At 72.0% G+C, this 57,671-nt stretch carries 37 protein-coding genes, 1 tRNA gene and 1 pseudogene (2 of these 39 running past the window's edge); 22 read left to right on the forward strand and 17 right to left on the reverse strand.

All coding sequences use genetic code 11. From position 1 onward, the window contains the following. Window positions 1-472 carry the beginning of an SCO7613 C-terminal domain-containing membrane protein gene (locus AMA02S_RS34875; protein ID WP_157431034.1) on the reverse strand. 1,898 nt of this gene lie to the left of the window's left edge, so the window shows 472 of its 2,370 coding nt (coding positions 1-472); it begins with the start codon at window positions 470-472; its stop codon lies off the left edge, out of view. A 144-nt stretch (window positions 473-616) separates the two neighbouring features. Between AMA02S_RS34875 and AMA02S_RS34880 the strand changes: the two genes are divergently transcribed. Further along, on the forward strand, window positions 617-1,825 hold the full coding sequence (locus AMA02S_RS34880; RefSeq protein WP_067467576.1) for a PucR family transcriptional regulator: 1,209 nt from the start codon (window positions 617-619) through the stop codon (window positions 1,823-1,825). 58 nt (window positions 1,826-1,883) lie between these two features. Here AMA02S_RS34880 and AMA02S_RS34885 read toward each other — a convergent pair whose 3' ends face one another. After that, window positions 1,884-2,825 (reverse strand): DMT family transporter, encoded by a 942-nt coding sequence (locus tag AMA02S_RS34885; protein WP_157431035.1) that lies wholly within the window; start codon window positions 2,823-2,825, stop codon window positions 1,884-1,886. Between the two features lie 355 nt (window positions 2,826-3,180). On the opposite strand from AMA02S_RS34885, the gene AMA02S_RS34890 reads away from it, so the two are divergent. From AMA02S_RS34890 to AMA02S_RS34910, 6 genes are all read left to right on the forward strand, one after another. Further along, a complete protein-coding gene (locus AMA02S_RS34890) occupies window positions 3,181-3,957 on the forward strand; it encodes an SAM-dependent methyltransferase (RefSeq protein WP_067467582.1) in 777 nt (258 codons plus the stop codon). Window positions 3,958-4,015: 58 nt separating this feature from the next. Further along, window positions 4,016-4,087, forward strand: a tRNA-OTHER gene (locus AMA02S_RS42460). 63 nt (window positions 4,088-4,150) lie between these two features. After that, window positions 4,151-5,872: an ankyrin repeat domain-containing protein gene (locus AMA02S_RS34895; RefSeq protein WP_067467585.1), complete on the forward strand. Its 1,722-nt coding sequence runs from the start codon at window positions 4,151-4,153 to the stop codon at window positions 5,870-5,872. Between the two features lie 333 nt (window positions 5,873-6,205). Beyond that, window positions 6,206-6,439: a hypothetical protein gene (locus tag AMA02S_RS44440; protein ID WP_067467588.1), complete on the forward strand. Its 234-nt coding sequence runs from the start codon at window positions 6,206-6,208 to the stop codon at window positions 6,437-6,439. 242 nt (window positions 6,440-6,681) lie between these two features. Then, complete coding sequence (locus tag AMA02S_RS34905) at window positions 6,682-7,008, forward strand: hypothetical protein (RefSeq protein WP_067467592.1); 327 nt, start codon at window positions 6,682-6,684, stop codon at window positions 7,006-7,008. Between the two features lie 137 nt (window positions 7,009-7,145). Beyond that, entirely contained in the window at window positions 7,146-8,699 is a 1,554-nt protein-coding gene (locus tag AMA02S_RS34910; RefSeq protein WP_067467595.1) for an FAD-binding oxidoreductase, read from the forward strand. Between the two features lie 52 nt (window positions 8,700-8,751). Here the strand turns inward: AMA02S_RS34910 and AMA02S_RS34915 are convergent, their stop codons facing one another. Continuing rightward, entirely contained in the window at window positions 8,752-8,991 is a 240-nt protein-coding gene (locus tag AMA02S_RS34915; RefSeq protein ID WP_067467597.1) for a DUF5988 family protein, read from the reverse strand. Window positions 8,992-9,299: 308 nt separating this feature from the next. Between AMA02S_RS34915 and AMA02S_RS34920 the strand changes: the two genes are divergently transcribed. The 4 genes from AMA02S_RS34920 to AMA02S_RS34935 are packed head-to-tail and all read left to right on the forward strand — an operon-like array spanning window position 9,300 to window position 12,587. After that, complete coding sequence (locus AMA02S_RS34920) at window positions 9,300-9,656, forward strand: acyl carrier protein (RefSeq protein ID WP_084265930.1); 357 nt, start codon at window positions 9,300-9,302, stop codon at window positions 9,654-9,656. Between the two features lie 42 nt (window positions 9,657-9,698). Continuing rightward, window positions 9,699-10,607 carry a glucose-1-phosphate thymidylyltransferase RfbA gene (gene rfbA, locus AMA02S_RS34925; protein WP_067467607.1) on the forward strand — a complete coding sequence of 303 codons (909 nt, stop codon included), beginning with the start codon at window positions 9,699-9,701 and terminating at the stop codon, window positions 10,605-10,607. Beyond that, window positions 10,604-11,605, forward strand: coding sequence for a dTDP-glucose 4,6-dehydratase (gene rfbB / locus AMA02S_RS34930; protein WP_067467610.1), 1,002 nt, complete (start codon window positions 10,604-10,606; stop codon window positions 11,603-11,605). The genes rfbA and rfbB overlap by 4 nt, the downstream gene beginning before the upstream one ends. After that, window positions 11,595-12,587, forward strand: coding sequence for a Gfo/Idh/MocA family protein (locus AMA02S_RS34935; RefSeq protein ID WP_067467613.1), 993 nt, complete (start codon window positions 11,595-11,597; stop codon window positions 12,585-12,587). The genes rfbB and AMA02S_RS34935 overlap by 11 nt, the downstream gene beginning before the upstream one ends. Before the next feature lie 124 nt (window positions 12,588-12,711). Here AMA02S_RS34935 and AMA02S_RS34940 read toward each other — a convergent pair whose 3' ends face one another. Genes AMA02S_RS34940 through AMA02S_RS34955 form a run of 4 tightly spaced genes read right to left on the reverse strand, consistent with a single transcriptional unit; the run spans window position 12,712 to window position 17,301 of the window. Next, entirely contained in the window at window positions 12,712-14,109 is a 1,398-nt protein-coding gene (locus AMA02S_RS34940; RefSeq protein ID WP_157431036.1) for an NDP-hexose 2,3-dehydratase family protein, read from the reverse strand. After that, window positions 14,106-15,410: a lipopolysaccharide biosynthesis protein RfbH gene (rfbH, locus tag AMA02S_RS34945; RefSeq protein ID WP_067467616.1), complete on the reverse strand. Its 1,305-nt coding sequence runs from the start codon at window positions 15,408-15,410 to the stop codon at window positions 14,106-14,108. The genes AMA02S_RS34940 and rfbH overlap by 4 nt, the downstream gene beginning before the upstream one ends. Further along, window positions 15,407-16,399 (reverse strand): NAD-dependent epimerase/dehydratase family protein, encoded by a 993-nt coding sequence (locus AMA02S_RS34950; protein WP_245667964.1) that lies wholly within the window; start codon window positions 16,397-16,399, stop codon window positions 15,407-15,409. The genes rfbH and AMA02S_RS34950 overlap by 4 nt, the downstream gene beginning before the upstream one ends. After that, window positions 16,396-17,301 carry a putative sugar O-methyltransferase gene (locus AMA02S_RS34955; protein WP_067467619.1) on the reverse strand — a complete coding sequence of 302 codons (906 nt, stop codon included), beginning with the start codon at window positions 17,299-17,301 and terminating at the stop codon, window positions 16,396-16,398. The genes AMA02S_RS34950 and AMA02S_RS34955 overlap by 4 nt, the downstream gene beginning before the upstream one ends. 281 nt (window positions 17,302-17,582) lie before the next feature. Between AMA02S_RS34955 and AMA02S_RS34960 the strand changes: the two genes are divergently transcribed. Further along, window positions 17,583-18,878 carry an activator-dependent family glycosyltransferase gene (locus AMA02S_RS34960; RefSeq protein ID WP_067467622.1) on the forward strand — a complete coding sequence of 432 codons (1,296 nt, stop codon included), beginning with the start codon at window positions 17,583-17,585 and terminating at the stop codon, window positions 18,876-18,878. Window positions 18,879-18,950: 72 nt separating this feature from the next. Further along, window positions 18,951-19,970, forward strand: a complete 1,020-nt coding sequence (locus AMA02S_RS34965) for an alpha/beta fold hydrolase (RefSeq protein WP_157431037.1) — start codon at window positions 18,951-18,953, stop codon at window positions 19,968-19,970. Between the two features lie 13 nt (window positions 19,971-19,983). On the opposite strand, the gene AMA02S_RS34970 is transcribed toward AMA02S_RS34965, so the two are convergent. The 3 genes from AMA02S_RS34970 to AMA02S_RS34980 all read right to left on the reverse strand — a co-directional run bounded on the left by AMA02S_RS34970 (window position 19,984) and on the right by AMA02S_RS34980 (window position 23,114). Then, window positions 19,984-20,874 (reverse strand): alpha/beta fold hydrolase, encoded by an 891-nt coding sequence (locus AMA02S_RS34970; RefSeq protein ID WP_067467627.1) that lies wholly within the window; start codon window positions 20,872-20,874, stop codon window positions 19,984-19,986. 18 nt (window positions 20,875-20,892) lie between these two features. Further along, entirely contained in the window at window positions 20,893-21,738 is an 846-nt protein-coding gene (locus AMA02S_RS34975) for an SAM-dependent methyltransferase (protein ID WP_169806952.1), read from the reverse strand. Between the two features lie 101 nt (window positions 21,739-21,839). Further along, entirely contained in the window at window positions 21,840-23,114 is a 1,275-nt protein-coding gene (locus AMA02S_RS34980; protein WP_067467630.1) for a cytochrome P450 family protein, read from the reverse strand. A 214-nt stretch (window positions 23,115-23,328) separates the two neighbouring features. Here AMA02S_RS34980 and AMA02S_RS34985 point away from each other — a divergent pair, with 214 nt between their 5' ends. After that, on the forward strand, window positions 23,329-24,093 hold the full coding sequence (locus AMA02S_RS34985) for a thioesterase II family protein (RefSeq protein ID WP_067467633.1): 765 nt from the start codon (window positions 23,329-23,331) through the stop codon (window positions 24,091-24,093). Between the two features lie 36 nt (window positions 24,094-24,129). Here the strand turns inward: AMA02S_RS34985 and AMA02S_RS34990 are convergent, their stop codons facing one another. Genes AMA02S_RS34990 through AMA02S_RS35000 form a run of 3 tightly spaced genes read right to left on the reverse strand, consistent with a single transcriptional unit; the run spans window position 24,130 to window position 27,331 of the window. Beyond that, a complete protein-coding gene (locus AMA02S_RS34990; RefSeq protein WP_084265933.1) occupies window positions 24,130-25,731 on the reverse strand; it encodes an ABC transporter permease in 1,602 nt (533 codons plus the stop codon). Further along, entirely contained in the window at window positions 25,728-26,663 is a 936-nt protein-coding gene (locus tag AMA02S_RS34995; protein WP_067467636.1) for an ABC transporter ATP-binding protein, read from the reverse strand. Before AMA02S_RS34995 ends, AMA02S_RS34990 begins: the two co-directional genes overlap by 4 nt. Beyond that, window positions 26,660-27,331, reverse strand: coding sequence for a TetR/AcrR family transcriptional regulator (locus AMA02S_RS35000; protein WP_067467639.1), 672 nt, complete (start codon window positions 27,329-27,331; stop codon window positions 26,660-26,662). The genes AMA02S_RS34995 and AMA02S_RS35000 overlap by 4 nt, the downstream gene beginning before the upstream one ends. Before the next feature lie 181 nt (window positions 27,332-27,512). Here AMA02S_RS35000 and AMA02S_RS35005 point away from each other — a divergent pair, with 181 nt between their 5' ends. Together AMA02S_RS35005 and AMA02S_RS35010 are read left to right on the forward strand one after the other, a co-directional pair. After that, a complete protein-coding gene (locus AMA02S_RS35005) occupies window positions 27,513-28,361 on the forward strand; it encodes an SAM-dependent methyltransferase (RefSeq protein ID WP_084265934.1) in 849 nt (282 codons plus the stop codon). 136 nt (window positions 28,362-28,497) lie between these two features. Next, window positions 28,498-31,200 carry a type I polyketide synthase gene (locus AMA02S_RS35010; RefSeq protein WP_067467642.1) on the forward strand — a complete coding sequence of 901 codons (2,703 nt, stop codon included), beginning with the start codon at window positions 28,498-28,500 and terminating at the stop codon, window positions 31,198-31,200. Between the two features lie 121 nt (window positions 31,201-31,321). Here AMA02S_RS35010 and AMA02S_RS35015 read toward each other — a convergent pair whose 3' ends face one another. Together AMA02S_RS35015 and AMA02S_RS35020 are read right to left on the reverse strand one after the other, a co-directional pair. Further along, a complete protein-coding gene (locus AMA02S_RS35015; protein ID WP_067467645.1) occupies window positions 31,322-32,182 on the reverse strand; it encodes a 3-hydroxybutyryl-CoA dehydrogenase in 861 nt (286 codons plus the stop codon). Continuing rightward, on the reverse strand, window positions 32,182-33,204 hold the full coding sequence (locus AMA02S_RS35020) for a 3-oxoacyl-ACP synthase III family protein (RefSeq protein WP_067467649.1): 1,023 nt from the start codon (window positions 33,202-33,204) through the stop codon (window positions 32,182-32,184). The genes AMA02S_RS35015 and AMA02S_RS35020 overlap by 1 nt, the downstream gene beginning before the upstream one ends. 196 nt (window positions 33,205-33,400) lie before the next feature. Here AMA02S_RS35020 and ccrA point away from each other — a divergent pair, with 196 nt between their 5' ends. Beyond that, window positions 33,401-34,762, forward strand: coding sequence for a crotonyl-CoA carboxylase/reductase (ccrA, locus tag AMA02S_RS35025; protein ID WP_067467652.1), 1,362 nt, complete (start codon window positions 33,401-33,403; stop codon window positions 34,760-34,762). Between the two features lie 18 nt (window positions 34,763-34,780). On the opposite strand, the gene AMA02S_RS35030 is transcribed toward ccrA, so the two are convergent. Then, window positions 34,781-36,046, reverse strand: coding sequence for a cytochrome P450 (locus tag AMA02S_RS35030; protein WP_245667965.1), 1,266 nt, complete (start codon window positions 36,044-36,046; stop codon window positions 34,781-34,783). A gap of 296 nt (window positions 36,047-36,342) precedes the next feature. On the opposite strand from AMA02S_RS35030, the pseudogene AMA02S_RS35035 reads away from it, so the two are divergent. The 5 genes and pseudogenes from AMA02S_RS35035 to AMA02S_RS35055 form a co-directional block, all read left to right on the forward strand. Beyond that, a pseudogene (locus AMA02S_RS35035) lies at window positions 36,343-41,256 on the forward strand (type I polyketide synthase); the annotation flags it as partial. A gap of 63 nt (window positions 41,257-41,319) precedes the next feature. Beyond that, a complete protein-coding gene (locus tag AMA02S_RS35040) occupies window positions 41,320-52,536 on the forward strand; it encodes a type I polyketide synthase (protein ID WP_067467658.1) in 11,217 nt (3,738 codons plus the stop codon). Next, on the forward strand, window positions 52,514-52,951 hold the full coding sequence (locus AMA02S_RS35045) for a nuclear transport factor 2 family protein (protein ID WP_067467661.1): 438 nt from the start codon (window positions 52,514-52,516) through the stop codon (window positions 52,949-52,951). Before AMA02S_RS35040 ends, AMA02S_RS35045 begins: the two co-directional genes overlap by 23 nt. A 38-nt stretch (window positions 52,952-52,989) precedes the next feature. Continuing rightward, window positions 52,990-53,418, forward strand: a complete 429-nt coding sequence (locus AMA02S_RS35050; protein ID WP_067467664.1) for a nuclear transport factor 2 family protein — start codon at window positions 52,990-52,992, stop codon at window positions 53,416-53,418. 2 nt (window positions 53,419-53,420) lie between these two features. Beyond that, window positions 53,421-54,848: an NAD(P)/FAD-dependent oxidoreductase gene (locus AMA02S_RS35055; protein ID WP_169806953.1), complete on the forward strand. Its 1,428-nt coding sequence runs from the start codon at window positions 53,421-53,423 to the stop codon at window positions 54,846-54,848. 93 nt (window positions 54,849-54,941) lie between these two features. Here AMA02S_RS35055 and AMA02S_RS35060 read toward each other — a convergent pair whose 3' ends face one another. Continuing rightward, window positions 54,942-57,671 carry the 3' portion of a type I polyketide synthase gene (locus AMA02S_RS35060; RefSeq protein ID WP_067467728.1) on the reverse strand. The gene runs 2,106 nt beyond the window's last position, so the window shows 2,730 of its 4,836 coding nt (coding positions 2,107-4,836); its start codon lies off the right edge, out of view; it ends in the stop codon at window positions 54,942-54,944.

Genomic DNA, 57,671 nt, shown 5'->3' on the forward strand with positions numbered 1-57,671 from the left:
GGGTCTCGGCGGTGGCGGCCAGGGAGCGCCTTGCCAGGGTCCACGCGGCGCTCAGCGCGGCGCCCGTCAGCAGGAGCAGGACGAGCGCCCGTGGGACGGCCCCAAGCGTGCTCCAGCTGAGGAGCGTGAACACGATGGCGGCGACGCCGAGCAGGGCCCCGCCGACCCCGAGCAGCGTGTTGCGCACCGTGGAGCGGGAGGCGTCCGCCTCTGTGGCCAGGGCGGGCTCGGGCACCGGAGGCCATTCCGCCGGGCGGGGCGGCCGCGCGGCGTACAGGAGCGCCAGCAGTTCGCGGCGCCGCCGTCCCAGCCGGGCGAGGTGTGCGTCCACGGCCCACAGCTCCGCCGCCGCGGGCCCCGCCAGGCACAGCCCGCACACCGGGCAGGACGCGTGGTGGGGCGAGGACGGTCCGGCCGGCACCTGTCCGGGTGGGGGCAGTGGAGTCCGGCAGCCGGGGCACGTGATACGCATAACGGCAGAATGTCGCCGATGTCCTGCCCACCGAATCCGTAGAGGTACTCAGATCCGCCCCGAGTAGCCAGCCTCCGGGGGTGGTGACAGCGGCCCCTTTCTTACCTAGGGTGAGGCCGGTTCACCCTCCCGGAGGGAGATCCCATGGTCAGTCCCCCGCAGAACGGCCATCGGGCGGCACAGGGGTCGCTGCCCGCAGGGCTCCCCGGCGTGCTCCGCCAGCACCTGCGGGCCGCCATCGAGGAGATGGAGCGGGAGATCCGCGACCAGGTGCCCGAGTACGCGGGCGCCGACGGCGGGGAGTACGCCCAGCGGGTGGAGCAGACGGTCAGCGACACCGTCGCGTTCTTCGTCGACTCGGTGGACCATCCGGACGCCGACTCCCGAAAGCTGACCGAACTCTACGTGCGGCTCGGCGAGCAGGAGGCCCGGCAGGGCCGGAGTCTGGACGCGTTGCAGACCGCGATGCGGGTGAGCAGCCAGGTCGCGTGCCGACGCTTCATCAAGGACGCCTACCGGCTCGGCTGGTCCCGGGAGATCCTCGGCCGCCTCACCGACTCGCTGTTCCTGCTGGTCGCCCGGATCGCCGACGCGGCCGCACAGGGGTACGCGCGCGAGCAGGGACAGCTCGCCACCGAGCGGGAGCACCGCCGCGGGCGGCTGCGGGACCTGCTGGTCACCGAGCCGTCGCCGGGGCCGGAGGCCGTCGCCGAGCTGGCGCAGGCCGCCCGCTGGGAGTTGCCGAAGCACATCGGCCTGGTCGCGCTCGCGGCCGGTGCGCCCTCGGGCGCCCGGATCCTGCCGCCCGCCGTCCTCGCCGATTGGGAGGCGCCGGTCCCCTACCTCGTGGTGCCCGACCCGGAGGGACCCGGCCGGGACCGGCTCTGGACGGCGCTGCACAAGCTCGGCACCAGCGCGATCGGCCCCACCGTGCCCGTGACGCAGGGCGCCGTCTCGCTGCGGTGGGCACGGCACGCCCTCACGCTGATCGAGCGGGACCTCCTCCCCCGGGACGCTCCCGTCCGCTGCGTGGACCACGTCACGTCCCTGGCGACGCTCGCGGCGGAGGAGTTGATCGGCGCGACGGCCGGGGCCGTCCTCGGGCCGCTGCTGGAGCTGCCACCGGCACGCCGCCGCCCGCTGGCCGAGACACTCCTGACCTACCTGCAGTGCGGCGACAACGCCGTGATCGCGGCGGAGCGGCTGCACATCCACGAGCAGACCGTCCGGTACCGGCTGCGGCGCATCGCCGAGCTGACCGGCGGCCGGTTCTCCGCGCTGGACGGACGCCTCGACCTCATGCTGATGCTGAGCTGGCTCGTGCGGTCGGGCCGCGCCGCCGAGACGGCGTGACTCGCCGGGCAGGCTGCGGTTCGCTAGCGACGGTCGGTATGGGCCGGTGTCGTCTCGGTCATGGCCCTGTCCTGCCTGGTAGGTCCGACACTTCAGGATCGGCGGGGCCCCGCCCGGCGGCGGCGGAGCGCGACATGGCCATCACCCCGGCGGTCAGCAGCACGGCGCTCACCGCGACGGCCGCGAACGCCGACGCCGACCGGGGCGGCTGTGTGTGGAAGGCGAAGACCGCCAGCAGGTACGACGCGACCGGGTTGGTCATCGTCATCGCCGTCATCGCGGCGGGCAGCGACCCGGCGGCGAACGCCTTCTGCTCCAGCACGAGGCCGAGCAGCGTGGTGCCCGCGAGCGCGTAGCCGGGCCAGTCGACCGCGGTGGCGGCGACACCACGGTCGACGAGGTCGGCGGTGGTGAGCTTGATGAGGACGGCACTGCCCGCGAACAGCAGCCCGGCGCAGGTGCCGAGCAGCACCGACCGGACCCGTCCCTTCCGCAGCGCCGCCCCCCGCGACAGGGCGAGCACGAGCGGGACGGCGAGCAGCGCGGCGACGAACAGCCTCGGCCGCGACGGCGCGCCCTCCGGCGGCACCGCGCCGGGCACCGTGAACAGGATGGCGAGGCCCGCCGACACGGCCGTCCCACCGAGCAGGTCCATCCTGGCCGGCAGGCAGCCGGTGCCCGCGCAGCCGAGCAGGATCGTGAAGACGAGCTGGCTGACCAGCAGCGGCTGGACGAGCCCGGTCGAGCCGAGATGCAGAGCCACGGCCTGGCTCATGAATCCGCAGAGGTTCACGGCCCACCCGGCCAGCCACACCGGGTCGCGGACGAGCTTGCGGATCAGTCCCGCCGCGGCCACGGCGTCGGAGCGGCCCCTGACCGCACGCCGCGCCGCGCGGTACTGCAGCGCCGCGGCGGCGGCGAAGAGGAACGCCGCGAGCAGGCTGAACCCGACGCTCCACGCCATCGGACCACCCCCCGCGACCGTCCTCCCCGTGATCATCCTCCCCAAGATCGGGCACGATGACGCCGCACCCGGCGATCACCGCCCGAGCGCCGACCACCACCGGCGCGGTGAGGGCGGCCGCACCGCGCCGGCCCCTGCCGGCCCGCCGGAGGGGCGTCGCACCGGTTCACGTCCGCATCCGGCCATTCCACAGATCTATCGGGAGGCTCATCACCTGTCACCAGTGCTGTTCCGGTCGGACCCGTATTCGGCAGATCGTTGACGAGTAAAGAAAGCGATCGGAAGTCCATCATCTGCCCCTAGCGTCTGTACCAGCGAAAGAAATGACACATGTCGCGCCCGTACCGTCTCCGCCGCGGCGGGCCTGGATCCCCGCGACCTGGACGGACCCATGACCGAACCCGACGCTCTGATCGCGAGTCCCGCCCGCGTGAACGACCATCTGCTCGGCGGGAAGGACAACTACGCCGCCGACCGGGAACTGGCGGGCGCCCTGCTCGCCGTGCTCCCCCCGCTGCGTGCCGCCGTCCGCGCGGACCGGGCGTTCGTGCGCCGCGCGGTCGGGGTCCTGGCGGGCCGCGGGATCCGCCAGTTCCTGGACATCGGCTGCGGCCTGCCCACGGCCGAGAACGTGCACCAGACCGCCGCCAGGCACGCGCCCGGAGTGCGCGTCGTCTACGTCGACCACGACCCGGTGGTGATCGCGCACGCGCGGGCGCTGCTCGCCGACGACGGCGACATCGGCGTCGTACGCGCCGACCTGCGCAAGCCCTGCGAGCTGCTGGACGACGCGTTCTCCTGCGGGCTGCTCGACCGGGACGAACCGGTCGGCATGATCGTCACCTCGGCCCTGCACCACCTGCCCGATGCCGACGGCCCGCACGCCGTCGCGGCCGAACTGCGGACGGCGCTGACCCCCGGCGGCGCCCTGGTGCTGTCCCACCTCACCGCGGACTTCGCGCCCGTCGCGACGCTGGAGGCCGCGCGGCTGTACACCGCCGGCTGCACCGCCCCGCTCGTCCCGCGCGGCAAGGAGGAGATCGCCGCGTTCTTCGGTGATCTGGAGTTGCTGCTTCCCGGCCTCGTCCCCACCGCCCAGTGGCGGCCGGACGCGCCCTTCGAGCACGTGGGGCGGGCCCTCATGTACGCGGGTCTCGCGATCAGGTAGGGCGGTTCGGGCGGACATGTCCCGGCCGGCCCTCACGATCGCTAGGCTGCGTGGCGGCAAGGCCGTAGCGCAGAGGTCGTCGCGCCTTACAGCGGGCTGGAGGACGTCGGTTCGAATCCGACCGGCCTTGCCCCTACTCGGCCCCTCGCCGATCGGCGGCCCGCACCGCGCGAACAGGATCGGGGGACCTCGGATGACGACCGGCACGGCGCCCACGCGGCCCCCGGCACCGGACGAGGTGTCCCGCTGGCGGCGCGTCCGGCGGTACGCCGTACCACGCTGGATGATCGAAAAGGCCACCGAGCGGCGGCTCGCGGGCGACTGGCGCGGCGCGTGCGCGGCGGCGAACGTCGACGTGGCGTTCGATCTCGGGGCGGTGGCCGGCACGTGCGGGAACGAGGCGGCGGCCGCGCTCGAAGACGCCCTCCTGCATCTGGGGCCCGACCTGCTGCGCTGGCACGCGCCCCGGGTGGACCGGGGACGCACGACGCTCATCCCCGACCAGGTGCTGGTGCTGGACGACGGCCCGTACGAGGGCGGGCACGCCCTGTACGTCACCACTCCGTCGATGCTGGTGCACGGACCCCAGCGGCTGACGCTGAGGTTCGCACCGGTCCCGGCCGACTGGGTCTTTCTCGACACTGACCTGCCGTACTGCGCGGTGTGGCGCAACGTCGTCCAGTCCTGGACGACGGCACGGCATCTGTGGGACGTACGCCACGCCGGGGAACTGCGTGAACGCTCCGGCGGAGGTGAGGAGCGGGCCCCGTTCCTGGAGCCGGACGGGACGCCGCGTCCCGCCGCGCGACTGCCGTCCGCTGATCCCGGCCCAGGCGATCCCGCGGCGCGCACCGAGTGGCTCGGCCTCGTCCGCGAGCGCGAGGGCGCCGAGGCGGCCTTCGCCGCCGCGGGCGTCGAGGTGGACCCGTCCGGCGTCGACGTCGAGGAGTGGCACGGCGGCGGCGTGATCGGCGCGTTCGACGTCCTCGGCCGGCTGCCGCTGGCGCTGAGCACACTCGGACCCGAACTGCGGACGCTGTCGGAACGGACGGGCGCGGGCACTTTCTGGATCCCCTACCAGCAGCACGCCGCCGTGGTGCTGGAGTGGTCCGGTCGTCCGTGCGTGCGCGTCGAGCCCTTCGAGAACTTCGACACGACCCGCCCCGTGTTCCCCGAGGCATGCCGCCGCCCGCCGCCCGACCTCGACCTGCTGCGGTACGGGCTCGTCCCGGACGGCGAGTTGCACCCGCTCGTCCGTGCGGCGCTGATGCCCGCCGCCTCGCCCGACGGCCCCGGCGGCCCGCCGGACCCCGCAGGGCCGCCGACGGCGCGGGTGCGGTGCCGGGGCGACTGGCACGACGTGAGGTTCCGGAACGGTGTCTTGGAGATGCCGCACAGCGAGGCGGAACAGCGGCGCGAGCAGGCGCTGCTGGCACTCGGCGGCGCGGTCGGCGGCTGCCAGGCCGTCCGGCGGGGGTGGCGGTCCGGCGGGCGGCTGCCCCGCGCGCTGGAGGCCGGGCGCCGCGACCTGCTCGCCCGCGTCCAGCACGGCGACACCCCCGGCGTGCTGGCCCTGCTGGACGCCGGGATCGACCCGCGCGTCCGCGACGCCCGGGGCCGCACCCTGTTGCACTGCCTCCACCTGATCGACCACACCCTGCTCATGCCACGGCTCGTCCCGGTGCTCGACCTGGAGGCGGGGGACTCCTGCGGCCGGACGCCGCTGCACGTGACGGTCTTCGAGAACGGTTCGGTGGACCTTGTGCGGGCCTTGCTGGACGCGGGCGCCCGGATCGACGTCCAGGACGAGCAGGAGACCACGCTCCACCGCGTCATCGAGTGGCGCGAGCGGACCGACCTCGCGTTCCTGTTGCGGCGGATCGAGGACGAGTATCCCGAGCTGGCGGACTGGTAGCGCGCGGCGGCCACGGGCGAGCGGGACGGCGCCGCGCCGTCCGCCCCGGCGACGCGGTGCCGTCCACCCACTCTCTACAGCGCCCGCACTCGCCGAAGCGTCACACCCGTCCCCGACCTGCGCGGCGACACGACGGCGGCAGGAAATCGGGTGACGGCGGTGCGCGCGGCAAGCAGAATCGGCGGATGGAGCTGATCAACTGGCCGCCGTAGCGGTTGCGCCTGCGGACGCCCCGGCTCGAACTGCGGCTCCCGGACCTGACGGAGCTGACGCCCTCGGGGTGCTGGCCGCCGAGGGCGTCCACGAACCCGCCGAGATGCCGTTCCTGGTGCCGTGGACGGACCCGCCGCCGAACGAGCGGGCCCGCAGCGTCCTGCAGTACGACTGGCGCGTCCTCGTTACCGGGAGAACGGCACGTCCCGCGCCCGGGTCCGGGACGCGCTGCGGCACGAGCAGCGGTTCGTCCTGGACCCGGAGGGCTGGGCGCGGCACCGCGGCATGCCCGTCGAGGTCGAGGGCCTGGACGCCTGCCTACCTCTGTTCGGCGTGCCCGCCGCGGGCGTGTGATCTCCTGTCAGGCTGCCAGGCCGCGGGGCCGGATGTCGGCCGGTTCGCCGCCCCCACGTCGTCCCGCTCCCCTGACTCACCCGGCCCTGGATTCGCCTCACCGGCCCACTCCGTCTGTCGGCGATCGACCGGCGCCGTGCTGTGCGTCCGCATCGAGACGATGACCCGTTCTGATCTGTGTATTTGTACCGCTAACGCACCGTCAGAGGCCGAAAGGACGACGGGTGCCCGATGATGGGTTCATGACGGGACGTGGAGCGATCTGGGCCGGTGGCCTGGTGGCGGTGGCGGCCGTGGTGGGACTGGGCGTCTATTTCGCGGTGGCGGGTTTTCGTCTGGTCGACACGGTGGGCATCGTGGGCGCGGTGCTGGGGATCGCCGGTATGGCGATGGCCATCCGCGCGATCATCGTCGAGCGGCGCAGGGCCGAGGGCGGCGAGAGGCCCGGTGGCGGGGCGTCCACGACCACCAACGTGCAGGCGTCCGGTGAGAGATCGGTCGCCATCGGCGGCGACAACTCCGGCATCATCTCCACCGGTGACAACGCGACGAACTCCGGTCCGCGGTAAAACCCTGTCCACATGGACGCTCGCCTGGCGCGCCGACGGGCGTTTCCGGAGAGTGCCGACAGGGAAGCTGAGAGTAGTTGGACGGGGTTTCCGGCCACTCGTCCTGCGCTCGCCGGTTCCCGTGGAGGTGCGCTCTGATGACCGAGATCTCGCCGCAGCCGTCGATGGTGGTACGGCACGGAGACAAGCGGTATCCCTCGCTCAGCCGCGGGTTCAACCAGCGATGGATCGCCAAACCCGAGTACGTCCGGCTGGTGCGCTCTCCCGGCGAGGTTCGGGACGCGCTGGCGCAGGCGGTGCGGGAGACCCCGAAGGACCCGGCGCGGACGCGGATCACGGTTCGGTCGGGTGGGCACTGCTACGAGAACTTCGTGTGCGGGGACGACGTTCGGGTGATCTTCGACGTCAGCCCGATGTGCGAGATGTACTTCGACCCGGAGATGAACGCCTACTGCGTGGAGGCCGGCGCCAGCAACTGGCATGCCTACAGCCACCTCTACCCGGCCACGGGGAGGGCGCTGCCAGGCGGATCCTGCTACTCGGTGGGGCTCGGCGGCCACATCACCGGCGGGGGGTACGGGCTGCTGTCGCGGCAGTTCGGGCTCACGGTCGACTATCTGTACGCGGTCGAGGTGGCGGTGGTCGGGCAAGACCGTTCGGTCGAACTCGTCCTGGCGCGGCGCGATGACGGTGACCCGGACCGGAAGGCGCTCTGGTGGGCCCACACGGGTGGCGGGGGCGGCAACTTCGGGATCATCACCAGGTTCTGGTTCAGGGATCTGCCCGAGCCTCCCAGCACGGTGCTCCTGACCGGCCTCGCATGGGACTGGAAGGACTTCACCAAAGGTGACTTCACCCAGCTCCTCACCTCGTTCGGCTCGTATTTTCATGACCATCAGGACCCGTCGACGGCGGCGGGGAAGCTGTTCGGGATTCTCGTCCTCAACCATGTGTGCAATGGTCAGATCGGGCTTCTCGCGCAGGTGGACGTCGATGACGTGGCGGGGCACACGGCCATGAAGGAGTTCCTGGCGAAGGTGGACGGGAGCATCTCGCCCGAGGCGACGACGATGCGGACACCGATGGGCGAGCGCCCGACCGTCGCCCATCTGAAGATCCCGAGGGTCATGCCGTGGCTGACGGCCACCCAAACGCTCAACGGCAGCGGCGAGGACCAGTGCGGGAAGTACAAGTCGGCCTACATCCGCCGACCATTCGACTCCAGGCAGATCGATGCGATGTGGGCCTGCCTCGGCAAGGAGCGGTTCACCGACTACACCAACAAGCAGTCCGTCATCCAGATCGACTCCTACGGAAGCGCCGTCAACAGGCCACCCCGTGACACCGCCGCCGGGCAGCGCGACTCCATTCTGAAAATGCAATACCAGGTGTATTGGACGAGGAACGACCCTCAGGAGGCCGAGTACCTCGCCTGGATCCGGGAGACCTACAGTTCTACTTTCGCCGACACCGGCGGCGTCCCGGTGGCGGGCGGCGGCAATACCGACGGCTGCTACATCAACTATCCCGACGTCGATCTGAGCGACCCCCGTTGGAATCGCTCGGACCAGTCGTGGTCGACCCTCTATTACAAGGACGCCTATCCCAGGTTGCAGCGGGTGAAGCGGCGCTGGGACCCGCTGAACGTCTTCCGCAACGTCCAGTCCGTCCGCCCGCCGAACCTCGACTGACGTACGAGGTTCGAGACGGCGGACGGAAGTTCTCAGTAACCCGGGCGCGGTGCTATTCGGCGGTCCGGGTGCGCTGGGTCCAGCGGAAGACGGCCTGCGCGGCATCCGGGCCGAGCGGGCCGTCGATGCACTCGAAGTGTTCACGCCCGCCGCGGCGGTCGATCTTGATACGGCCATCCTCGATCTCGTCATAAGGGAGCCGCAGGTGACGGGGGATGTCCGCCGGACCGCCTTCGAGGCGGACGTCGATGGACCGGTGGTCTCGTTCGCAGTCTGCAGTCGGTAGGCTCATTTTCCACTCACGCTCCCGGCCATGGATATCCTCCCTTACCGCCGAGCGGATCGAGTTCTCCCCAGCGTAACCGTGCGGCAGTTTCCGCCCCACCCCTAGAAGATCCGGCGACGAGAACACGGTTTTCGATAGGGGCCGGGAGGGGCGCATAGGGGGCGGGAGCCGGCGCCCGATTGGGCCGGACGCCGTGCCGGACCGGCCAAGGGCGGCGCTAGCGCAGCTTAAGCGCCGGCGCCGAGCATGACGGTCACATTGTGTCGGTTCGTAGCGGATCAGCCCCGGTGCGGGCGAGAAAGGTTGACGAGAACATGGGTGAAAGCGTCCAGCACGGTACTCCGGAACAGGGCGGCGCCGCCGAGTCGGATTCGGCGGCTCAGGATGCCGCGGAGCGGCAGCGGATCCTCGCCGTCGAGGGCGCCGAGCGTGAGCGAATCCTCCGCGAGATCGTGCGTTCCAGGGCCGCCGGAGTACTCAACACCACCATCACCGATGACAGCAACTTCCTGGAGAGCGGGCTTAATTCCCTGACCGCCCTGGAACTGACCAAGACGCTGATCAATATCACCGGCCTCGAAATTCCCATGGTCGCGATCGTCGAGCATCCCACCCCCACTGAACTCGGCCGGCACCTCGCCGAGGAACTCGATAACGCCCCCGTGGCCTGAGGCGCCTCCGGCGGCGGATCCGAGGGGAGCACGAGCGGTCACATGAGGGGAATCATTCTCGCGGGCGGGAACGGAACGCGATTGCGCCCCCTGTCGCTGGTCGGGTCCAAGCAACTGGCCCCCGTCTACGACAAACCGATGATCTATTATCCGCTGTCGGTGCTCATGCTCGCCGGGATCTCGGAGGTGCTGATCATCACCCGGCCGGCGGAGACGGCGTTGTTCCGACGGCTCTTCGGCGACGGCGGCCGGCTGGGAATGTCCATCAGCTACGTCGCCCAGGACGAGCCGCGCGGCATCGCGGACGCATTCCGGGTCGGCGCCGACCACATCGGCGGCGAGGACTGTGCGCTCATCCTGGGCGACAACCTGTTCCACGGGGCGGACCTGCCGCCCATGCTGCGCAGCAGCGCGGCGGGGATGAACGGGTGCGTGCTGTTCGCGCACCAGGTCGCCGACCCGGAGAAGTTCGGCGTCGCCGAGGTGGATCGGGCCGGGCGGCTGGTGGCGATCGAGGAGAAGCCGGAGCGTCCCCGTTCCAACCTGGCCATCCCGGGCCTGTACTTCTTCGATGGCGAGGTCGTCGACATCGCCAAGCGGCTCACACCCTCGGCACGGGGCGAACTGGAGATCACAGACGTGCTCCGCGCCTACCTGAAGGCGGGCCGGGCCGACCTGATGTGGCTGGGGCGCGGCGTCACCTGGTTGGACACCGGGACCCACGACTCGCTGCTGGAGGCGGGCATGTTCGTGCGGGACGTGCAGCGCCGGCAGGGCACCCGGATCGCCTGCGTCGAGGAGATCGCCATGCATATGGGCTTCATCGGCGCCGACGACTGCCACCGCTTGGGCGAGGAGATGTCGAGTTCCCCGTACGGGCGGTACGTGATGAACTGCGCCCGCGCCTACGGCCGGCTCCCCGCGTCCGCGCGGCTCCGGGGCCGGCCATGAACGTGCTGGTCACCGGCGCCGCCGGGTTCATCGGTTCGACCTACGCGCGCATGCTGCTCGGCTCAGGCCCGACCGGAGGGCCCAGCGTCTGCCGGGTGACCGTACTGGACAAGCTCACCTACGCCGGGACCGTCGACAACCTCGACCTCTCCGACCCCCGGTTGCGGTTCGTGTACGGCGACGTCTGCGACCCCGGCCTGGTCGGGACGCTGATGGCCGAGGCCGACCAGGTGGTGCACTTCGCCGCCGAGTCCCACGTGGACCGCTCGATCAACGCCGCGGAGGACTTCGTCCGCACCAACGTGCTCGGCACCCAGACGCTGCTGGACGCCGCCCTGCGGCACCGGGTCGAACGGTTCGTGCACGTGTCGACCGACGAGGTCTACGGTTCGGTGGAGACCGGGTCGCGAGCCGAGCCCGATCCGCTGGACCCCAACTCGCCCTACGCGGCGTCCAAGGCTGCCTCGGACCTGATCGCCCTGTCCTACCACCGGACGCACGGCCTGGACGTGCGGGTCACCCGCTGCACCAACAACTACGGGCCCCGCCAGTTCCCCGAGAAGATCATCCCGTTGTTCGTCACCAACCTGCTCGACGGCGGCGACGTCCCGCTCTACGGCGACGGGCTGAACCGACGCGACTGGCTGCACGTCGAGGACCACTGCCTCGGCGTAGACCTGGTGCGCGTGCTGGGGAGGCCGGGTGAGATCTACAACATCAGTGGCGGGACGGAGCTGACCAACACCCGTCTCACCGAGCTCCTGCTGGACGCCTGTGGAGCCGACTGGAGCCGGGTCCGCCACGTCCCCGACCGCAAGGGCCACGACCTGCGCTATTCCATCCTGGACGACAAGGCCCGGGACGAACTGGGCTACCGGCCGCGGCACGATTTCGAGCGGGGTCTCGCCCGGACCGTCGAGTGGTACCGGCGGAACCGCGAGTGGTGGGAGCCGCTGAAGCGGCGCGCGTCCGAGGCGGGGCTGAGCCGTGCGCTCTGACATCGACACCCCCGTCCGGTTCGGCGTGCTCGGCTGCGCGGACTTCGCGCGGCGGCGGATGCTGCCGACCCTGGTCGCCGCCCCCGGCGCACGGGTCGTCGCGGTCGCCAGCCGTGACCTGGACAAGGCGGCCTCGTTCGCCGACCGATTCGGCTGCGCCGCCGTGCTGGGGTACGACGCGCTGCTCGCCGCGTCCGACATCGAGGCCGTCTACCTGCCGCTGCCCGCGATGCTGCACGCCGAGTGGGCGGAGCAGGCGCTCATGGCGGGCAAGCACGTCCTGGTGGAGAAGCCGCTGACCGGCGACCACGCCAAGACCGCGCGGCTGCTGCGGCTCGCACGGTCGTGCGGCCGGGTGCTGATGGAGAACGTCGCGTTTCCGCATCATGCGCAACACGCGGCGGTGCAGAAGCTGCTCGCCGACGGGTCGGTCGGGGAGCTGCGCGACTTCTCCAGTACCTTCACCATCCCGCCGCTGTCCGAAGACGACATGCGCTACCGGCCGGACATCGGCGGCGGAGCACTGCTGGACATGGGGATCTATCCCATCCGCGCCGCGCTCCACTACCTCGGCCACGATCTACGCATCGTGGCCGCCGTCCTGCGCCATCACGGCAAGACGCACGCGGTGGTGTCCGGGCGGATCCTTGCCTGTACGCCGCGCGGGGTGACGGCGGACCTGCACTTCGGCATGGCGCACTCCTACCGGACGAGCTGCGAGTTCGCCGGGAGCGAGGGCCGCCTGCTGCTCGACCGGGCGTTCACCCCGCCACCGGCATTCCAGCCGGTCGTGCGTGCCGAGCGGCAGGACCACCGCGAGGAGTTCACGCTGCCCGCCGACGACCAGTTCGCGAACGTGGTGGCCTGCTTCACGCGGGCGGTGCGCACCGGCGTGGCGCTGGACGGCTGCGCCGAGGCCAGCCTTCGCCAGGCCGACCTGGTCGCCGCGGTCGAGGAGAAGGCAGTCCGCTTCCCGCTCTGACGGTGCCCGCTGCGCCCCGTCCCCGCCTCCCCCACCGCACTCTCGGGTGCCCCAGCCTGAGGCGACGTCCGCAAGCCCCGGCCGGCTTCGGGAGGGGATCACCGGCCGGGGTAGCGTCCAGCTGTCACGCCTCGGCGGGACGCGCGTCGGCGACGAGCGCGTTGAAGCAGGTCAGGAGCGTCCGAGCGTGAACGTTGACGTAGTGGCCGTGGCGGGCCATCTCGGCGAGCTGGCCGTGGGACGCCCATCGGAAGCCGAACGGGGGGACCAGCGGCGCCATCGCCTCGTCCGCCTCGACCACCAGGTACCGGCTCACCGCGTTCAGGAAGCGGCCGCCTTCCTCTGAGTGCAGTGCCGAGTAGCGGATCCGGTCCGGGGGCGCGGCGGACACCGCGTCCAGGAACAGCGGGTGTTCACCGGGTGGCAGGTGCGCGTAGTTGGCGGGCGTGCACTGGACGGTGGGTCCCAGCTCCACCGTGTCCAGGAAGCCGGGCTCGGGGCGGGCGCGGACGAGCACGTGCGGCACGCCTTCGATCTCGCGGGTCAGAAAGGCCACCACACCCTCGCCACGCGGCTCGAACAGCGGCTGCGTCCACTCCGACACCTCGCGGTTGCCCGCCTGCACCGCCACGGCCACGGCCCGGAAGTACCGCCCGTCCTCGTGGTCGATCGACGAGGCGCCCCGCGACCACCCCGACACCTCCGACAGCGGGACGCACTCGCTGCGAACGACGTGCGCCGAGCGCATGGCGGCCAGCCACGACAGCAGGTCGGTGTCGGAGTGCAGGGCGCGCGGCGTCCCGTCGGCGGGCAGGCCTGCCAGCACGGACCGGGAGTCCATGTTGACGAGGTTGTCGAACCGCATGAGCTCAGCGATCTGGCCGAGGGTCAGCCAGCGGAAGTCCTCGTGCGGCGCGACGTCGCCCGACACCTCGACGATCATGTTGCGGTTCCGCTTGCGGTAGAACCAGGAGCCGTGTTCGGACTGCAGGACGTCCGACAGCACACGACTGCCCTCCGTCCGCGTGAAGTGCTCCAGGTAACGGACGGCCGCGCCCCGGTGCACCCCGGTGTAGTTGCTGCGGGTGGCCTGGACGGTCGGGGACAGCTGGAGCAGGTTCGGATTGCCCGGCTCCATCTTCGCCTGCATGAGGAAGTGCAGCACCCCGCCGAACTCCCGGGCCAGGATGCCGAGGATGCCGACCTCCGGCTGACGGATGATCGGCTGGTGCCACTCGGCCGACATCGGATCCCCGGCGCGCGTGTGCAGCCCCTCGACGGCGAAGAAGCGGCCGCTGCGGTGCACCAGGTTCCCCGTGCCGTCCTCGAAGTACCAGCCGTCCAGGTCAGCGAAGGGGATGCGGTCCACCGCGAAGCGGGTCGCCGCGCGTCGCCGGGCGAACCAGGCGTGGAAGTCGGCGGTGGTTCCGGCGGTCCCGTCCCGGGCTCCGGCGGACCGGGTGATGCGGGCGGGCAGGGCGGCGTCGTCGCGCGGCCGCGTCAGGGTCGTCTCGCTGATCATCTGTGTGCTCCCGCGAACTCCACGATGGACGCGACGACGTAGTCGATCATCTCGTCGGTGAGGCCCGGATAGACCCCCACCCAGAACGTCTGATCGGTGATGACGTCGCTGTTGGTCAGGTCGCCCGAGATCCGGTGCGGCCGGTCGATGTAGGCGGGGTGCCGTGTCAGGTTCCCCGCGAACAGCCGCCGCGTGCCGATCCGGCGCGCCTCCAGGAACTCGATCAGCTCCGCCCGCCCGTACGGGGCGTCCGGGTCCACCGTCAGCACGAAACCGAACCAGCTCGGATCGCTGCGCGGCGTCGCCTCCGGCAGGATCAGCCCGGGAACGCCGTCGAGCCCTTCGCGCAGCCGGCGCCAGTTGCGCCGCCGCGTCGCACAGAACATGTCGAGCTTGGCCAGCTGGCTCAAGCCCAGGGCGGCCTGCAGATCGGTCGATTTCAGGTTGTAACCCACGTGGGAGAAGATGTACTTGTGGTCGTAGCCGGCGGGCAGCGTGCCCATCTGGTACCCGAACCGCTTGTGGCAGGCGCCGCTCTCGCCCGGCTCGCACCAGCAGTCCCGGCCCCAGTCCCGCATCGACTCCACGACCCGGGCGAGGACGAGGTTCGAGGTCAACACGCAGCCGCCCTCGCCGGTGGTCAGGTGGTGCGCCGGATAGAAGCTCACCGTCGTCAGATCACCGAAGGTCCCGGTCAGCTTCCCGTCGTAGGTGGAGCCCACCGCGTCGCAGTCGTCCTCGATCAGCAGCAGCTCATGCTCGTCGGCGAGCTCAGCGATCTCGGTGGCCTCGAACGGGTTGCCCAGCGTGTGCGCGATGATGATGGCCCGGGTTCGCGGGCCGATCGCCCGGGCGATGCGCTCGGGCGTGGTGTTGTAGGTGCGCAGGTCGACGTCCACGAACACCGGCACGAGCCCGTTCTGCAGGATCGGGTTCACGGTCGTCGGGAAGCCCGCCGCCACCGTGATCACCTCGTCGCCGGGCCGCAGCCGCCGGTCCTGCAGCAGCGGCGATGTCAGCGCCGAGACCGCCAGCAGGTTGGCCGACGACCCCGAGTTGGTCAGATGCGCCTTGCGCCGCTGGAGCCGCCGGGCGAACTCGCGCTCGAACCGGCGCGACAGCGCGCCCGCGGCGATCCGCATGTCCAGCGCCGCCTCGACCAGCGCCGCCCGGTCCTCCTCGTCCAGTACCGCGCCGGAAGGCCAGATCTCGGTCACGCCCGGCACGAAGCCGCCCGCGTCCTGGGTGTCCTGATGGTATTTGCGAACCTCGTCGAGGATGTGCTCGACCCGTCGGCTCATGATCGGTCCTTTCCGGGAGCCCGGATGGTCGGCTCGAGTCGTACGCCCGGCGCTCCGGTGGTCGAGGACTCGCCGGGCGGGAGCCCGGCGGCGGTGAGGAGGTCGCGCATCGACTCGGCCAGGCCGCGGCGCGGTGACCAGCGCAGCGTCCGGCGCGCCCGCTTGATGTCCAGGAGTTGCCACAGCGCGTCCGACCGCGTGTCGCGGGACGCCGCCTCCTCCACCACCCGCAGCGGGCGACCGCCGAGCGCGACCAGCAGATCGACGAGGGTCCGGACGGGTACGGCCACTCCCCCGCCGACGTTGACGATGGCTCCGGCGACCCGCTCCGGCGCGCTCGCGGCGGCGAGCACCGCATCGGCCACATCACGCACGTCCACGAGATCGCGGTGCGCGAGCAGCGGCGCCAGGCGCAACTCGTCACGCCCGGCGGTCAGATGTTCGGTCACGATCCCGGGAAGGCTGCTCCTTGGGGCGCCGGGCCCGCAGACGACCGAGACGCGCAACACCACTCCGTCGACCCCGCGCTCCTCGGCGGCCCGCACGACCGTCCGTGTTCCTTGCAGCTTCGTCCGCCCGTAGGGCGTCGTCGGGGCAGGCGGCCAGTCCTCGGGTATCGACGTGCCGAACGGGACCGGGCCGTACTCGTAGGCGCTGCCGAGGTGGATGAGGCGCGGACGCTCCGGCAGCCCGGTGACGACCTCGGTGAGCCTGTGCACCAAGCCGGCGTTCAGCGCGGCCATCTCCTGTTCGGTGCCGCTCCACACCGCCCCGGCCGCGTTCACCACCACCCGGGCGCCGGCGAGCACTCGTGCCAGCCCCGCCCGTCCGTCGCGGGACAGGTCCAGTGCCACCGCGCCCGGCGCCGTCCGCGACACGGGCGTCACCCGTGACCCGGCGGCCGTGAAGGCGGCGCATATGTGCCGTCCCAGGAAGCCCGAAGCGCCCAGCACCACGACCCGGCGGCCGGCCGGCGGCTCGGGCGTCACAGGCGGGCGTTCTTGTAGACGGCCTGCCAGAAATAGCTCCAGGGGCGGGCGCGCTCGTGCCCCGCGCATTCCCAACTCTCGCCGGGCCGGTAGGCGGCCAGGTACCTGGGCACCGCCGCCTCCAGGTCCTCGCCGTCGAACACGTCCAGCACCTGCCGGAGCGGGCCGGTCTCCATCGCCAGCCGCACCGCCTCGTCACCTTTGAAGTGCCCGTCCAGCGCCCGGTCCGAGAACTTCCCGAGCGGGTTCTTCGCATAGAAGGCGCGACAGCTTCCGTCGATCAGATCGAGGTAGCTGCGCACGGTCTCGGGAAGCATTTCGGTGAACGAATGGATATTGATGCACAGATCGAAGACGACCGGGTCCATGACGCCGATGTCGTCCACCGGGACGAACTCAATCTTGGCGTACTGCTCGGGCGTCAGGACCTCGCCCAGATAACGCTGGCTGAGCCGCAGCGTGTTGGGCAGGTCGATGATGCGGTAGCGGGAAAGGTCGTGGTTGGACAGCAGGGTGTGACAGGTGCGGCCATAACCGGCGCCGATCTCCAGTACCGCCGCCCCGGCCAGTGGGACACTCCGCTCGATGAAGTTCATCTCAAGGACGGCCTGAAGATAGTCCAGGCACACTGACTCGCCGTTGCTGCGCACCGTGAGGGGATCTCCCAGATCACGGTTCTGGATGCGCTTGATCTTGAGCCAGCTGTCCGCGTCCAGATCCGCGCAGAGCCCGAAGACCAAGGTCTTCAAGTACCGGACTCCGTTGGCGGTCGGGTCCCAGAACGAGATGTTGTAGTTGCGTCGGTCGGATTTGAAGTTCGTCAGATCGAGGGCCGCCTCCTCGGTCACCCAATTCTCCTGGATGCGCTCCCACTGCCGACTGGCCTGGAAATTTTGCGCCATCCCGTCTCCCTTTTTCACGGTACTGAAGGATCGATTAATGGGGTGGAGACTCGGCGCCCGCGCCGACCCTTGCACGCGCCGCCCGGATCATATAGATGCCGTTCTCGGCAGTCCGGTAAATCGTCCCAGGACCGACTAAAGTTGCACTAAATCGAGGGGGTCATACGGGTCGTCCTTGATTGGCCTGGGGGCGATCGGATTCAGGGGTATGCCTGGACCCGGACATCGCTTACTGTGACGCCGGAACCGGGTGGCCGTCCCACCCCCTACAGGAGCGAATCATGCGCGTTCTGTTCACGACCTTCCCTGGAAATACGCACTTCTTCAACAGCGTTCCGCTGGCGTGGGCGCTGGTACTGGCCGGCCACGAGGTGCGGGTGGCGAGCGCCCCCGAACTGACGGAGACCATCACCCGGTCGGGGCTGAGCGCGGTGCCCGTCGGCTCGGCGGAGACACTGCAGCAGAAGACGCTCCGGGTGATGCGGGAGCGCGGCTTCTCCTCGATCGGGCAATGGATGGGCCTGGAGAACCCGGGCGACCTCCACCTGGCCGAGGACCGGGGCGACGAGCTCACCTGGGAGGACCTCCGGCGGGTGCATCAGGCGGTGCTGGTGCCGGCGGCCAGGATCGCCAACGATTCGATGATCGACGACCTGGTGGCGTACAGCCGATGGTGGAGACCGGACCTGGTCCTGTGGGACGCGGTCAGCTATGCCGGATCCGTCGCCGCGACGGCGGCGGGGGCCGCGCACGCCCGGATCCTCTACTCCCACGACACCGATGCCAGGATGCGGAAGAGCTACCTGCGGCTGAAGGCTCAGCAGCCGCCGGACGAGCGCACGGATCCCATGGCCGAGTGGCTCGGTGAACGGATCGGTGACCAGGGTGGCGAGTTCTCCGAGGACCTGGTGAACGGGCATTTCACCATCGATCAGCTCCCGGAATCGTTCCGGCTGGACACCGGGTTGCGCCATCTCTCCTTGCGGTACGTGCCCTACAACGGGCCGGCGGTGGTTCCGCAATGGCTCTGGGACGACCCGCCGAGACCGCGCGTGCTCCTGACGTTCGGCGTATCCTCACGGGACTGGACGCATATGCAGGTCATGCCCGTCGATCGCATGGGAAAGGTCCTCGCCGCCCTGGCCGATCTCGACGTCGAGCTGGTGGTGACCCTGCCGGACCGCCTTCGGGCCGAACTCGGCGACGTCCCGTCCAACACCCGGATCGTGGACTTCGTCCCTCTCCAGGCCGCCGTCCAGTCGTGCGCGGCGGTGGTCCATCACGGCGGCGCCGGGAGCTTCAACGTCCCCTTGCTGTACGGCGTTCCGCAGATCCTGGTCAGCAAGGTCCCCGACTCCCTGCTGAAGGCTCGGCGACTGCGGGAGACCGGAGCGGGGTTGTGGATCGATCCGGACACGATCACCGGGGAGCAGATCCGGGACGCCGTCTCGCGCGTGCTGGTGGAGCCCTCGTTCCAGGCGGGAGCCCAGGCGATCAGGCAGGAGATCCTCGCCCAGCCGTCGCCGCATGACACCGTTCCGGAACTGGAGCGGCTGGCCGCCGAATACCGAAGATGAAGGCCCGGCCCGCCGATCGAGCAGACCATCTGATCATCAGTGATCTCATTCACCACCCCGAGGAGAGCGACTGTGTCACATCAGGCGTCCATGAAGAAGATCGTTCTGCTGTGCACGATACCGATCACCTTCGCGGCCTTGTCCGCGGTCCCCGCGCGAGCCCAGTCATCCGTCTGCCGCACCGTGCGGGTTCCGGTGACGATCGGGGGGCGGATCCAGCACATCACCGGGTCCCTGTGTGTGCCCGCCCGGTTCTCCGGCGGCGTCCGCCGCGTGGACCTTCTCGTGCACGGCGGCACCTACGGCTCCGCCTACTGGGACTGGCCCGTGAATCCCGGCAGATACTCCTACGTCAGCAAGACGCTCCGGGCCGGGCGGGCCGGCTTCACCTTTGAACGTCCCGGGACGGTGGCCGCGGGCGCATTGCCGCCGAGCGCCTCGCTCACCGCGGCCGACGGCGCCGACCGCCTCCACCAACTCATCCAGTGGCTGCGCCGCGCGGGCTACCGCGAGGTGACCCTGATCGGGCACTCCCTCGGATCGATGATGTCGCTCACAGAGACCGCCGCCTACAACGACGCCGACCGTCTCGTCCTGACCGGGCTGCTGCATCACGTGGGCGACGCGGGCCCGCTCCCGCTGCACCCGGCCCCGGCCGATCCCGCGTTCGCCGGCGTGGTGACCGATCCCGGGTACTACACCACCGTGCCCGGAACCCGCGGTACATCGATGTACGACCCGGCCACCGCCGACGCCGGGGTGGTCGCCTACGACGAGGCCCACAAGGACGTGATGTCGGGCAACGAGTCCGTCGAGTTCGGCACCCGTGTCATCGTGCCGGCCGGACAGAACGAGAGCAACCGGGTCACGATCCCCGTCCTGCTCGCGATCGGGCAGCAGGACCGCAACTTCTGCGGCGGGACGAGCGACTGCTCCACCGCCCAGGCGGTCGAGGAGGCCGAGGCGCCGTTCTTCACCTCGGCGGCGAGTCTGACGGCACAGGTGGTGCCGGGCACCGGCCACTCCCTTCCGCTGCACCCGTCCGCTGATGCCTCCTTCGCCGGCATCAACCAGTGGATCAACGTTCACTGACCGGTGCCACCGGCTACGGCACCGGTGACCCGACCGCCTCGGCGAGCCCGAGCAGGTCGCCCGCGACCCGGTCGGGCGCCTCCGCGTGCAGGTAGTGATCGCCGCCGGGGTACCAGCTCACCGTGGCTCGGGGCATCGCCTGCCGCGCGGCCTCCACCCAGTCCCGCAGCCGCCGCGTCCAGTCCGACTCCACCGAGGGGATGGCCGGCAGCAGCACGACCGGGACGGAGATCGACCTGTGCCAGCGCGCCGGCGGTTCGTCCCGTAGGGACCACACGATCGACATGAACTGCGCCTCGGTGAGCCGCGGCACGAGCGAGCCGTCCGGCCCGACCCGCAGGTCGGACAGGTGGGCCTCGACCGCCGCCGGGGACCAGGTCGGGTGGACGCCCCTCAGGTAGGCCCGCATGTCCGCCGTGGTGAGGGCCGTATGCGAGGCGCGGGCTCCCACCATGGCGCGCTCGGCGTGATGCCAGTGCTGCGCGGAGCCGACGGTCTCGACGGTATCCACCCACCCGCCGTCGACCAGGGCCAGTCCCGCGACCAGCCGCGGGTGCTCCGCGGCCAGCCGCAGACAGACATGCCCGCCCCACGAATGCCCGGCCACCAGTGCCCCGGTGAGGCCGAGGGCAGCGCCGGCATCGGCCAGGTCCGATGCCATGGTCGGGGTGTCGTACCCGCTCTCCGGTGCGTCCGACCCTCCATGGGCGCGCAGGTCGACCGCGTACACCGGATGTCCTTCGGCCGCGAGCCGGGCGGCCACCTCGTCCCATAGCCGGGCGTTGGACAACAGCCCGTGCACGAGCAAGAACGGACGGAGTCCCGCACCCGGCCAATGCCGGGCACGCAGCCTCACCTCGCCGCTCACCGGGACGTACAGATCCTCGGGGGGAGCCAGTTCCATCTGTGTCGTAGTCCCGTCTCAGCCGGTGCGGCCCGTGTTCGGCCGCGTCCTGGGGCGCTCGGCGGTGATGAGGGCGTATCCCAGCTGCGGCAGCCGGGCGATGCTCTCCTGGGTGGAGACCATCAGCTCGTATCCCTTGGTCCCGAGCACCTCGACATAGTGGTCGCGCTCCGCGCGCATCCAGTCGGCGAAGCAGAGGCTGGAACGCGAGGTCTCCGCGGTGACATCCCGCACTTCCAGGGGGATGAGACCGGCCTCCTCCAGAAGGCCCGCGTACTGGGCGAACCCGGTGAGCGCGCCGTACAGACCGCTCTCGCCCCCGCGTCCCGGCTGCACCATGCTCCTGAAGAACATGTCGGAGATGGCGAGGCGGCTTCCCGGCCGCAGGACGCGAACGATCTCCGCGAGGACCCGCGACTTGTCGGGCATGTGAAGCATGGACTCAAGCGCCCAGGCGCCGTCGAAGGACTCGTCGGGATGGGGAATGTCCATCGCCGAGGCCAGCTCGAACCGTGCCCGCTCGCCCAACCCCGCCGACCGCGCGCGCTCGTTGGCCCGCTCGACCTGCCGTTCGCTGACCGTGATCCCGACCACCCGGACCTCACGCTCGCGTGCCAGCCGCAACGCGGGGGTGCCGTTGCCGCACCCCACGTCGAGGATGGTGGCACCCGGCAGCGGATCCAGCCGCCGGATCATCTGGGTGGTCATCTGCTCCATGGCTTCCTCGAACGAGCTCTGATCCTCCTCACCCGTCCAGAAGCCGTAGTGCATGTTGCCGTCCCCGAGCTTTTTCATGGCGTCGAAGATGTCGTGGTCGTAGTAGTCGCCGACCGCTCGTGCCTGGGAAGATTCGGTGGTGGTCACTGTCCGGCCCCTTTCGCTTCCACGCCAAAAGCTTCCTGCCCGGGCCGAAGCCCACAACCCCTGACGTCATCGGGCGCCCCCTATCACTCCGGGGCGAGCGCTCAGATCGTCACCGGCAGCGACAGGAGTTTCCACATCCCGGCACTGCGGGCCCGCGTGAGCCCCTCGGGATCGACGGCGAGCGCGAGGTCGGGGAACCGGCGCAGCAGCGCCCCGAAGGCCACCTCGGCCTCCAGGCGGCCGAGCGCCGCGCCCAGGCAGTAGTGCAGGCCGTGCCCGAAGCCGAGATGAGGTTCGTTGCGTGCCGGCTCCCGCGTGATGTCGAGCCGTTCCGGGTCCTCGAAGGCCCGCGGGTCGCGGTTGGCGCCGGCGAGGATCACCATGACGCCCTCGCCCTTGGGCACCCGCGTGCCGCCGATCTCGACGTCCTCGGTCGCGTACCGGTGCGGCGCCGTCACTGCCGGCCCGCACCAGCGGACCAGTTCGTTGACGGCGCGGGGCATGAGCGCCGGATCCCGCCGGAGCAGATCGAGCTGGTCGGGATGGGTGAGCAGGGCGACGACGCCGTTCGCGATCAGGCTGGCGGTGGTCTCGTGCCCGGCGATGACCAGCGTCAGGATCAGCCAGACCAGTTCGGTGTCGCTGATCCGCTCGCCGTCCGCGTCCTGGGCGTGGACCAGGTCGGTGATCAGGTCGTCGGCGGGCTCGGCCCGGCGCCGCTCGATCAGGCGGCGGGTGTCCTGCAACCCCGACTCCAGGCGCGGGCGGCGCGTCACCTTCCCGAACTCGCCTCCCCCGATCGTCCACTCCCAGATGGTCGCGAGGAACCGTGGGCGATCCTCGTCCGGGATACCGATCAGTTCGTAGATCACGGTGAGCGGCATGGGATTGGCGAAGTGCGCGAACAGGTCGACGACCCCGTCGGCGGCGGCGACCTCGGCGAGGCGGTCCAGGTGCCGTTCGGTGATCTGCTCGATCCGCGGCCGCCACCCGGCGACCCTGCGCACCGTGAAGGACTGCCCCGTCAGCCTGCGCAGCCGCAGATGATCGGCCCCGTCCGCGGCGGCCATGCTCGCCCGGGGGTACTTGAGAAGCTCCGGCGGGATGCCGCGGCCGAGTTGCAGTTGCTCCATCCGGTCCCGTTTCCCCGCCATCCCGGGAATGCTCGCGAGGTTCACGACGAACCGTGGGTCACCCAGGACGAGCTTCACGTCGTCGTAGCGGGTGACGATCCAGAAGGGTTCCACGTCCGGCAGTTCGGCACGGAACAGGGGGCCCTCCTCGCGAAGCCTGGAGTAGAAGGCGAACGGGTCCCTGACCGCCTCCTCGTCCGCCAGGTTGACTACGCCCGTCGCCTCTGGCTCTGCCGTGGCCATCGATGCTCCTCTGTAGGGATTCCGCGTCTCTCACGCTGGGACACTCCGGCCTTCTCGCGGCACCCCTTAGGCACCCCTGAACCTTGTGGATCACCGTCGTCCGGACGGATTAGGGGTGACCGGGCCGGCGCGGCGCTGACTACGCTCCGTCCGGTACGGCGGCCTACGGGCGGCGCCGCCGACGACGGGGCCGCCGAGGAAGGGCGATGAGGCGATGACACTGCCGTCCACCGACACCGAGGCGTGGATCCGCACCTACCATCAGGGGCCGGACGGTCGGCTCCGGCTGCTGTGCTTTCCGCATGCCGGCGGTTCGGCGAGCTTCTTCTTCCCGGTCTCCGCGCAGCTGGCGCCGGATGTGGACGTCCGCGCGGTGCAGTACCCGGGCCGGCAGGACCGCCGGGCGGAGCCGAACATCGACAATGTCCCCGATCTCGCGGACGCCATCCGGGACGCGGTGCTCCCCCTTGCCGAAGGCCCGCTGGCGTTCTTCGGGCACTCCATGGGCGCGGTCCTCGCCTACGAGGTCGCGCTGCGGCTGGAGGAGGCCGGCGCCCCGCCGCTGGCCCGGCTGTTCGTCTCCGGCCGGCGGGCGCCGTCCCGGCACCGGGAGACAACGGTGCATCAGCGGGACGACCGGGGCGTCGTGGAGGAGCTGCGGCACCTCAGCGGCACGCGGTCCGACCTGCTCTCCGACCCGGAGACCCTGGAGATGATCCTGCCGGCGGTGCGGAACGACTACCGCGCGATCGAGACCTACCGCCCGGCGCCTGGCCGGACGCTGACCTGCCCGATCGCCGCGTACGTCGGCGACAGCGATCCGCAGGTGACGATCGACGAGGCCGGCGCCTGGGCCGGGCACACCTCGGGTGCGTTCGAGCTGCGGGTGTTCCGCGGGGGCCATTTCTACCTGACCGACCACGCCGGGGACGTCGTCCGCGTGCTCTCCGACGACCTGGCCGGCCTCCCGGGGCGCTGAGTTCGCGCGCCCCGGGAGGCCGGCGGAGCGACTCGCCTAGGCCGGCAGGTCGCGGCGGCGGAATCCGACCAGGCCGACGCCGCCGACCACGATCGCGGCGGCGACCAGCAGCGCCAGCGGCGCGGCCGACACCGAATCGCCGGGTAGCCGGGGAACGTGGGTGAACGGCGAGATGTCGAGCAGCGCCTGGCTGAGCTGCAGGACGGCACCGACCTGCCCGAGCAGCACGCAGGCGCCGAGGGCGATCCAGCTCCCCGTCGTCAGGCGCGGCGCCAACCCGAACAGTGCCACCGCGACCGCGGCCAGCACCCAGACCGCGGGAAGCTGGACCGCCGCCGCGCCCAGCATGCGCGGCAACTGCTCGCCCACCTCCCCGGCGGCCAGGCCGTAGGACAGTCCCATGCTCACGCCCGCGACCAGCAGGATCGCTGCCGGTCCCAGCAGCGCGAACACGAGATGGGCGCCCGCCCAGCGCAGCCGGCCGACGCCGGTCGCAAGGATCAGTTCGGCCTTGAGACCGTTCTCCTCGGCCCGCAGCTTCAGGGCCGCCTGGATCGCATACGCCGCGGCGGCCATGCCGAGCAGGCCCATCATGGAGGCCAGCCAGGTGTCGGCGAGATCGCCCCCGCCGCCCGCTCGCGCCAGCGCGTCGCGAAGCTGGGTGTTGTCCTTCAGGGAGTCCTCGACGGTCTTGCCGAAGCTTCCGTAGATGGCACCGAACACCGCGAACCCGATCGCCCAGGTCGTGAGTATCCCTCGGTGCAGGCGCCAGGCGAGGGCGAGAGGCGAGTGCAGGGACGGCGCGGCGGCGGCGGGCCCGGGACGCTCGGACAGCATGCCCTCGCCCAGGTCGCGCCGTCCCGACAGCGCCATGGCCCCCGCGGTGACGGCCGCGGTGACGGCGAGGTGGATGACCAGAACCCACCAGCGGTCGCCGGCGAAGGGACGAACCTGGTTGGCCCAGCCCAGCGGGGACAGCCACGACACCCAGGACCAGCCGGCGTCGTTCTCCGCGCTGACATCGCCGATGCCGCGCAGGAGGAAGGCCACCACGAGGACGCCCAGCGCGACGCCCCGCGCCCGCAGTGCGCTGTTGGTGAGCTGCGCGGCCACTCCGGCCACCGCGGCGAACACGAGGCCCACGGAGGCGAACTGCGCCCCGACACCCCACGCGCCGGCGCCGGGAACGCCCTGTCCGGCGGTGCCCAGCCCCGTGAACACCCAGACGGCGAGGTTGACCCCGAATGCGACGACCAGCGCCGCCGCGAGGCCGGCCTGCCGGCCGACCACGGTCGAGCCGACCAGCTCGCGGCGGCCGCCCTCCTCCTCGACCCGGGTGTGCCGGATGACCAGGAGCACGGCGGCGATGGCGATGAAGATCGGGACGCCGCCGGCCCGCCAGGCGACGAGCTCGCCGAGGCTGGAGCCGTAGAGGCGGCCGTAGAGCATCATGATCGCCGAGTTGCCGTGCATGTCGGCGGCGAACGTCGCGCGCTCGGCGGCCGTCGGATACAGGTCGTCCAGGCTGCTCACGAAGCTCACCGGGAACAGGACGAAGATCAGCCACAGCGGGAGCAGCCACCGATCCCGCCGCAGGATGAGGCGCGTCAGCTTGAGGGTGCCCGTCAGGTCGTTCATCGTGACGCCTCCGCGGAGTCACGGGAGACGGAGGTCCCCGCCGCGGCGCCGGGCGACCCGTAGTGCTGCAGGAACACCTCCTCCAGCGTGGGCGGCTGGCTGATCAGGGAGCGGACGCCCGCGGAGGTGAGGTGGCCGAGCACCGTGTTGAGGTGATCGCTGTCGACCGCGAGGTGCACGTGGCCGTCGGTGGTCCGCACGTCGTGCACCCCGGCCAGGCCGTCGAGCCCTCGCGGAGGGCTCGCGAGATCGGCGTCGATGGAGATGCGGGTCAGGTGGCGCAGCTCGGCCAGGCTGCCGGTCTCGACCGTCCGGCCCTCCCGGATGATGGTGAGCCGGTCGCACAGCGCCTCGACCTCGGAGAGGATGTGGCTGGACAGCAGCACGGTCCGCCCCTCCTCCCGGATCTCCTGGACGACCTGGCGGAAGACCTCCTCCATCAGGGGGTCCAGACCGGAGGTGGGCTCGTCCAGCACCAGCAACTCCACGTCGGAGGAGAGCGCGGCGATGAGGGCCACCTTCTGGCGGTTGCCCTTGGAGTAGGTCCGGCACTTCTTTCGCGGGTTGAGGTCGAACCTCTCCAGCAGCGCGTCCCGACGCGGCTGGTTCAGCCCGCCGCGTAGCCGGGCCAGCAGATCGATCACCTCGCCGCCGCTGAGGTTCGGCCACAGCGTGACGTCGCCGGGCACGTACGCCAGCCTGCGATGCAGCGCCGTGGCGTCCGTCCAGGGGTTGCCGCCGAGCAGGGTGGCCTTGCCCCCGTCGGCGTGCATCAGGCCGAGCAGGACACGAATGGTGGTCGTCTTGCCGGCGCCGTTCGGCCCTAGGAACCCGTGCACCTCGCCTGTGCGCACCGTCAGGTCCAGCCCGTCCAGCGCGCGCGCCTGTCCGAATGTCTTGACCAGCGCCTCGACACGAATCGCCTCGGTCATTGCTGTGCTCCTTCTGCCACGGAGCCCTGTTCCGCAGCGGTATGGGGGGGTTGTGCTCGAACCTGGTCGAACGCCTTCCCGATGTCGACGGTGAGATCGGGGCCGATCAGGGGGTTGGCGAGCAACTCGACCATCCCCTGCCGGATCCGCGCTCCCGCCTCCGCGCTGGAGCCCGCGGCCCCCAGCGCCTGCGCCACCTGGTCCCACATCACCAACACACCGATCTTCGAGCCGACGACCACGGCCGCGAGGGCCCGCACGTCGGTGCACTGGTCCGGGCGGTGCTCGGTGAGCCACCGCTCGGCGAGGTCGACGAGGTAGCTGAAGATCGACGTCGCCGTCGGCGAACTGTCGATCATCGCCCGTCCCAGATAGCGATGGAGCAGGTGCATCGACTCCAGGGCCGCCCGCAGGTCCGGATCGGTCATCCGGCCCTGCGTCGCGGCCTCGCCGATGCGTACGAGCCGTTCCACGGCATAGGAATCGCACGCGTCGCGCAAGCCGTCCTTCGACCCGAAGTGGTGCCGGATCAGACCCGACGACACCCCGGCCGCCTTGGCGATGTCCCGGACGGACACTCTGTCGATGCCCTTGTCGGCGAACAGCTGCAGCGCCGCGTTCCTGATCCGCGCTCGCGCGGTCAGGTCCTCGGCGGTCGGCTCATCCATACGGGTGACACCCTCCTCTGTGCTGCACGCCCGTGTAGCAGGCTACCCAGGTGAGTAGGAAGCTACACCTACGGATAGGAGAGGACAACGCGCCTCGGCCGGGGGCGACGAAATAGGGGCACAGGTAGGGGGTGGGCGGGGCTTGCCGGCTTGAACGGGGGCGGGAGATTCTCCAGAAGTGATGAAGAATCAGCGCTCGACCGTGAACACGACCGAGGCTCCCGAGTCCGATGTGGTCGGCGACTACTATGACCACTCGATTTTCGATCTCATGAACGACTTCGGGGACGGAAATCTGCACTACGGCTACTGGCACGGCGACGGCGACACCAGTTCTTTCGAAGCCGCCATGGACGAGATGACCGCCCAGATGATCCGGCGGCTGAATCCGGCCCCCGGCACGCGCATTCTCGACGTGGGATGCGGTAACGGAACGCCCGGCGTCCGGCTCGCACGCGACCGCCGCGTCCAGGTCGTCGGCGTCAGCGTCAGCCGCCGGCAGGTCGAGCGCGGCAACGAGCGCGCCGCCCAGGCGGGGCTGGCCGACCGGGCTCGGTTCGAGAAGGCCAGCGCCATGGACCTGCCCTTCACCACGGGGTCCTTCGACGGTTGCTGGGCCCTGGAGTCCATGCTCCATATGCCGGACAAGGCGCAGGTGCTGGCGGAGATCGCACGGCTGGTACGGCCCGGCGGGCGGCTGGCGATCGCCGACATGATCTACCGCGAGCCGCCCGACCGGCAGGTCGCCCCTCCGTCGGTGGACTACGCCACGGTGTACGCCTCGTTGAGCACCTTCGCCGAGTACGCGGACCTCCTCGACAAGGCCGGGTTCATCCCGCTGGAGATGACCGACGTCACCGACGAGACCCTGCGCAGCAACGACTGCTACGTCGAGTGGATGCACGCCCACCGCAACGAATATGTCGACATCATCGGCACGAGTGGATTTGACCTGCTCATCAAGAACCAGGAGAGTTTCTCCGAGCAGAAAGGAATCGGCTACATCTTGCTCACCGCGCAGCGACGATAAGGTGGGGCCGCAAATCTCCAGGCCATCCCGTTCGCGCCCGCCTTACCTTTGCCCGCAAGGCATCAGTGCTGCGCTGACCCCATTTCACACACATTCCACAGCGACCGGGTGCAGACCCGCGGCGGCGAGGTGACCCGTGGAGAACGAAGAGAAACTGGTCGAGTACCTGAAATGGACCACTGCCGAACTCCATGAGGCCAGACGACGGCTGGCCGAGGCCGAGTCGATGGCGCGCGAGCCCATCGCCGTGGTGGCGACGGCCTGCCGGCTTCCGGGCGGTGTCCGTTCCCAGGAACAGCTGTGGGACCTGGTCGTCCAGCGGCGGGACGCGATCTCCGGCTTCCCGTCCGACCGGTCGTGGGACCGGGATCTCGCCCGGATCCCCGGCGGCGAGAGGGAAGGCGGCGTGGGGGAAGGCGGCGAGGAGCGGCGCACGTTCGCCCGCCTCGGCGGCTTCATCGACGACGCGGCCGGCTTCGACGCGGACTTCTTCGGCATCGGCCCGGACGAGGCGCCGGCGATCGAACCCCTCCAGCGGATCCTGCTGCACCTCGTCTGGGAGGCTGTCGAGCGCGCCGGGGTGGACCCGCGCTCGCTGCGCGGCAGCCCCACCGGGGTGTACATGGGCACCACCGCGCATGACTACGCCTCCCGGCTGGACCGGGTGCCCGAGGAACTGTTCCCCTATCTGGCCAACGGCACGTCCGGCAGCCTCGTCTCGGGCCGGGTGGCGTACACCCTCGGCCTGGAGGGCCCGGCGGTGTCGGTCGACACCGCGTGTTCGTCTTCCCTGGTCGCGATGCACCTGGCCTGCCACGCCCTGCGGCAGGGGGAGTGCACGCTGGCCCTCGCGGGCGGCGGGACGGTGCTGGCGACACCGAACGTGTTCGTCTCGTTCGCCCGGCAGGGCGGGCTGGCGCCGGACGGGCGGTGCAAGTCGTTCGCGGCTTCCGCCGACGGCATGGGCCTGGCGGAAGGTGTCGCTCTCGTCCTGCTGGAGCGCCTTTCGGACGCGCGGCGCAACGGGCACCCGGTGCTGGCGGTCATCCGGGGATCGGCGGTCAACCAGGACGGCGCCACCTACGGCCTGGCCGCCCCGAACGGTCCTTCCCAGCAGGAGGCGATCCGGCGGGCGCTGGCGGCCGCGGGCATGTCCCCCGCCGACGTCGACGTGGTCGAGGCTCACGGCACCGGCACCCCCATCGGTGACGCCATCGAGGCCCAGGCCCTGCTGTCGGCCTACGGTCGGCACCGGCCCGCGGACCGGCCGCTGTGGCTGGGGTCGGTCAAGTCGAACACCGGGCACACGCAGGGCGCCTCGGGCGCGGCGGGCGTGATCAAGATGGTGATGGCGATGCGGCACGGGACGCTGCCGGCCACGCTGCACGTCGACCGGCCGACGCCGCTCGCGGACTGGAGGTCTGGGGCCGTACGACTGCTGACCGAGCCGGTGGAGTGGCCCCGGGGCGAGCATCCGCGCAGGGCGGGGGTGTCCTCGTTCGGCGCGTCCGGCACGAACGCACATCTGATCTTGGAGGAGCCTCCCGAACCGGTGCCGCCGGACATCGCGGAGGCTCCCGATCCGGGCGGAGCGGTGGCGTGGGTGGTGTCGGCGCGCGGCCCGGAGGCGCTGCGGGCCCAGGCAGCGGCGCTGGCCGATGCCGTGGTGGCGTCCGGGTCGCAGGCGCGCGCCGCCGATGTGGCCTGGTCGCTGGCGGCGACACGGTCGGTGTTCGAGCATCGCGCGGTGGTGGTGGGCGAGGATCGCGATTCGCTGGTGGCGGGGACCCGGGCGCTCGCGGCCGGACGTCCGCATACTGGGGTCTTCCACCCCGCCTCGCCTCTGGTCGCCACGGGCAGAACGGTGTGGCTGTTCGGCAACCACGACGGCCTGGCCTCGGGTACGGGAAGAGAGCTGTACGACCGTTTCCCCGTTTTCAGGAACGCTTTCGACGAGGTGTACGCGCTACTGGAGCCCCACCTGAGCCACCCGTTCAAGGGCATGGCGCGCTCCGGCGCCGACGAGGCGGCGGGGCACGCCGCCGACCAGCGCGCGCTGTCGTTCGCGTCGCAGGTGGCGCTCGCCCGGGTCCTGGAGGCCCTCGGGGTACGGCCCGACGTCGTGGCCGGGCACGCGTCCGGAGAGGTCGCCGCCGCATTCGTCGCGGGGGTGCTCGACCTCGCGGACGCGGCCCGCCTCGTCACCGGCGGGCCGGGTTCCGCCGGCGACCTCGACCTACGGCCGCCGCGCATCCCCATGATCAGCACCCTCACCGGCGAACCGGACGATGAGAACGTCGCGACCCCCGGTTACTGGGACGAGCATCCGCACCCTCCCCCGCAGCTCAAGGCCATCGAGGACGGCGACCGGTTCCTGTGGCTCGGACACGATCGTGCCCTGGCCGAAGCGCTGGCCACGGCCTTGCCCGGCCTTGCCGCCCCTCGGGTGAGGTCCGTCCTCGGCGATGAGCATTCCGAAGCTCGGGCCCTGTTGCACGTCCTCGCTGATCTCCACGTCGCCGGTGCAGCCGTCGCCTGGACCGCGCTGTTCGACGGCGGCCCGCCCTCCCAGGCCGTCCCGCTCCCCACCTACGCCTTCCAGAGCAGGCCCTACTGGCTGCATGAGACCGGCGACGAGACGCCGGACGACATTCTGTTCTGGGACGCCGTCGAGCGCGAGGACCCGGCCGCCCTGGCGAAGATCCTCGACGCACCGGCGGACCTGCACCCGACAGTGGCCGCGCTGCTCCCCGCGCTGGCGGGATGGCGGCGGGAGCGTCGCCTCCGGCCGGCTCCGGCGGACACGGTCTCTACTCCCCAGCCCCTGAACGAACCGTAGAAGCGAAAGAAGCGAAAGAAGCGAAAGAAGCGAAAGAAGCGAAAGAAGCGAAAGAAGCGAAAGAAGCGAAAAGGTGCCCGTGTTCCTCCGGCGGAGGGACACGGGCACCTTGGTGCGGCTGCTACGGGTACGTGTAGAACCCGCGACCGGCCTTCTTGCCCAGTAGCCCGCCATCGACCATGCGCAGCAGCAGCGGCGGCGGCGAATACTGCGGCTCCTTGAACTCCTCGTAGAGGGCTCGGGCGACCGCGGCGATCGTGTCCAGGCCGATGAGGTCGGCCAGCTTGAGCGGACCCAGCGGGTGCGAGCAGCCCAGCACCATCCCCCGGTCGACCACCTCCGCTGCGGCGAAGCCCGACTCCACCATCCTGATCGCCCCGAGCAGATACGGGATCAGCAGGGCGTTCACCACGAAACCGGCCCGGTCCGGCGAGCCGATGACCTGCTTGCCGAGCGTCCCGGTGACGAAGGCCTCGGTTCGGGCCCGGGTCTCCTCGCCGGTCAGCAGCGATCCGATCAGCTCGGCCAGCGGCAGTACGGGCACCGGGCTGAAGAAGTGCACCCCCACCACCTGCTGGGGACGGGTGGTGGCACGCGCCAGCCTGATGATCGGGATCGAGGAGGTGTTGGAGGCGAAGATGGCCTCGGGGTCCGTGACGATCTTGTCGATGAGGGCGAACAGATCCGTCTTCGTCGGCTCGTGCTCGGGCACCGCCTCGAAGACCAGTTGCCGGTCGACCAGCTCGTCCAGATCGGCGGTGAAGATCACACGCTCGACCACGGCGTCTCTCTCGGCCTCGGTGAGGCGGCCCTTGCGCAGCCCATGATCGAGCGATTTGCGGAGCCGCCGCCGGCCCGGCTCCACCGAGTCCGGGCCCGAGGCGACGACCACCGTGTCCAGGCCGGCGCGGGCGCACACCTCGGCGATACCGGAGCCCATCACGCCGCTGCCGACGATCCCGACGCGGTCGATCCCGCCCATCACGCCGCCTCGCCCGCGTCCGCGTGCGCGTCCGCCGACCAGCGCAGCAGGCAGGCGCCGACCGACATGCCGCCGCCGAACCCGGCCAGCAGCACCAGTTCCCCGTCGCGCAGCCGGCCGGCGCGGGCGGCGTCGTCCAGTGCCACCGGCACCGAGGCGCTGCCGATGTTGCCGTACTTCTCCAATGTGCGATGCGTCTGCGCGCCGCTGAGCCCGCACTGGTCGACCAACTGCGACAGCAGGACCCCGTTCGCCTGGTGGGGCACCAGGTGGTCGACCTGGTCCAGGGTGAAGCCCGAGCGGTCCACCAGCACCTTCAGGGCGGGCGGGACCTTCTCCATGACGAAGTCGCGGACGCCCCGGCCGTCCATCCGGAAGAAGTGCCCGCCGGACTCCACCGTCTCGTGCGAGGTGGGCACCCGGCTACCGCCCGCCTCGACCCTGATGAGCCGGTTCGCGTAGCCGTGGGAGGTCAAGTCGAAACCGAGAAAACCGTACGGCGCGGGAACCGGGCCCACCACGGCGGCGCCGGCGCCGTCGCCGAGCAGCACCGCCGTACGGCGGTCGTCGAAGTCCAGGATGCGCGAGTACACGTCCGCCGCCACCACCAGCGCACACGCGCCCGGATCGAGCGCGATCAGGCTCCGGGCGAGCGCCAGCCCGTACACGAACCCGCTGCACACCACGTTGATGTCGAAGCACGCCGCGCCGTCGGCGCCAAGCCGTTCCTGCACCAGGTACGAGGTGGGCGGCTGCGGGGAGTCGCCGGTGGAGGTGGAGACGATGAGGTAGCCGATCCGGTCGGCCGGAACGCCGCTCCTCGCCAGCGCGTCCCGGGCCGCCCCGGCGGCGAGGTCGGAGGTCGCCTCGTCCGGTGCCGCGTAGCGCCGGTACGAAATCTGGGTCTTGCGTTCGATCCATTCCGGGTCGATGCCCACCCGGCGCGCCACCTCCTCGCTGGGGACCACTCGTTCGGGAAGACAGGATCCGGTCGCCAGAATCCCGGTGGATGAATCGGCCATCGGTCACAACCTCTCAAAGAACCCTTCCCGTCAATCCTCACCAAAAGAAACAGCACAGCAACCCCTATGTCGCGCATTTTTCTGCCCCTGGGGGCGACACCAGCCATTAGGGGTGGCCAGTACAGTTCCCTCTCACTACAATTCCGAACCGAAATACGATTCTTTTCGGCTGTCCGACAACGGCGGAAAGGTGGCCATGGACGTGCTATCGGAAGCGGTCGTGGCGGGTGCTCCCCCGGCGGACCTGGAGCGCGCGCAGCTCCCGGACGACTACACCGCGGTGCACATCAGGGCCGAGGACGTCGGCATGTTCACCGGCGTGGCCGACAAGGACGTGCGCAAGTCGCTGCGGGTGGGGCGCGTGCCGATGCCCGAACTCGCGCCCGACGAGGTGCTGGTGGCGGTGATGGCCAGCGCGATCAACTACAACACGGTGTGGTCGGCGATGTTCGAGCCCGTTCCCACCTTCCGTTTCCTGGAGCACTACGCCCGGCAGGGCGGGTGGGCCACCCGGCACGACCGCCCCTACCAGGTCGTGGGATCCGACGGCGCGGGTGTCATCGTGCGGATCGGGTCCGGGGTGCGGCGCTGGCGGGTCGGAGATCACGTGGTGATCAGCCCCGCCCACGTCGACGATCAGGAGCCCTCCTCCCATGCGGACGCCATGCTCGGGACAGAGCAGCGAGCCTGGGGGTTCGAGACCAACTTCGGTGGCCTCGCCCACTACACGGTGGTGCGCGCCAGCCAGCTCATTCCCAAGCCCGCCCACCTCACCTGGGAGGAGGCCGCCTGCAACACGTTGTGCGCGGGCACCGCCTACCGCATGCTCGTGAGCGACCGCGGCGCCCGGATCAAGCAGGGCGACGTCGTGTTGATCTGGGGGGCCGCGGGCGGGCTCGGCTCCTACGCCATCCAGTTCGTCCGCAACGGCGGCGGCATCGCGGTCGGCGTCGTCGGGTCCGAGGAGAAGGCGCGGGCCGTCCGCGCGCTCGGCTGCGACCTGGTGATCAACCGTACGGAGATCGGGCTCACCGACGGCCTGGACACCGACCCCGACCACGTCATCGAGGTCGGCAAGCGTCTCGGCCGCATCGTGCGCGCCGAGGTCGGCGAGGACCCGCACGTGGTCTTCGAGCACGTGGGTCAGGCGACGTTCGGGGTGTCGGTGTTCGTGGTACGGCGCGGCGGAACGGTGGTGACCTGCGGTTCCAGCACGGGCTACCTCCACCAGTTCGACAACCGTTATCTGTGGATGAAGCTGAAGCGCGTCATCGGCAGCCACGTCGCGAACCTGCAGGAGCAGTGGGAGTGCAACCGGCTCATCGGGATGGGCCGCGTCATGCCGGCGATGTCGGCGCTGTACCCGCTGGACGAGGCTCCCGAGGCCGCAAGGCTCGTCCAGCGCAACCGGCACATCGGCAAGGTCGGGGTGTTGTGCCTCGCGCCCGAGCCGGGGCTCGGCGTCACCGACCGGGACCTTCGCGCCCGCATCGGGGAGGAGCGCCTGAACCCGCTGCTCCCCTTCGGCCCGGGCACGACGCTCGACGGAGACGCCTGACCGGATGTCGCGGGCGCCTCAGAACGTGCAGCGCAACTCGGTGATGCCCTCCAGGAAGCTCGACCGCAGGCGCCGGGGCTCCCCGTCGGCCCGGATGCCCGGCAGGGACCGGAGAAGCTCCCGGTACAGGATGCCGATCTCCATGCGGGCGAGGTGGGCTCCCAGGCAGAAGTGCGGGCCCAGCGAACCGAAGGCCAGATGCGGGTTGGGAGCACGGGTGATGTCGAACCGGTACGGGTCGGCGAACACCTCCTCGTCCCGGTTCGCGGACCAGTAGAACAGGAACATCCGGTCCCCCCTCCGGAACCGGTGGCCGTTCATCTCGCAATCGCGGGTGGCGACCCTGCGCATCCAGTTGATGGGCGTGGCGAATCGCAGGACCTCCTCGACGGCGCCGGCGGAGTACTTCGGGTAGTCCGACAGCAGCAACTCCCGCTGGTCCGGGTGGCGGGTCAGCAGCACCAGAGCGTGGGAGATCGCGTTGCGGGTGGTCTCCATGCCGGCGATGACGAGCAGGATGAAGAAGGACACCAGCTCCTGGCGCGTCAGTTTCTCGCCGTCCACCTCGGCCCGGACCAGCTTGGTGATCAGATCGTCGCGCGGCCGGGCGGCGCGCTCGCGGCCCAGCTCGGTGATGTAGTCCCCGAGGTCCTGTGAGGCCCGCATCACCAGGGCGTTCGAGTCCTCCTCCGGAGAGGCGACCGCGGGGTCGAGCGGGCCGGCGATCTGGTTCGTCCGGACGAAGAGGAAGTCGTGGTCCTCGGTGGGGATGCCCATCATCGCGCCCAGAACGGCGATGGGCATCTCCGCGGCCACCGGCCGGACGAAGTCGCCGGGTCCCCGCGCGACGAGGCCGTCCACGATCTGCCGGGCCACCCGGTCCGCCACGGCCTCGAAGTCGGCGACCGTCTCGCGGCCGAACACGCGGGCCACGATGCGCCGGAGCCGGGCGTGCTCCGGATTGTCCATGTTGATCATTGAGCCGTAGTACTCGTACAGCTCCGCGGGCAGGCCGACGATGCTCGTCGCGCCCGTGGAGGAGAAGTCGCGGGGCCGCCGGCTCACCTCCACGATGTCGGCGTGCTTCACCAGCGCGTAGTAGCCGAAAGCCGAGCTCAGACCGGCCATCCGCTGCTGCACGAGGACCGGATGGGGCTGGGCGCGCAGCCTCTCAAACGTCTCCACGCGATCGCCGTGTGGCCCGGACCAGAAGAGGGGGTCGACGAGATCGGCGGGCTCGTCGGCGATAGGACCGGCCGCCGGGGTGCGTTGGGAAGGGGACACGAATTCCTCGATTCAGGCTCGGTGCTCCGGTGGGCTCCCCAGGCAGAGTCCGGTCCTCGGCCGGACGCCCGGCACCGTCCACGATCGGGAGGAGCCAAGGACTGCACGCATTCTGCAATACGGCACTTAAGCAGCCCTAGTCCCCCGCCAATCACCCGAATCAGGAGTGATCTTGCGGGATGGATCGGGCTCGAAGGAATTAGCGGAGCTTTAGCGCCGCCGTCAACGATGCGAAACGGGCGGAGTCCGGTCCGCCCCGTTCTCGCGCAGAGCGGAGAGGAACGGTCGCGCCGCCAATGGCGAACAACGAAGAGAAACTCCTTGCCTATCTCAAGCGCGTCACGGCGGACCTGCGCGAGGCCCAGCGCCGACTGGCCGACGGCGAGTCGGCCGCGCACGAGCCGATCGCGATCATCGGGATGGCGTGCCGGCTGCCCGGGGGCGTGAACTCCCCCCGGGACCTGTGGGACGTGGTGGCCGAGGGGCGCGACGCGACCATGGAGCTGCCCGGCGACCGGGGCTGGGACCTGGACGCGCTCTACCACCCCGATCCCGAGCACCTCGGCACCACCTACGTCCGCCGCGGCGGCTTCGTCCACGACGCGGGTGACTTCGACGCAGGCTTCTTCGGCATCGGGCCGGGCGAGGCCGTCGGGATGGCGCCCCAGCAGCGGCTTGCCTTGGAGACCGCGTGGGAGGCCATCGAGCATGCCCGCGTCCCGCCCGAGTCGCTGCGGGGCACGCCGACCGGTGCCTTCGTCGGGTGCGACGGCCTCGACTACACCCTGGGGGACGCGAAGATCCCCGAGGGTGCCGCGGGCTTCTTCACGACCGGCAACTCCGCCAGCATCACCTCCGGCCGCATCTCCTACGCGCTCGGCCTGGAAGGGCCGGCGGTCACGCTCGACACCGCCTGCTCGTCGTCGCTGGTGGCGATCCACCTGGCGGCCCAGGCGCTGCGACGGGGCGAGTGCACCCTGGCGCTGGCGGGCGGCGCCTACGTGATGGCGTCCCCGGCCCCGCTGATCGGGTTCAGCGAGCTGGGCGGCCTCTCCCCGGACGGCCGGTCCAAACCGTTCTCGGCGCGGGCCGACGGGATGACCCTGTCCGAGGGTGCCGGGGTGGTCCTGCTGGAGCGGCTCTCGGACGCGCGGCGCAACGGCCGCCGGATCCTGGCGGTCGTCCGGGGCTCGGCCGTCAATCAGGACGGCGCCAGCAACGGGCTGACCGCTCCCAACGGCCCGGCGCAGGAGAGGGTGATCCGCCAGGCCCTGGCGGACGCGCGGCTCCCTGCGTCCGGTGTGGACGCGGTCGAGGCGCACGGTACCGGCACCACCCTCGGCGACCCGATCGAGGCGGGCGCGCTGCTGGCGACGTACGGCGGGGACCGCCCGGACGGGCGCCCGCTGTGGCTCGGGTCGGTGAAGTCCAACATCGGGCACACCCAGATCACCGCGGGCGTCGCCGGTGTGATCAAGATGGTGCTGGCGCTCGGGCACGAGACGCTTCCCGCCACGCTCCACGCCGGCGAGCCGTCCCCCCATGTGGACTGGGACGCCGGGGGTCTGCGGCTGCTCACCGAGGCCGTGCCCTGGCCGGCGGGCGGGCGTCCCCGGCGCGCCGGAGTGTCGTCGTTCGGTTTCTCCGGCACGAACGCCCATCTGATCCTGGAGGAGGCCCCTGTCTCCTCCCCCGCCTCTCAGTCGAGCGGCGCGGCCTCCCCCAAGGGAGCACGGACGGTGCCGTGGGTGGTGTCGGCGCGCAGTGAGCCGGCTCTGCGGGCACAGGCCCGGCAGTTGGGCGAGATCGGGGCGGCCGATCCCGCCGCCGTCGGCTGGTCGCTGGTGACGACCCGATCGGTGTTCGAGCATCGCGCCGTCGCCGTGGGCCCCGACCCGGGTGAGGCGCTCGGCGCGCTGGCGCAGGGCGCGGCCCACCCGGACGTGGTGGCGGGGGTGGCCGGTGAGGTCGGGCCGGGCCCGGTTCTCGTCTTTCCGGGACAAGGCTCCCAGTGGGCCGGGATGGGCGCCGACCTGCTGGACTCCTCACCGCTGTTCGCGGCCCGGATCACCGAATGCGAGCGTGCCCTGGAACCCCACGTCGACTGGTCGCTGACCGAGGTCCTGCGCGGTGACGGGACGCCGCTGCGCCGGGTGGAGGTGGTGCAGCCCGCGTTGTGGGCGGTGATGGTGTCGCTAGCGGCGGTGTGGGCCGGGCACGGCGTGCGGCCCGCGGCCGTCGTCGGACACAGCCAGGGGGAGATCGCCGCCGCCTGCGTCGCCGGGGCCCTGTCCCTTGACCAGGCCGCCAGGATCGTCGCGGTCCGCGCGCGGGCGCTGCGCACGCTGTCGGGCAAGGGCGCGATGGCCTCGCTGGGCATGGGCGCCGACCAGGTCGCCGATCTGGTCCGGGACTCCGAGGGCGTGGTGGTCGCCGCGATCAACGGGCCGTCCTCGACGGTCCTCTCCGGTCCCCCCGACAGGCTCGACGCACTCATGGAACGAGCCCGATCGGAGGGGGCACGGGCGCAGCGCGTCGATGTCGACTACGCCTCCCACGGCCCCCAGATCGACAGGCTCACCGATGAGCTCACCGCCGGCCTGGCGGGCGTCCGCCCGTCCCGGGCGCCGGTCGCCTACTACTCCGCCGTCACGGGCGGCCGCGTCGACACCGCCTCGCTGGACACCCGGTACTGGATCACCAACCTGCGGCAACCCGTCCGGTTCGCGGACGCGATCGACGCGCTCCTCGCCGACGGGTACCGCGTCTTCATCGAGGCGAGCGGCCATCCCGTCCTGTCGGTCGGGATGCAGGAGTGCTTCGAGCGCGCGGACGTCCGGGCGGTCACGGTGCCGACGCTGCGCCGCGACAACGGCGACCGCACCCAGGTCGCGCGTGCGGTCGGGCAGGCGTTCACCGTCGGCGTGGAGGTGGACTGGACGACCTGGTTCCCGTCCGATCCGCCGCCGCCCACGGTGGACCTGCCGACGTACGCGTTCCAGCGGCAGCGGTACTGGGTGGAGCACGCCGCCCCGGGCGGCGCGACAGGCGACGGCAACGACGCGGCCGAGGCGCGGCTGTGGAAGGCGATCGAGGACCACGACCTCGAAGCGCTGACCGCCGCGCTGGGTCCCGCCACCTCTGGAGCCGGGACCGGGGACGAGGACGGTACGGCGGCGGACGTGATCAAACCCGCGATACCCGTGCTGGCGGCCTGGCGGCGCGCCCACCGCGAGCAACGCACGGTGGACTCCTGGCGCTACCAGGTCACGTGGAAGCGCCTGGACGACCTGCGACCGCCACCACCGTCGTCGGCCGCGTCCGGGACCTGGCTGGTGCTCGTACCGGAGTCGCACGCCGACGGGCCCGTCGTCCGGGCGGTCACCGAGGCGTTCGACGGTGTGGTGACCGTCGCCGTCTGCACGTCCATCGATCGCGCATCGCTGGCGGGCCGGCTGGCCGATCCGGCCATCGGCTCCCCGCCGGCCGGCGTCCTCAGCCTGCTGGCGCTCGACGAGACACCGCACGCGGAACATCCCGCCGTCCCGAACGGGCTGGCCGCCACCACCGCGTTGATCCAGGCGATGGGCGAGGCGAGGGTCGGCGGGCCCCTGTGGTGCCTCACCCAGGGCGCCGTGGCCGTCCACGCGGCGGACCCGCTGGTGAGTCCGGTCCAAGCGCAGGTGTGGGGCCTCGGCCGAGTGGCCGCCCTGGAGTACCCGAGGACCTGGGGCGGGCTGATCGACCTGCCCGCGACGCTCGACGACGACATCGGCGCCCGGCTGACCGCGGCACTCGCCCCCGGGCAGCCCGAGGACCAGATCGCGATCCGCACGACGGCCGGGTGGGCGCGCCGCCTCGGCCATGCGCCGGCGCGCGGGCAGAACCCGGCCGACGCGTGGCGGCCCGGCGGGACGACGCTGATCACCGGGGGCACCGGCGGCATCGGCGCGCGCCTCGCCCGCCGGCTCGCTCGCGAGGGCGCCCCGCATCTCGTGCTGACCAGCCGCCGCGGCCCCGCCGCGCCCGGTGCGGACGAGCTGGTGGCAGAGCTCACCGGCCTCGGCAGCACCGTCACCGTCGCGGCCTGCGATGCCGGCGACCGCGACCAGATCCGCCGGGTACTGGAGGCGATCCCGGTGGAACGGCCGCTGACCGCGGTCGTCCACGCCGCCGGCGTCCCCAACTACGTCGGCATCGGCGACCTCACCCCCGCCACCCTCGACGAGGTCCTGCGGCCCAAGTCTCACGCCGCCGTCCACCTGCACGAGCTCACCCGGAACATGGACCTGTCGGCGTTCGTGCTGTTCTCCTCCGGCGCCGCGACATGGGGCAGCGGTCAGCAGGCCGCCTACGCCGCCGCCAACATCCACCTCGACGCGCTGGCCGAGTACCGGCGCGGCCAGGGGCTGCCCGCCACCTGCGTCGCCTGGGGTCCGTGGGGCGACGTCGGGATGGCGGCCGACGACGCGTCCCTGGCGTTCTTCAGCCGTTTCGGCCTGCACGCGCTGGACCCCGAGCTGGCGGTCACGGCCCTCCACCAGGCGGTGGGGCAGGGCGTCACGACGCTGACCGTCGCCAACATCGACTGGGCGCAGTTCACCGCCACCTTCACGACCCAGCGGCCCGCACCGCTGCTGGACGACCTGCCCGAGAACAGCCCGTCCGACGCGGCGCACGGCGGCGGCTCCACGACACCGTTCGTCGAGGAGCTCACCGCCCTGCCGCCCGACCAGCGCATGCGGACGCTGCTCGGGCACGTCCAGTCCCAGGCGGCGGCGGCCATCGGCCAGTCCTCGCCGGACGCGGTGACTCCGGGCAAACCGTTCCAGGAGCTGGGCTTCGACTCGCTGTCGGCCGTCCAGCTCCGTAACCAGCTCAACGCCACGACCGGTCTCCGCCTCCCCACCACGCTGATCTTCGACCATCCCACGCCGCGGGAGCTGGCCGGCCACCTGTACGGGCGGCTCGTCGCCGACGACGCCGTGACCGAGGGCACCGTCATGGCTGAGATCGACCGTTGGGAGGCGGCCTGCGCGGCGGGCGAGATGGACGAGGCGGCCCGGCACCGGATCGGGCTGCGGATGCGCACCCTGCTCACCGGCTGGACCGACGGCGGCGCCGACGGCCCCGCGCGCCATCGGGATCTGGAGACGGCGACGGCGGAGGACATCTTCGACGTCATCTCCACCGAGTTCGGGAAGTCGTGACTCCCGATGGCCATCACCCGTTCCACGCCCCGTCCCCCGTTTCGCCCAAGGAGCCTGTGATAGATGTCGAACGAGGAGAAGCTTCTCGACAACCTCAAGTGGGTCACCGCTGAGCTGCGGGAGGCACGCGAACGGCTGCTCAGAGCCGAGTCGGCCGACAGCGAGCCGATCGCGATCGTCGGCATGGCCTGCCGCTATCCCGGCGGTGTGCGATCCCCGGAGGACCTCTGGCAGCTCGTGTCCGACGGCGCCGACGCGATCTCGGGCTTCCCCACCGACCGTGGCTGGGACCTCCAGGCGCTCTATCACCCGGACCCTGAGAACCCGGGAACGTCCTACGTGCGCGAGGGCGGTTTCGTCTACGACGTGGGCGATTTCGACGCCGGGTTCTTCGGCATCAGCCCCCGCGAGGCCGTGGCCATGGACCCCCAGCAACGGCTGCTGCTGGAAACCGCCTGGGACGCCTTCGAGCGAGCCGGATTCACCCGCGACGCCCTCGCCGGCAGCAACACCGGCGTGTTCGCCGGGATCAGCGGATACGACTACACGACGCTGATCCCGCAGACCAGCAGCGAGGTGGAGGGCTACATCGGGACCGGCAGCCTCGGCAGCGTCGCGTCCGGCCGCGTGGCCTACACGTTCGGGCTGGAGGGCCCGGCAGTGACGGTGGACACCGCCTGCTCGTCGTCGCTGGTGTCGATCCACCTCGCGGTCCAAGCGCTGCGGGACGGCGATTGCACCCTGGCGCTGGCCGGCGGGGCCACCGTCATGGCGACCCCCGGGGCGTTCACGGAGTTCTCCCGCCAGCGCGGGCTGGCCCCCGACGGGCGCTGCAAACCCTTCGCCGACGGCGCCGATGGCACCGGATGGGGCGAGGGCGCGGGACTCGTCCTCCTGGAGCGGCTCTCCGACGCTCAACGCAACGGTCACCACGTCCATGCCGTCATCCGCGGCACCGCCGTCAACCAGGACGGCACCAGCAACGGGCTCACCGCACCCAACGGCCCCTCGCAGGAACGCGTCATCCGCCAGACCCTCACCAGCGCCGGGCTCACCACCGGCGACGTCGACGTCGTCGAGGCACACGGCACCGGCACCACCCTCGGCGACCCCATCGAAGCCCAGGCGCTCCTCGCCACCTACGGGCACAACCGGCCCCCCGACCAGCCCCTCTGGCTCGGATCCGTCAAATCCAACATCGGCCACACCCAGGCGGCGGCGGGCGTCGCCGGCGTCATCAAGATGGCCATGGCCCTGCACCACCGTCTCCTGCCCGCCTCCCTGCACATCGACCGGCCGAGCCACCACGTCGACTGGGCCGGCGACGCCATCAGACTCCTCACCGACCACACCGACTGGCCTGATCGGCACCGGCCCCGGCGTGCCGGCGTCTCCGCCTTCGGAATCTCCGGCACCAACGCTCACCTCATCCTCGAACAAGCACCGGACGAGGCTCCCCCGGAGCGGTCCGCTGACATCCAGGGGCCGACACCGTGGATCGTCTCCGGTCACAGCCCGGAGGCACTGCGCGCCCAGGCCCGAGGGCTGGCCGAGCACGCGTCGGCCGCCTCCGGGCCGTCCGGCGTCGACATCGGCTGGTCGCTGATCAAGACGCGCACCCTCCTGGACCACCGAGCCGTGGTGGCCGGGGAGGACCACGACACGCTGCTGGCGGGCGTGCGGGCCCTGGCGCGGGGTGAGGCGCATCCGGCGGTGACGACCGGTGAGGCCGGCCCGACCGGTCCGGGCCCGGTGCTGGTGTTCCCCGGGCAGGGGTCGCAGTGGACGGGAATGGGCGCGAGCCTGATGGGGTCCTCGCCGGTGTTCGCCGCCCGGATCGCCGAGTGCGAGCGGGCGCTCGCCCCCCACGTCGACTGGTCGCTGACCGAAGTGCTGCGCGGCGCCGAGGGCGCGGCCGATCTGAGCCGGGTGGATGTGGTCCAGCCGGTGCTGTGGGCGGTGATGGTCTCCCTGGCCGCGGTATGGGCCGAGCACGGTGTGCGGCCCGCGGCCGTCGTCGGACACAGCCAGGGGGAGATCGCCGCCGCCTGCATCGCCGGGGCGCTGACCTTGGCGGACGCTGCCGGGGTCGTCGCGGTCCGGGCGCGTGCGCTGCGGCGGCTGTCCGGCCACGGGACGATGGCCTCCCTGGGAGTGTCCCAGGAGGAGGCGGCGGCGCTGATCTCCCGGCTGGGCGACCGCGGGAACGGCGTGGTGGTCGCCGCGGTCAACGGCCCGTCCGCAACGGTCGTCTCCGGTCCGCCCCTCGCCATCGCCGCCCTGGTCGAGAGCGCCCAGGGCCAGGGAGTGCGGGCCCGGTCCATCGACGTCGACTACGCCTCTCACGGCCCCCAGATCGACCAGCTCACCGAGGAGCTCACCACCGGCCTGGCGGGCGTGCAACCGTCCCGAGCCACGGTGCACTACTACTCCGCCGTCACCGGCGCCCGCGTGGACACCACCGGGCTCGACACCCGGTACTGGATCACCAACCTGCGGCAACCCGTCCGGTTCGCGGACGCGATCGGAGCGCTCCTCGCCGACGGGTACCGCGTCTTCATCGAGAGCAGCCCCCACCCCGTCCTGACCGTCGCCGTCCAGGACACCGTCGAACAGGCCGGGATTCCCGCCATCGCGTTGGCGACCCTGCGCCGCGACCACGGCGACCCTTCCCAGATCCTCCGGTCGCTGGGCGAGGCGTTCGTCAACGGCGTCGACATCGACTGGGACGGCTGGTTCCGTACCGACCCGCCCCCCAGGGCGGTGACGCTGTCCACCTACGCCTTCCAGCGTCGCCGCTACTGGCTGGAGCCCCCCACAGCGGCCCCCGCCAGCGGAAACGGGCACTCCCCGGCCGAGGACCGGCTCTGGCAGGCGATCGAGGACCTCGACGTCGACGCGCTCGCCGGTGTGCTCAAGGTCGCGGACGACGCCGAGACCACCGGCGCGCTCCGGCCCGCGCTGCCCGTCCTTTCGGCCTGGCGGCGCGAGCACCGCGAGCAGAGCACCCTGGACTCCTGGCGCTACCACGTCACCTGGAAACACCTGCCCGACGGCCCGGCCCCGGCCCTGGACGCGGGGACGTGGCTCGTGCTCGTTCCGACGGCCCATCCCGAGCACCCCGCGGTACGGACCGTCGTCCAGGTCCTGCGGACCCAGGGCGCCACCATCGACGCGCAGCTCATCGATGCTCCGCGTATCGAGCGGGGCGCGCTCGCCGCCCTGCTCGGCCAGTCCCGCGAGGGCGCGCCACCCGTCGGCGTCGTCAACCTGCTCGGCCTGGACGAAAGCCCACACGCCGGGCATCCTGCACTGCCCGCCGGGCTGGCCGCCACGACCGCCCTGGTCCAGTCCCTCAACGACATCGGCGCCACCGCGCCCGTGTACACCCTCACCCAGGGCGCCGTCTCGACCGGCCCCAGCGATCCGCTGGTCAATCCCGTGCAGGCACAGGTCTGGGGACTCGGCCGGGTGGCCGCTCTGGAGAACCCGCGGACCTGGGCCGGCCTGATCGACCTGCCCGCCACCATCGATCACCGTACTGCCGCGCGCCTACAGGCGCTGCTCGCCCCCGGGCAGGTTGAGGACCAGACCGCCATCCGTGCCACCGCCGTCTGGGCGCGCCGTCTGGAGCACGCGCCCGCGGCGTCCCAGCCGCCTGGCGAATGGCGTCCCGCGGGCACCACCCTCATCACCGGCGGCACCGGCGGAATCGGCGCCCTCCTGGCACGCCGGCTCGCCACCGGGGGCGCCCCCCATCTGCTGCTGGCCAGCCGCCGCGGCCCGGACGCGCCCGGCGCCTCGGAACTGGCCGCCGAACTGACCGACCTCGGCGCGGCCGTCACCGTCGCCGCCTGTGACGTCGGCGACCGGGACGCCGTCCGGCGGCTGCTCGCGGAGGTCCCCGCCGAGCACCCCCTCACCGCCGTCGTCCACGCCGCGGGCGTGCCGAACTACATCGCGGTCAACGACCTCGATCCTCGCGCTCTGGAGGAGGTGCTGCGTCCCAAGGCGCACGCCGCCGCGCACCTGCACGAGCTCACGCGGCATCTCGACCTCGACGCCTTCGTCCTGTTCTCCTCCGGCGCCGCCACGTGGGGCAGCGGACAGCAGGCCGCCTACGCCGCGGCGAACAGCCACCTGGACGCCCTCGCCGAGCACCGCCGCGGCCAGGGGCTCCCCGCGACCTGTGTCGCCTGGGGACCGTGGAGCCAGGCGGGCATGGCCGCCGACCAGGACTCGCTCGCCTTCTTCAGCCGCTTCGGCCTCAACCCGCTCGCCGCCGACCTGGCGCTCAAGACGCTCCTCCAGGCGATCGCGGACGGCACGACCACCCTGACCGTGGCCAACATCGACTGGAGCCGGTTCGCATCCACGTTCACCGCACAGCGCCCAAGCCCCCTCCTGGGAGACCTGCCCGAGAACAAGAAGGCCGACGCCCACCGGCCGGCCGCCCCGGCCACCCCCCTCGCCCAGAAGCTGGCCGAGGTGACGCCCGGCAGGCGGCATCAGATCCTGCTCCACCACATCCAGGTTCAGGCCGCCGGCACGATCGGGCACACGGGGCCCGACTCCGTCCCGCCGAACAAGCCGCTCCAGGAGCTGGGCTTCGACTCCCTCACCGCCGTCCAGCTGCGTAACCACCTCAACACCTCCACCGGCCTGCAACTCCCCACCACCGTCGTCTTCGACCACCCGACGCCGCACGATCTCGCGACCTACATCCAGGCCGAGCTGTCCGGCACCAGGCCGCAGGAGGCGGAGCGGGCCCCGGTGGCGGCCGCGCGGGACGAGCCGATCGCGATCGTCGGGACCGCCTGCCGCTTCCCGAACGGCATCACCTCGGCGGAGGACCTGTGGACGCTCGTCGCGGCGGGCGGTGACGTGATCGGGGCGTTCCCGGACGACCGGGGCTGGGACCTGGACTCCCTGTTCGACCCCGATCCGGACCACCCGGGCACGAGCTATGCCAACGAGGCCGGCTTCCTCGACAACATCAGCGACTTCGACGCGGCCTTCTTCGGTATCAACCCGCGCGAGGCGGTCGCGATGGACCCCCAGCAGCGGCTGCTCCTGGAGACCGCGTGGGAGGCCGTCGAGCACGCCGGGCTGAGCCGCGAGGCCCTCGAAGGCAGCGCCACCGGAGTGTTCACCGGATTGACGATCTTCGACTACCTGGGTGTCGTCAGCCGGCGGGCGGGTGACGTGGAGGGGTACATCGGTACCGGCAACCTCGGCGCCGTCGCCTCCGGCCGGGTGGCCTACACGCTCGGGCTAGAGGGGCCCGCGGTCACGGTGGACACCGCGTGCTCGTCCTCACTGGTGGCCATCCACCTGGCCTGCCAGGCGATCAGGAACGGCGAATGCACCCGCGCCCTGGCGGGCGGAGCGACGGTCATGTCCACGCCCAACTCGTTCATCGAGTTCTCCCGCCAGCGCGCGCTGGCGGCCGACGGACGCTGCAAGCCGTTCGCCGCCGCCGCCGACGGCACGGGGTTCGGCGAGGGAGTCGGGATGATCGTCCTGGAACCCCTGTCCGAGGCGCGGCGCCAGGGCCACCGGGTGCTGGCGGTGATCCGCGGCTCGGCGACGAACCAGGACGGCACCAGCAACGGGCTCGCCGCCCCCCACGGTCCCGCCCAGGAACGCGTCATCCGCCAGGCCCTGGCCAACGCACGCCTCTCCCCCGATGACATCGACGCCGTCGAGGCGCACGGCACCGGCACCACCCTCGGTGACCCCATCGAGGCCGGCGCGCTCATGGCGACCTACGGACGCGACCGCCCCGCCGATCACCCCCTCTGGCTCGGCTCCGTGAAATCCAACATCGGCCACACGCAGGCCGCGGCGGGCGTCGCCGGAGTCATCAAGATGACCATGGCCCTGCGGCACGGCGCGCTCCCCGCCTCCCTGCACATCGACCAGCCCACCCCCCACGTCGACTGGGACGACGGCGCCGTCCGGCTCCTCACCCGCGCGCAGGACTGGCCCCGCCATGACCGCGTGCGCCGCGCCGCGGTGTCCGCCTTCGGCATCTCCGGCACCAACGCACACCTGATCTTGGAGGAACCGCCCCCAGCCGAGGAGGAACCGGCCGACGACCGTCCGGACGAGCCCGCCCTCACCCCCTGGGTGATCTCCGCCCGCTCCCGCCCGGCGCTACAGGCGCAGGCGGCGGCGCTGGCGGAGCGGGTCGTGGCGGGGCCGCCCGGACCGCCCTCCGACGTGGCCTGGTCGCTGATCACCACCCGCTCGACGTTCGAGCACCGCGCCGTCGTCCTGGGAGAGGACCGCGACCGGCTCCTCGACGGCGTGGCGGCGCTGGCGCGGGGCGAGGCACGCTCGGATGTGCTCGAAGGAGCCGAGACCGGCTCGCCGGCGGGCCCGGTGCTGGTGTTCCCCGGCCACGGATCGCAGTGGCCGGGGATGGCGGCGGATCTGCTGGAGTCCTCCCCCGTGTTCGCCGCGCGGATCACCGAGTGCGAGCAGGCGCTGGCGCCGTTCACCGGTTGGTCGCTGACCGAGGTCCTGCGGGGGGCGGCGGACGCCCCCGGCCTGGGCCGCATGGACGTGGTGCAGCCGGTGTTGTGGGCGGTGATGGTGTCCCTGGCGGCGGTCTGGGCCGACCACGGAGTCATCCCCGCCGCCGTCGTCGGGCACAGCCAGGGCGAGATCGCCGCCGCCTGCGTCGCCGGAGCACTCTCCCTGCGCGACGCCGCAAGGATCGTCACCGCGCGAAGCAGCGCGCTGCGGCGGCTCTCCGGGGAGGGCGCGATGGCGTCGCTGGGCGTGGGCGAGGACCGGGCCGCCGAACTGATCGCGCAGCTGGGCGAGGGGGCTGACGGGCTCGTCGTCGCCGCGGTCAACGGGCCCGCCTCCACCGTCGTCTCCGGGTCGCCCGCCCAGGTCGCCGCCATTGTCGCCGCGTGCGAGGGCGCGGGGACGCGGGCGCGGAAGATCGACTCGGACGTCGCGGGACACGGACCGCAGATCGACCGCATCATCCCGGGTCTGGCCGGGGAGCTGGATGGGCTGCGGCCGGCGGACACCGACACGGCGTTCTACTCCACCGTCACCGGCGGACGACACGACACCGCGGATCTGGACACCGGCTACTGGCTGTCCAACGTACGGCGGCCCGTGCGTTTCGGCGCCGCGATCGACGCGCTGCTGGACGACGGGTACCGAGTGTTCATCGAGGTCAGCCCGCATCCGGTGCTGACCATGGGGATGCAGGAGTGCTTCGAGCGCGCCGCGACCGCGGCCACGGCCGTCCCGACGCTGCGCCGCGACCACGGCGACCGGCGGCAGATCGCCAGGGCCCTCGCCCACGCCTTCACCGCGGGCGTCGAGGTGGACTGGACGAGATTCCTCCCCGCCACGGGCACCCCGCGTCCGGTCGACCTCCCCACCTACGCGTTCCAGCGGGAGCGGTTCTGGCTGGACCCGACCGGTCCCGCCACCGGAGACCCCGCGGGGCTGGGTCTCGCGCCGGCCGGGCACCCGTTGCTCGGAGCCTCCGTCGACCTCGCCGACCAGGACACCCGCCTGCTCACCGGTCGCCTGTCGTATCGGGCGCACTCGTGGCTGGCCGAGCACCGCGTCATGGACGCCGTTCTGCTGCCGGGCACCGCGTTCGCCGAGTTGGCCCTGCAGGCGGCCGCCCGGGCCGGGTGCGACCACGTGGCGGAACTCGCCCTGCACACACCGCTGGCGTTCCCGGACGAGGGTGCGGTCGACCTCCAGGTCACGGTGGGGGCCCCCGACCACGACGGCCGTCGCCCCCTCACCGTCCACTCCCGTCCCGCGGGGGACGCGGACACCGACGCCCCCACCTGGACGCGGCACGCCGCCGGGCTCGTCGACCCGGCCCCGCCGGCCACCCGGCCCGCGCCGTTCGGCGGCGCGTGGCCGCCTCCCGGCGCCGCTCCGATCACGGCCGGTGACCCCTACCGCCGGCTCGCCGAGCTCGGCCATGACTACGGGCCCGCGTCCCGCAGCCTGGTCGCCGCGTGGCGGCTCGGCGACGACATCTACGCCGACGTGGCCCTGCCGGAGCAGGAACGCGGCCGGGCCGGCGACTACGGGATCCACCCCGTCCTCCTCGACGCGTCCATGCACGCCCTGATCCTGGACGCCGCGGAAGGCGGGACCGGCGATCCCGACCAGATCCTGCTCCCCTTCTCCTGGAGCGGCATGCGCCTGCACGCGGCCGGCGCGACCGCTCTGCGGGTACGGCTCACCACCACGTCGGGGCGGCTCTCCCTGCTGGCCGTCGACCCCGCAGGCGCGCCCGTGGTCAGCTTGGCCGAGCTGAGCGTCCGCCCCGTCCCGGCCGAGGATCTCGACCGGGCACGCCGAGCGGGCCGCAACACGCTCTTCCGGCTCTCCTGGTCGCCGCTGCGTGCGGCCGAGGGCACCGCCGCCTTCAGACCGGCGATCATCGCCCCCGACGGGGACCCGGTCGCCGCAGGTCTGTCCGCCGCGCTGCCCGGCGCAGCCGTCCATCCCGACCTCGCGGCGCTCGACTCCGCGGCGGACGGCGCGGACGCTCCCGACGTCACGCTCGCCGTGTTCACCGGGCCCGGGGACGGGACCGGCACGTCCGAGGGAACCCATCGGACCGCGGGGGACGCCGTGTCCCTGCTGCAGGAGTGGCTCGCCCATGCCGAGGAGGGAACCTCCCGGCTGGTCGTGGTGACCTGCCGCGCGGTCGCGGTGGACGCCCGCGACGGGATCGGCGACCTGCCCGGCGCCGCACTGTGGGGGCTCGTGCGCAGCGTCCAGATCGAGCATCCCGACCGGATCGTCCTGCTCGACCTCGACGGCCGGGACGCCTCGTTCCGTGCCCTGCCCGCCGCGCTGGCGTCGGGCGAACCCCAGGTCGCCCTGCGCGACGGCGACGCCCGCGTGCCCCGCCTCGTCCACCACGAGGGCGACCGGCTCTCCCCGCCGGTCGGCTCGGCGGACTGGCGGCTGGAGATGGCCGGGGGCGGCGCGGACGACCTCGTCCTCGCCGACCTGCCCGAGCGGACGGACCCGCTGGCGGCCGGGGAGGTGCGCGTGGCGCTGCGCGCCGCCGGGACGGAGTTCCGTGACGCGGCCCGCGCCTTCGGTGAGGCGGGCGTGCCCGGCTCCGTCAGCGGCGCGGGCATCATCGTCGAGACCGGCCCCAATGTGGAGGGACTCGTCCCCGGTGACCAGGTGATGGGCCTGTTCGACGGCGTCGGGCCGTCCGCCGTCGCCGACCACCGCCTGGTCACCGCCGTCCCGCCGGGGTGGTCCTTCGCCCAGGCCGCCGCGGCTCCGGCCGCCTATCTCGCGGCCCATCACGCGCTGGACGGGCTCGCGGGCCCGCGGCCCGGGGAGTCGCTGCTCGTCCACGTGACCGACGGTGGGGTCGGCCCCGCCGCGCTGAGGCTGGCCCGCAGCCGAGGGATCGCCGTCCACGCCGTCGCCGATCCCCGCGACAGGGACCTGCTCCGCGCGTGCGGCCTCGACGACGACCAGATCGGCTTCTCGGACGACCCCGGCCTGGAGGACCGAATCCGAAGCGCCCACGGCAGCGTCGCCGTGGTGCTCGACGCCTCGACCTCCAGCGCCGCGACGCCATCCGGTGCCGTCGAGGCGTCCCGACGCCTGCTCGGACCGGGCGGCCGGTTCGTCGAGGCGCGCGTCCTTTCCCCGCTGTCGGCCGGTAAGGACCACGTCCGGGAGGCGCTCGCGGGCCTGGCCACGCTGTTCGAGGACGGCACACTCGCCCCGCCGGCGGTGGCGTCCTGGGACGTCCGCGCGGCACCGGACGCCTTCGGCGGCTCCGACCGCGAACACCGCCTCGCGACGACCGTGCTCACCGTGCCCGCCGGACCGGACCCGGACGGCACCGTCCTGGTCACCGGCGGCACCGGCGGCCTCGGTGCCCTGGTCGCCCGGCATCTGGTCGCCAGGCACGGCGCCCGGCACCTCCTGCTCGCGGGCCGCCGGGGTCCGGACGCTCCGGGCGCCGCCGAACTGGCCGCCGAGCTGACCGGGCTGGGCGCCCAGATCACCGTCGCCGCGTGCGACGTCGGCGATCGGGACGCGCTGGCCGCCCTCCTGAACTCGGTCCCGGAACGGCACCCGCTCACCGCCGTCGTCCACGTCGCCGGCATCGCCCAGGACGCGACGGTGCGGTCCATGACGCCGGACCAGCTCGACGCCGTCCTGCACGCCAAGGCCGACGCCGCCTGGCACCTGCACGACCTCACCCGGGACATGGACCTCGCGGCGTTCGTGCTGTTCTCCTCCGTCACCAACCTGATCGGGGGCGCCGGGCAGGGCGCCTACACCGCGGCCAACGCGTTCCTCGACGCGCTGGCCCAGCACCGCCACGCGCAGGGCCTGCCCGCGGCGTCCATGGCCTGGGGCTACTGGGACGTGACGACCGGCCTGTCGGAGCAGTTGTCCGAGGCGGATCTGACGCGGCACTCCCGGGCCGGCGTCATCGGGCTGACCGCCGAGCAGGGGCTCGCGCTGTTCGACGTCGGGTTCACCGGCGGTGGTCCGCTGCTCGCGGCGGTTCGGCTGGACCTCGCCATGATGCGCCGCCAGGCGCAGGGCTACTACACCCCGGCGGTCCTTCGCCATCTCGTCCGCGGCGGCGAGGCGCAACCCGCGGGGCCGGCCGGGCCCGCACTCGCGGCGTCCCTGGCGGCCCTGCCCGAGGCCGACCGGGAGCAGGCGCTCCTGGACCTGGTCGGCACGCACGCCGCGGCGGTCCTCGGGCACGACCCGGCGAGTCCCTTCGACGCCGCGGCGCGGTTCAAGGACCTCGGCTTCGACTCGCTGACCGCCATCGAGCTGCGTAACCGGCTCGCCACCGCGACGGGGCTGCGGCTGCCCGCCACCCTCGTCTTCGACCACGCCGGGCCGGCGGAACTGGCCCGGCATCTGCTCGCCGAGCTCGATCCCCAGGCGTGCGACGCGCTCGGCCCGGTCCTCGGCGAGATCGACCGGCTGGAGGGCTCGCTCGTGGCGCTGGCCCGCGACGCGGAGGCGCGGGCGACGCTCGCCGAGCGCCTGCGGGCAGCCCTCCGCCGGTTGGACGAGCCGGGCGCGGCGGACGGGCACAACGGCGCCGCACGACCGGCGGACCAGATGACCAGCAAGATCAAGGAGGCGACGACCGATGAGATCTTCGAGTTCATCGACCGGGAGCTCGGCAGAGGGACCGGCAACGGGGCCGGCAACGGCGGCGGCAACGGCGTTCAAGACGACGTTGACCAGCGAGCGCAGCCGTAAGGACCTGGCGCTTGAGCACTTCCGGCGGTTGAACGCCGGCGATGTCGACGGGCTCCTGGAGCTGTACGCCGACGACGTCGTCTTCGAGGACCCCGTCGGCGGAGACCGGGGGGCCGGGCGCGCGTCGCTGCGCGCGCACTTCGCCGAGTACGTCGCGGCGAACCTCCACGAAGACCCCGGCGAGCCGGTTGCCGGCCAGGACGGCGCGCACGTGGTGGTTCCGGTCAGCGCCGTCATGGACTACCAGCCCAAGGGCCCCGCTTTCGCCGAGCGCGGCTGGCTGGTGCCGCCCGCCGCGCCGGAAGGCCGGCGGCTGGAGCGCCACTCCATGGTGATGCTCCGGATGGACGCCACCGGCCTCATCCGGGAGCTGAAGGCGTTCTGGGGACGATCCGATCTCACAGTGACCAGCTGACCTGGTCCCCAGGTCGGCGACCCGATGCGGAGGTGCGCATGCCCGACGAGGCTGCCCGCAAGCGAATGCCCGTGGAGTACGCCCGGCGGCTCAACGAGGGCGATGTCGACGGTGTGCTCGATCTGTTCACCGACGACGTCGTCTTCGAGGACCCGGTGGGCCAGCCACCGCTGGTGGGGAGGGAGGCGCTGCGGCGGCACATCGAGCTGGCCGTCTCAGCCCGCGTGTACGAGACGCCGGCGCGACCGGTGACGTCCATGGACGACAGGTTCGTGGTGACGCAGACGACGGTGGAACTCCAGGCCCCCACGCCCATGACCTTCAACATCATCGGTGTCGTCGAGGTCGACGAGGACGGACGAGGACGGCACGTCCGGGCTTTCTGGGGCATGACCGACATGGCCATTGGCGTGCCCGGTGGGACCACCGCCGGCACCGGCCTGATCCCGGAAGGGACAGCGAGCTGACCATGAGCAGACCAGCGCATGCGGTCGTGCTGGGCGCCGGGATGGCGGGGGTGCTGGCCGCCCACGTGCTGGCCCGGCACTTCACGGCCGTCACGGTGATCGAGCGCGACGTCCTGCCCGACTCCCCCCGGCACCGCAAGGGGGTACCGCAGGGGCGCCACGCCCACCTGCTGTGGTCGAACGGCGCGCACCTCATCGAGGCTATGTTGCCCGGCACGACCGAGCGGCTGCTCGGCCTGGGCGCCCGCCGTCTCGGCTTCCAGGAAGACCTGGTGACCCTCACGACGCGGGGCTGGCAGCAGCGCTTCCCGGCGACCCAGTTCGCCCTGCTGTGCACTCGTCCGCTGCTGGACTGGGTCGTCCGCGACGAGATCCTCTCCGCAGGCCGCGTGACCGTGCGGCAGCGCGCGGAGGTCACCGGACTCGCGGCGGACGGCGGCCGGGTCACCGGCGCCGTCGTCCGCGACCTGGACGCCGGCGAGGCGGCCGTCCTGGAGGCGGATCTGGTCGTCGACGCGACGGGGCGCGGTTCGCGTCTCGGGCACTGGCTCCGGGAACTGGGCGTCCCCGCGGTCGAGGAGGACGTGGTCGACGCGGGCATCGCGTACGCCACGCGGATCTTCCAGGCGCCGCCCGGCGCGACGGCGGAGTTCCCCGCCGTCAACATCGTCTCCGACGCCGGGGTGAAGCTCCCCGGCCGGTTCGGGGTCGTGTACCCCGTCGAGGGGGGCCGCTGGATCGCGACGCTGTCGTGCACCCGCGGCGCGGACCTGCCCACGCGCGAGGAGGAGTTCCTCCCGTTCGCCGAGACGCTGGCGCACCCTCTCATCGCCGACCTGCTGGCGTCGGTCGAACCGCTGACCCCCGTCTACGGGTCCCGGTCGGGCGCGAACCGGCGCCTGTATCCGGAACGGCTCGAGGAGTGGCCGGACGGGCTGCTCGTCGTCGGTGACTCGCTGACCGCCTTCAACCCGGTCTACGGGCACGGCATGAGCTCCGCCGCGCGGTCGGCCGCCATCCTGGACGACCAGCTCGGCGAGTCCGGATACACCGCGGACGCGGCTCGCCGGATCCAGCGGGCGATCGGGACGGTGGTGGACGACCCGTGGATCCTGGCCGCGTTCAAGGACATCGACTACGTGTACTCCCGCAGCAAGACCACCGACCCCCGGCTCGTCGGCTCCGACACCGAGCAGCGGCTGCGGTTCAGCGACTTCATCACCTCCAAGACGATCCGTGATCCGGAGGTGTGCGCGGTGGTGACGGACGTCATGAGCCTGACCGTCCCGCAGTCGGAGATGGGGTCGGCCCGTTTCCTGTCCTTGTTGCACAAGGGTGCGCTGTATCCGGAGCTGTCCGGTCCGCCGCTGCGCCCCGACGAGATGGCGCTGGTGAACCTGGACTTCAGCCGGATCGGAGGGACCACGTAACCCCGCCCGGAGGCCGCCACCGCGTCCGCCCGTGCGCTCGTGCGCTCGGGCGGACGTCGGTCTTCGAGGAGGGCGGCCCCCGAAGGGCCGGGGTCAGGCCCCCGCCCCCCATTCCTGGTCGATCAGGGTGAACATCTCCTCGGCGGTGGCGACGTCGAGGTCGCCCGTCCCCTGTGCATCCGGGGCCCGCTCGCCCGTTGTCTCCGCGTGCTTCCACAGCAGGATCTGCAACCGGTTCGCCAGATCGGAACGCCGGGCGTCCGCCTCCGGGAGCGTCGCCAGCGCGGACTCCAGGCGGCTGAGATGCTCGAACGCGGGATGCGCGGACGCGGAGGCGTCGGGGAGGATCTCGGTCAGCAGATGGGCGGCCAGGTCCTTCGGTGTCGGGTGGTCGAAGACGAGCGTGGCGGGCAGCCGCAGCCCGGTGGCGGCGCGCAGGCGGTTCCTCAGCTCGACCGCCACGATCGAGTCGAACCCGAGGTCCTTGAACGCGCGGTGCGGCTCCACCTGCTCCGGCTCCGGGTACCGCAGCGCGGAAGCCACGTGGGAGCGCACCAGCGCCAGCATGGCCGCGGGCCGGTCCGCCGCCGCGAGCGCCGCCAGATCGTCCCGCAGTGCCGCGAGGGCCTCGGCGGACCCGCCGCCGTCGGTCCCCCGCGCCGCGCCGATGACGCGGGCGGCCGCGGGCACCTCGTCGAACAGCCTGCCATGGCGCGCGAGGGCGAACAGCGCGGCGAACCGCTCCCACGAGACGTCGGCGATCACGAGGGCCGGGCCGTCATCGTGGTCGATCGCGCGGCCGAGCGCGGCGAAGGCCAGACGGGGCTCCAGGGGGTCGAGGCCGAGCCGCCGGGAACGGTCGGCGTGGGGACGCGCCAGGCCCGCCGGCGCGCCCGTACCGTCCGGAACCTCCCACGGTCCCCACGCCACCGAGACGGCGCGGCGCCCGGCCGCCCGGCACCGGCGGGCGAGCGCGTCCAGGGTCGCGCCCGCGACCGCGTGGACGCCGTGGTCGTTTCCTCCGCAGGCCGCCGCCATCGACGAGAAGAGCACGACCTCGGCCGCCTCCCCCACGAGGGCGCCGAGGTCGGTGCCCGCTGCTTCGGCCAGGTCCGCGGGGAGGAGGTCCACCAGCGGCCGCGGGTCGCCCGGCACCGAGGTATGGACGACCGTACCGATGCGCGGGCCCGGGCCGTCCCCTGCGGCGCGGGTCGCCGCGTCCGGCGTGACCGTCACGTCGGTGCCGCTCTCGGTGAGTTCTGCCGCCAGCTCGGCGGCACCGGGGGCCTGCGCCCCGCGCGGGTCGAGCAGCACCACGTCCCGGGCGCCACGGGCCGCGAGCCACCGCGCGACGTGCGGGGCGGGGCCGTCCATGCCGCCGGTGACGAGGACGGGGGCTCGGGGCTCCCACGCCTGCTCCGGAGAGCCATCGCCGATCGGGGCGGGCAGCAGGCGGCGGCCGAGCACGGCGCCGCGACGCAGCGCCACCTGGTCCTCGCCGTCCAGGCCGGCGAGGACCGCGCGCAGGTGGTCCGGGTCCGCGTCCTCGGGGCGTGCCGGGAGGTCGATCAGACCGCCCCACAAGGCGGGATGCTCCAGCGCGGCCACCCGGCCCAGTCCCCAGACCTGTGCCTGGACCGGGGACTCCGGCGGCTCGGATTCGCTCACCGCGACCGCTCCGCGGGTCGCGCACCACAGCCGCGCCTCGGACCCGGCGTCCGCCAGCGCCTGCACCAGCGCGAGCGTGCCGCTCAGCCCGACGCCCAGGCCGGGGAACCGCTCGTGTGGACGCTCGTCCAGGGCCAGCAGTGACAGGACGCCCACGACCGGTCCCTCTTTGGTGTCTCCGCGCAACAGCGCGGCGAGTCCGGCCCGTTCGAGGTGCGGATCGACCTCAAGGCGCCGGACCTGGCCGCCGCCCGCCTCCAGCACCCGGGTGAGGTGGTCCGCCCAGTCGTCCGTGGTCCCGGCCGCGCGGACCAGGAGCCAGGAGCCGAGCGGATCTGCGGCGGCGGGCGCGTCGACGCGGCGCCATCCGATCCGGTAACGCCACGAGTCCACGGTGGAGCGCTCTCCCCGTTCCCGCCTCCACCCGGACAGAGCGGGCAGCAGTGCGGCCAGAGAGGACCGGTGGCCTTCGTCGGTCAAGCACAGCGTTTCCGACAGCGCTTCCACGTCCTCGTGCTCGATCGCCGCCCAGAACCGGCCGTCGTCCTCGTCCTGCGTTCCTGAGGCCGCCGCCTCGGGCCGCGCGACGTCCGACAGCCAGTAGCGCCGGCGCTGGAAGGCATAGGTGGGCAGGTCCACGACGTTGGCGCCGGGGAACCAGCCCGTCCAGTCGATGTCGACACCGTGGGTGTGCAGCCGGCCCAGCGCCCGCGCGAACGCCTCCGCGTCGCCTTGGCGACGATCGAGCGCAGCGACCGCCACGGGCTCGCGCTCGTCGAGGGCCTGTTCGACGGCCGACGTCAGGACGGGGTCGGGTCCGAGCTCCAGGAACAGCCCGGCCTCATCGGCGATGTGGGCGATGGACGGGCCGAAGAGCACCGGCCGGCGGACGTGCCGTACCCAGTAGTCCGCCGTGGCGATGTCGGCCTCGGCGGGAAGCCCGGTGATGTTGCTGATCAGCGGGATCCGCGGCTGCCGGAATCCCACCTTCTCCAACGCGGCGGCGAAATCGGCCAGCATGGGCTCCACCAGCGCCGAATGGAACGCGTGACTGACCGGCAGTTCCTTCACCTTGCGGCCGCGCCCTGCCCACGACGCCCCGACCTCGGCCACCAGGTCCGAGGGTCCTGACACCACCGTGCTGCCGGGGGTGTT

It is taken from the genome of Actinomadura macra NBRC 14102 (genome assembly GCF_001552215.1).
Lineage (GTDB): Bacteria > Actinomycetota > Actinomycetes > Streptosporangiales > Streptosporangiaceae > Spirillospora > Spirillospora macra.

What these genes read in the sequence shown, in the direction of transcription:
- AMA02S_RS34880 (WP_067467576.1), top strand. Translation starts at nt 617, where the DNA reads ATGGTCAGTCCCCCGCAGAACGGCCATCGGGCGGCACAGGGGTCGCTG.
- AMA02S_RS34885 (WP_157431035.1), bottom strand. Translation starts at nt 2,825, where the DNA reads ATGATCACGGGGAGGACGGTCGCGGGGGGTGGTCCGATGGCGTGGAGC.
- AMA02S_RS34890 (WP_067467582.1), top strand. Translation starts at nt 3,181, where the DNA reads ATGACCGAACCCGACGCTCTGATCGCGAGTCCCGCCCGCGTGAACGAC.
- AMA02S_RS34895 (WP_067467585.1), top strand. Translation starts at nt 4,151, where the DNA reads ATGACGACCGGCACGGCGCCCACGCGGCCCCCGGCACCGGACGAGGTG.
- AMA02S_RS34905 (WP_067467592.1), top strand. Translation starts at nt 6,682, where the DNA reads ATGACGGGACGTGGAGCGATCTGGGCCGGTGGCCTGGTGGCGGTGGCG.
- AMA02S_RS34910 (WP_067467595.1), top strand. Translation starts at nt 7,146, where the DNA reads ATGACCGAGATCTCGCCGCAGCCGTCGATGGTGGTACGGCACGGAGAC.
- AMA02S_RS34915 (WP_067467597.1), bottom strand. Translation starts at nt 8,991, where the DNA reads ATGAGCCTACCGACTGCAGACTGCGAACGAGACCACCGGTCCATCGAC.
- AMA02S_RS34920 (WP_084265930.1), top strand. Translation starts at nt 9,300, where the DNA reads ATGGGTGAAAGCGTCCAGCACGGTACTCCGGAACAGGGCGGCGCCGCC.
- rfbA (WP_067467607.1), top strand. Translation starts at nt 9,699, where the DNA reads ATGAGGGGAATCATTCTCGCGGGCGGGAACGGAACGCGATTGCGCCCC.
- rfbB (WP_067467610.1), top strand. Translation starts at nt 10,604, where the DNA reads ATGAACGTGCTGGTCACCGGCGCCGCCGGGTTCATCGGTTCGACCTAC.
- AMA02S_RS34940 (WP_157431036.1), bottom strand. Translation starts at nt 14,109, where the DNA reads ATGATCAGCGAGACGACCCTGACGCGGCCGCGCGACGACGCCGCCCTG.
- rfbH (WP_067467616.1), bottom strand. Translation starts at nt 15,410, where the DNA reads ATGAGCCGACGGGTCGAGCACATCCTCGACGAGGTTCGCAAATACCAT.
- AMA02S_RS34955 (WP_067467619.1), bottom strand. Translation starts at nt 17,301, where the DNA reads ATGGCGCAAAATTTCCAGGCCAGTCGGCAGTGGGAGCGCATCCAGGAG.
- AMA02S_RS34960 (WP_067467622.1), top strand. Translation starts at nt 17,583, where the DNA reads ATGCGCGTTCTGTTCACGACCTTCCCTGGAAATACGCACTTCTTCAAC.
- AMA02S_RS34970 (WP_067467627.1), bottom strand. Translation starts at nt 20,874, where the DNA reads ATGGAACTGGCTCCCCCCGAGGATCTGTACGTCCCGGTGAGCGGCGAG.
- AMA02S_RS34980 (WP_067467630.1), bottom strand. Translation starts at nt 23,114, where the DNA reads ATGGCCACGGCAGAGCCAGAGGCGACGGGCGTAGTCAACCTGGCGGAC.
- AMA02S_RS34985 (WP_067467633.1), top strand. Translation starts at nt 23,329, where the DNA reads ATGACACTGCCGTCCACCGACACCGAGGCGTGGATCCGCACCTACCAT.
- AMA02S_RS34990 (WP_084265933.1), bottom strand. Translation starts at nt 25,731, where the DNA reads ATGAACGACCTGACGGGCACCCTCAAGCTGACGCGCCTCATCCTGCGG.
- AMA02S_RS34995 (WP_067467636.1), bottom strand. Translation starts at nt 26,663, where the DNA reads ATGACCGAGGCGATTCGTGTCGAGGCGCTGGTCAAGACATTCGGACAG.
- AMA02S_RS35000 (WP_067467639.1), bottom strand. Translation starts at nt 27,331, where the DNA reads ATGGATGAGCCGACCGCCGAGGACCTGACCGCGCGAGCGCGGATCAGG.
- AMA02S_RS35005 (WP_084265934.1), top strand. Translation starts at nt 27,513, where the DNA reads ATGAAGAATCAGCGCTCGACCGTGAACACGACCGAGGCTCCCGAGTCC.
- AMA02S_RS35015 (WP_067467645.1), bottom strand. Translation starts at nt 32,182, where the DNA reads ATGGGCGGGATCGACCGCGTCGGGATCGTCGGCAGCGGCGTGATGGGC.
- AMA02S_RS35020 (WP_067467649.1), bottom strand. Translation starts at nt 33,204, where the DNA reads ATGGCCGATTCATCCACCGGGATTCTGGCGACCGGATCCTGTCTTCCC.
- ccrA (WP_067467652.1), top strand. Translation starts at nt 33,401, where the DNA reads ATGGACGTGCTATCGGAAGCGGTCGTGGCGGGTGCTCCCCCGGCGGAC.
- AMA02S_RS35040 (WP_067467658.1), top strand. Translation starts at nt 41,320, where the DNA reads ATGTCGAACGAGGAGAAGCTTCTCGACAACCTCAAGTGGGTCACCGCT.
- AMA02S_RS35050 (WP_067467664.1), top strand. Translation starts at nt 52,990, where the DNA reads ATGCCCGACGAGGCTGCCCGCAAGCGAATGCCCGTGGAGTACGCCCGG.
- AMA02S_RS35055 (WP_169806953.1), top strand. Translation starts at nt 53,421, where the DNA reads ATGAGCAGACCAGCGCATGCGGTCGTGCTGGGCGCCGGGATGGCGGGG.